At 54.5% G+C, this 57,671-nt stretch carries 53 protein-coding genes and 2 pseudogenes (1 of these 55 running past the window's edge); 5 read left to right on the top strand and 50 right to left on the bottom strand.

The window, feature by feature from the left end; all coding sequences use genetic code 11:
* The 4 genes from der to rpsU form a co-directional block, all read left to right on the top strand.
* Positions 1 to 349, top strand: partial view of a ribosome biogenesis GTPase Der gene (gene der / locus M0R70_11905; protein ID MCK9420071.1) — the 3' portion only. 1,013 nt of this gene lie to the left of the window's left edge; 349 of the gene's 1,362 nt are visible here — the last part of the coding sequence; its start codon lies beyond the left edge, outside the window; the stop codon is at positions 347 to 349.
* Between the two features lie 161 nt (positions 350 to 510).
* On the top strand, positions 511 to 711 hold the full coding sequence (locus M0R70_11900; GenBank protein ID MCK9420070.1) for a cold-shock protein: 201 nt from the start codon (positions 511 to 513) through the stop codon (positions 709 to 711).
* 76 nt (positions 712 to 787) lie between these two features.
* Entirely contained in the window at positions 788 to 1,132 is a 345-nt protein-coding gene (locus tag M0R70_11895) for an RNA-binding protein (protein MCK9420069.1), read from the top strand.
* Between the two features lie 3 nt (positions 1,133 to 1,135).
* Positions 1,136 to 1,336 carry a 30S ribosomal protein S21 gene (rpsU, locus tag M0R70_11890; GenBank protein ID MCK9420068.1) on the top strand — a complete coding sequence of 67 codons (201 nt, stop codon included), beginning with the start codon at positions 1,136 to 1,138 and terminating at the stop codon, positions 1,334 to 1,336.
* A 325-nt stretch (positions 1,337 to 1,661) separates the two neighbouring features.
* On the opposite strand, the gene M0R70_11885 is transcribed toward rpsU, so the two are convergent.
* The 14 genes from M0R70_11885 to nuoE (M0R70_11820) all read right to left on the bottom strand — a co-directional run bounded on the left by M0R70_11885 (position 1,662) and on the right by nuoE (M0R70_11820) (position 17,623).
* Positions 1,662 to 2,951, bottom strand: a complete 1,290-nt coding sequence (locus M0R70_11885; GenBank protein ID MCK9420067.1) for a diguanylate cyclase — start codon at positions 2,949 to 2,951, stop codon at positions 1,662 to 1,664.
* A gap of 244 nt (positions 2,952 to 3,195) precedes the next feature.
* The gene (locus tag M0R70_11880) at positions 3,196 to 3,774 is read right to left on the bottom strand and encodes a hypothetical protein (GenBank protein ID MCK9420066.1); all 579 of its coding nucleotides are present in this window, start codon (positions 3,772 to 3,774) and stop codon (positions 3,196 to 3,198) included.
* A 24-nt stretch (positions 3,775 to 3,798) separates the two neighbouring features.
* The gene (gene pilQ, locus M0R70_11875) at positions 3,799 to 6,108 is read right to left on the bottom strand and encodes a type IV pilus secretin PilQ (protein MCK9420065.1); all 2,310 of its coding nucleotides are present in this window, start codon (positions 6,106 to 6,108) and stop codon (positions 3,799 to 3,801) included.
* On the bottom strand, positions 6,105 to 6,659 hold the full coding sequence (locus tag M0R70_11870) for a pilus assembly protein PilP (GenBank protein MCK9420064.1): 555 nt from the start codon (positions 6,657 to 6,659) through the stop codon (positions 6,105 to 6,107). Before M0R70_11870 ends, pilQ begins: the two co-directional genes overlap by 4 nt.
* Entirely contained in the window at positions 6,631 to 7,260 is a 630-nt protein-coding gene (locus M0R70_11865; protein MCK9420063.1) for a type 4a pilus biogenesis protein PilO, read from the bottom strand. The genes M0R70_11870 and M0R70_11865 overlap by 29 nt, the downstream gene beginning before the upstream one ends.
* Positions 7,260 to 7,808 (bottom strand): PilN domain-containing protein, encoded by a 549-nt coding sequence (locus M0R70_11860; protein MCK9420062.1) that lies wholly within the window; start codon positions 7,806 to 7,808, stop codon positions 7,260 to 7,262. The genes M0R70_11865 and M0R70_11860 overlap by 1 nt, the downstream gene beginning before the upstream one ends.
* Positions 7,805 to 8,857, bottom strand: a complete 1,053-nt coding sequence (locus M0R70_11855) for a pilus assembly protein PilM (protein ID MCK9420061.1) — start codon at positions 8,855 to 8,857, stop codon at positions 7,805 to 7,807. Before M0R70_11855 ends, M0R70_11860 begins: the two co-directional genes overlap by 4 nt.
* 30 nt (positions 8,858 to 8,887) lie before the next feature.
* Positions 8,888 to 9,088 carry a MerR family transcriptional regulator gene (locus tag M0R70_11850; GenBank protein ID MCK9420060.1) on the bottom strand — a complete coding sequence of 67 codons (201 nt, stop codon included), beginning with the start codon at positions 9,086 to 9,088 and terminating at the stop codon, positions 8,888 to 8,890.
* A 178-nt stretch (positions 9,089 to 9,266) separates the two neighbouring features.
* Positions 9,267 to 9,884 carry a hemolysin III family protein gene (locus tag M0R70_11845; protein MCK9420059.1) on the bottom strand — a complete coding sequence of 206 codons (618 nt, stop codon included), beginning with the start codon at positions 9,882 to 9,884 and terminating at the stop codon, positions 9,267 to 9,269.
* 271 nt (positions 9,885 to 10,155) lie between these two features.
* A complete protein-coding gene (cooS, locus tag M0R70_11840) occupies positions 10,156 to 12,135 on the bottom strand; it encodes an anaerobic carbon-monoxide dehydrogenase catalytic subunit (GenBank protein ID MCK9420058.1) in 1,980 nt (659 codons plus the stop codon).
* Positions 12,136 to 12,277: 142 nt separating this feature from the next.
* Positions 12,278 to 14,440, bottom strand: a complete 2,163-nt coding sequence (locus M0R70_11835; GenBank protein ID MCK9420057.1) for a molybdopterin-dependent oxidoreductase — start codon at positions 14,438 to 14,440, stop codon at positions 12,278 to 12,280.
* 151 nt (positions 14,441 to 14,591) lie between these two features.
* Positions 14,592 to 15,272 (bottom strand): 4Fe-4S dicluster domain-containing protein, encoded by a 681-nt coding sequence (locus tag M0R70_11830; GenBank protein ID MCK9420056.1) that lies wholly within the window; start codon positions 15,270 to 15,272, stop codon positions 14,592 to 14,594.
* A complete protein-coding gene (locus tag M0R70_11825) occupies positions 15,253 to 17,151 on the bottom strand; it encodes a 4Fe-4S binding protein (protein MCK9420055.1) in 1,899 nt (632 codons plus the stop codon). Before M0R70_11825 ends, M0R70_11830 begins: the two co-directional genes overlap by 20 nt.
* Positions 17,135 to 17,623 (bottom strand): NADH-quinone oxidoreductase subunit NuoE, encoded by a 489-nt coding sequence (nuoE, locus tag M0R70_11820; protein ID MCK9420054.1) that lies wholly within the window; start codon positions 17,621 to 17,623, stop codon positions 17,135 to 17,137. The genes M0R70_11825 and nuoE (M0R70_11820) overlap by 17 nt, the downstream gene beginning before the upstream one ends.
* Before the next feature lie 419 nt (positions 17,624 to 18,042).
* Between nuoE (M0R70_11820) and glgC the strand changes: the two genes are divergently transcribed.
* On the top strand, positions 18,043 to 19,296 hold the full coding sequence (gene glgC / locus M0R70_11815) for a glucose-1-phosphate adenylyltransferase (GenBank protein ID MCK9420053.1): 1,254 nt from the start codon (positions 18,043 to 18,045) through the stop codon (positions 19,294 to 19,296).
* 173 nt (positions 19,297 to 19,469) lie between these two features.
* Here glgC and M0R70_11810 read toward each other — a convergent pair whose 3' ends face one another.
* The 36 genes and pseudogenes from M0R70_11810 to M0R70_11635 form a co-directional block, all read right to left on the bottom strand.
* Positions 19,470 to 20,090: a hypothetical protein gene (locus M0R70_11810; protein MCK9420052.1), complete on the bottom strand. Its 621-nt coding sequence runs from the start codon at positions 20,088 to 20,090 to the stop codon at positions 19,470 to 19,472.
* A gap of 161 nt (positions 20,091 to 20,251) precedes the next feature.
* Positions 20,252 to 20,728, bottom strand: a complete 477-nt coding sequence (locus tag M0R70_11805) for a DNA-binding protein (protein ID MCK9420051.1) — start codon at positions 20,726 to 20,728, stop codon at positions 20,252 to 20,254.
* Positions 20,729 to 20,932: 204 nt separating this feature from the next.
* A complete protein-coding gene (locus M0R70_11800; GenBank protein MCK9420050.1) occupies positions 20,933 to 22,429 on the bottom strand; it encodes a leucyl aminopeptidase in 1,497 nt (498 codons plus the stop codon).
* A gap of 53 nt (positions 22,430 to 22,482) precedes the next feature.
* Positions 22,483 to 23,016 (bottom strand): annotated as a pseudogene (locus M0R70_11795) (septal ring lytic transglycosylase RlpA family protein).
* Positions 23,017 to 23,227: 211 nt separating this feature from the next.
* The gene (locus tag M0R70_11790; protein MCK9420049.1) at positions 23,228 to 23,443 is read right to left on the bottom strand and encodes a hypothetical protein; all 216 of its coding nucleotides are present in this window, start codon (positions 23,441 to 23,443) and stop codon (positions 23,228 to 23,230) included.
* Positions 23,444 to 23,679: 236 nt separating this feature from the next.
* On the bottom strand, positions 23,680 to 23,958 hold the full coding sequence (locus M0R70_11785; GenBank protein MCK9420048.1) for a hypothetical protein: 279 nt from the start codon (positions 23,956 to 23,958) through the stop codon (positions 23,680 to 23,682).
* 169 nt (positions 23,959 to 24,127) lie between these two features.
* A complete protein-coding gene (locus M0R70_11780) occupies positions 24,128 to 24,661 on the bottom strand; it encodes an adenine phosphoribosyltransferase (protein ID MCK9420047.1) in 534 nt (177 codons plus the stop codon).
* 92 nt (positions 24,662 to 24,753) lie between these two features.
* Positions 24,754 to 25,335, bottom strand: a complete 582-nt coding sequence (locus M0R70_11775) for a Fe-S-containing hydro-lyase (protein ID MCK9420046.1) — start codon at positions 25,333 to 25,335, stop codon at positions 24,754 to 24,756.
* A gap of 71 nt (positions 25,336 to 25,406) precedes the next feature.
* Positions 25,407 to 26,246 (bottom strand): fumarate hydratase, encoded by an 840-nt coding sequence (locus tag M0R70_11770; protein MCK9420045.1) that lies wholly within the window; start codon positions 26,244 to 26,246, stop codon positions 25,407 to 25,409.
* The gene (gene mdh / locus M0R70_11765; protein MCK9420044.1) at positions 26,228 to 27,151 is read right to left on the bottom strand and encodes a malate dehydrogenase; all 924 of its coding nucleotides are present in this window, start codon (positions 27,149 to 27,151) and stop codon (positions 26,228 to 26,230) included. Before mdh ends, M0R70_11770 begins: the two co-directional genes overlap by 19 nt.
* 61 nt (positions 27,152 to 27,212) lie before the next feature.
* The gene (locus tag M0R70_11760; protein ID MCK9420043.1) at positions 27,213 to 28,490 is read right to left on the bottom strand and encodes a hemolysin family protein; all 1,278 of its coding nucleotides are present in this window, start codon (positions 28,488 to 28,490) and stop codon (positions 27,213 to 27,215) included.
* A 99-nt stretch (positions 28,491 to 28,589) separates the two neighbouring features.
* Positions 28,590 to 30,386: a Flp pilus assembly complex ATPase component TadA gene (tadA, locus tag M0R70_11755; protein ID MCK9420042.1), complete on the bottom strand. Its 1,797-nt coding sequence runs from the start codon at positions 30,384 to 30,386 to the stop codon at positions 28,590 to 28,592.
* Positions 30,387 to 30,477: 91 nt separating this feature from the next.
* Positions 30,478 to 30,663 carry a hypothetical protein gene (locus tag M0R70_11750; protein ID MCK9420041.1) on the bottom strand — a complete coding sequence of 62 codons (186 nt, stop codon included), beginning with the start codon at positions 30,661 to 30,663 and terminating at the stop codon, positions 30,478 to 30,480.
* A gap of 76 nt (positions 30,664 to 30,739) precedes the next feature.
* Positions 30,740 to 30,967, bottom strand: a complete 228-nt coding sequence (locus M0R70_11745) for a hypothetical protein (protein ID MCK9420040.1) — start codon at positions 30,965 to 30,967, stop codon at positions 30,740 to 30,742.
* A gap of 161 nt (positions 30,968 to 31,128) precedes the next feature.
* Entirely contained in the window at positions 31,129 to 32,820 is a 1,692-nt protein-coding gene (locus tag M0R70_11740) for a proline--tRNA ligase (protein ID MCK9420039.1), read from the bottom strand.
* A gap of 65 nt (positions 32,821 to 32,885) precedes the next feature.
* Positions 32,886 to 33,974 carry a flavodoxin-dependent (E)-4-hydroxy-3-methylbut-2-enyl-diphosphate synthase gene (ispG, locus tag M0R70_11735; GenBank protein ID MCK9420038.1) on the bottom strand — a complete coding sequence of 363 codons (1,089 nt, stop codon included), beginning with the start codon at positions 33,972 to 33,974 and terminating at the stop codon, positions 32,886 to 32,888.
* A 108-nt stretch (positions 33,975 to 34,082) separates the two neighbouring features.
* Positions 34,083 to 35,366, bottom strand: coding sequence for an RIP metalloprotease RseP (rseP, locus tag M0R70_11730; protein MCK9420037.1), 1,284 nt, complete (start codon positions 35,364 to 35,366; stop codon positions 34,083 to 34,085).
* Positions 35,367 to 35,575: 209 nt separating this feature from the next.
* Positions 35,576 to 36,742 carry a 1-deoxy-D-xylulose-5-phosphate reductoisomerase gene (locus tag M0R70_11725; protein MCK9420036.1) on the bottom strand — a complete coding sequence of 389 codons (1,167 nt, stop codon included), beginning with the start codon at positions 36,740 to 36,742 and terminating at the stop codon, positions 35,576 to 35,578.
* 69 nt (positions 36,743 to 36,811) lie between these two features.
* The gene (locus M0R70_11720; GenBank protein ID MCK9420035.1) at positions 36,812 to 37,615 is read right to left on the bottom strand and encodes a phosphatidate cytidylyltransferase; all 804 of its coding nucleotides are present in this window, start codon (positions 37,613 to 37,615) and stop codon (positions 36,812 to 36,814) included.
* 171 nt (positions 37,616 to 37,786) lie between these two features.
* Positions 37,787 to 38,545 (bottom strand): isoprenyl transferase, encoded by a 759-nt coding sequence (locus tag M0R70_11715; protein MCK9420034.1) that lies wholly within the window; start codon positions 38,543 to 38,545, stop codon positions 37,787 to 37,789.
* A 225-nt stretch (positions 38,546 to 38,770) separates the two neighbouring features.
* Positions 38,771 to 40,537, bottom strand: a complete 1,767-nt coding sequence (locus tag M0R70_11710) for a VCBS repeat-containing protein (protein ID MCK9420033.1) — start codon at positions 40,535 to 40,537, stop codon at positions 38,771 to 38,773.
* 210 nt (positions 40,538 to 40,747) lie between these two features.
* Complete coding sequence (locus M0R70_11705; GenBank protein MCK9420032.1) at positions 40,748 to 42,922, bottom strand: DUF1926 domain-containing protein; 2,175 nt, start codon at positions 42,920 to 42,922, stop codon at positions 40,748 to 40,750.
* Positions 42,923 to 43,294: 372 nt separating this feature from the next.
* Complete coding sequence (locus M0R70_11700) at positions 43,295 to 44,026, bottom strand: ABC transporter permease (GenBank protein MCK9420031.1); 732 nt, start codon at positions 44,024 to 44,026, stop codon at positions 43,295 to 43,297.
* Between the two features lie 151 nt (positions 44,027 to 44,177).
* Positions 44,178 to 45,017: an ATP-binding cassette domain-containing protein gene (locus tag M0R70_11695; protein ID MCK9420030.1), complete on the bottom strand. Its 840-nt coding sequence runs from the start codon at positions 45,015 to 45,017 to the stop codon at positions 44,178 to 44,180.
* 21 nt (positions 45,018 to 45,038) lie between these two features.
* Positions 45,039 to 45,728 carry a hypothetical protein gene (locus M0R70_11690; protein ID MCK9420029.1) on the bottom strand — a complete coding sequence of 230 codons (690 nt, stop codon included), beginning with the start codon at positions 45,726 to 45,728 and terminating at the stop codon, positions 45,039 to 45,041.
* A gap of 113 nt (positions 45,729 to 45,841) precedes the next feature.
* Positions 45,842 to 46,072: pseudogene (locus tag M0R70_11685) on the bottom strand (KilA-N domain-containing protein).
* Positions 46,073 to 46,241: 169 nt separating this feature from the next.
* A complete protein-coding gene (locus tag M0R70_11680) occupies positions 46,242 to 47,369 on the bottom strand; it encodes a cysteine desulfurase (GenBank protein ID MCK9420028.1) in 1,128 nt (375 codons plus the stop codon).
* A gap of 61 nt (positions 47,370 to 47,430) precedes the next feature.
* Complete coding sequence (gene cysK, locus M0R70_11675) at positions 47,431 to 48,357, bottom strand: cysteine synthase A (protein MCK9420027.1); 927 nt, start codon at positions 48,355 to 48,357, stop codon at positions 47,431 to 47,433.
* Between the two features lie 55 nt (positions 48,358 to 48,412).
* Positions 48,413 to 48,559, bottom strand: coding sequence for a hypothetical protein (locus tag M0R70_11670; GenBank protein MCK9420026.1), 147 nt, complete (start codon positions 48,557 to 48,559; stop codon positions 48,413 to 48,415).
* A 55-nt stretch (positions 48,560 to 48,614) separates the two neighbouring features.
* A complete protein-coding gene (gene cysK / locus M0R70_11665; protein ID MCK9420025.1) occupies positions 48,615 to 49,541 on the bottom strand; it encodes a cysteine synthase A in 927 nt (308 codons plus the stop codon).
* A gap of 137 nt (positions 49,542 to 49,678) precedes the next feature.
* Positions 49,679 to 51,379 carry a DNA repair protein RecN gene (gene recN, locus M0R70_11660; protein ID MCK9420024.1) on the bottom strand — a complete coding sequence of 567 codons (1,701 nt, stop codon included), beginning with the start codon at positions 51,377 to 51,379 and terminating at the stop codon, positions 49,679 to 49,681.
* A gap of 107 nt (positions 51,380 to 51,486) precedes the next feature.
* On the bottom strand, positions 51,487 to 52,047 hold the full coding sequence (locus M0R70_11655; GenBank protein ID MCK9420023.1) for a tetratricopeptide repeat protein: 561 nt from the start codon (positions 52,045 to 52,047) through the stop codon (positions 51,487 to 51,489).
* A gap of 289 nt (positions 52,048 to 52,336) precedes the next feature.
* Entirely contained in the window at positions 52,337 to 54,517 is a 2,181-nt protein-coding gene (locus M0R70_11650; GenBank protein MCK9420022.1) for a molybdopterin-dependent oxidoreductase, read from the bottom strand.
* Between the two features lie 223 nt (positions 54,518 to 54,740).
* Entirely contained in the window at positions 54,741 to 56,027 is a 1,287-nt protein-coding gene (gene nuoF / locus M0R70_11645) for an NADH-quinone oxidoreductase subunit NuoF (protein MCK9420021.1), read from the bottom strand.
* Positions 56,028 to 56,198: 171 nt separating this feature from the next.
* The gene (gene nuoE / locus M0R70_11640; protein MCK9420020.1) at positions 56,199 to 56,663 is read right to left on the bottom strand and encodes an NADH-quinone oxidoreductase subunit NuoE; all 465 of its coding nucleotides are present in this window, start codon (positions 56,661 to 56,663) and stop codon (positions 56,199 to 56,201) included.
* A 1-nt stretch (position 56,664) separates the two neighbouring features.
* Positions 56,665 to 57,144 carry a cyclic nucleotide-binding domain-containing protein gene (locus tag M0R70_11635; GenBank protein MCK9420019.1) on the bottom strand — a complete coding sequence of 160 codons (480 nt, stop codon included), beginning with the start codon at positions 57,142 to 57,144 and terminating at the stop codon, positions 56,665 to 56,667.
* Between the last annotated feature and the right edge of the window lie 527 nt (positions 57,145 to 57,671).

The raw sequence follows: 57,671 nt of genomic DNA, 5'->3' as shown, positions 1-57,671 counted from the left end.
GCGCATCACCAAGGTCTTTGAAGAGATCGACAAAGTGATGGTGGAGACCCAGCGACGCGTACCGACCGCCGAGTTGAACAAGGTCTTCTCGCAGCTCGTTGCACGGCACGAACCGCCGCTGTACCGTGCAAAACGCGTTAAATATTACTATGCCACACAAGTGGGGATCAAACCTCCGACATTCGTCGTGTTTGTCAACTACCCGGCGGGCGTCCATTTCTCATACCTGCGCTATATTGAGAACAACCTGCGCGAGGCGTTCAATTTCCACGGTACACCCGTGAGGATATTTGCAAAAAGCCGGCGAGAAGAGAAACCGCGGGGCAGAAGCAAAAACCTGAAAAAATAAGTTGACTTTCCCGATAAATACCGAGTATTATTATCAACAGAATAGGCAAATAAAGAGATTTATGGGTTTTTGTTAATTGTCGGCTGCAAAAACTACCTTTTTAGTTTGCAGTCTTTTTTTTGTTCAAACGAGTCAGCCACTGATCACTTAAGGAGGAACAGATGTCAAACGGTCAAGTAAAATGGTTTAATGATGCAAAGGGTTTTGGATTCATCACCACCGATGAGGGGAATGATGTTTTCGTCCACTTTTCGGCAATACAAGGAGACGGTTTCAGGTCTTTGGCGGAAGGTGATGCGGTCAGTTTCGATGTTGAAAAAGGCACCAAAGGTCTCCAGGCGGTCAATGTCGTAAAACAATAATGACCCTCGCTCTTTAGGGATCCATCATCGATCATTACAGCAGTTGTGAGATTCAACAAAAACACGGGAGGGCAACATGGCTAAGAAACTTTATGTCGGCAATTTGTCGTACACTATTACTGAAGAAGAACTCAAAAATGTTTTTACTCCCATCGGAGAGGTGCAGTCGTGTAAGATCATTACCGATGCCGGTACCGGTCGGTCAAAGGGATTCGGCTTCGTTGAGATGACGAACGATGACGATGCGGACAAGGCCATTTCGACCCTGAACGGAACAACCGTTATGGATCGTGCGCTGAATGTGAGCGAGGCACGGCCGCAGACTGAGCGTGCCGGGGGACGTGGAGGCAGGCCCGGTGGCGGCGGAAGGGGCGGCTTCGACCGTGGTGGTGGCTCCGGCGGACGGCGGAAGGAATATTAAATCTTGGAAATACGAGTTGACGATAAGAATATTGAGAAAGCGATCAGGCTTCTCAAACGGAAGATGCAAAATGATGGCCTTTTCAGGGAACTGAAAAACAGGCGTTTTTATGAAAAACCCTCAATAAAAAAGAAACGAAAACGGATTGAAGCGCAGAAGAGGAAGCAGAAGAGCCTGAGAAATAGCAGACAGAACAAAGCATAGCATCGATCACTTTCATTCGCGTTATTCCCGGAGATAAGGGTGTGCCTTCATACGCATTTTGAGGACCGTCCTCTCCGGGTTATTATTCCTTCCTGCTTTACATTCCCCTTTTGTACTCCATTGCAACATGAGTTATCGGCCAATCACAGCATTTTTCGTATTTGATTTTTATTTTACTATATTCATTGCCTTATAACGCCGCGACTCTCTCTTCCACCGCGCCTGTCTATGCATCAAAACTGTTGCGTCTTTTCGTGCATTGCATCTTCTTGCGGAGTTAAACCATTTTTCACTTGCCATTCATTTGCTGTATCGACGCCGTTTATTAAATGGAAGAACGCCTCTGATCCACCACATACACGCTTGAGGGAATCGTCTTGGCATAATCCTTAAGCTCAGCAGCAAGTTCCGATGTTTCAATGGAACTGCCTAATGCGCGATGCTCATTCGTTACAATGGCTATGGATATTGTCATGAGAGGGAACTTTAGTTCTACCCCCTGCCGGTTCTTGCCAAGGATAAACCCATTGGCCCGATCGGTCTGATCATAGAACTGAGGAACTCTCTTATCAAAAGACTGTATGATTTCGGAACACACATCCCTCATCTTTGCAGGAGTGGTGATCACAACAAAATCATCTCCTCCAATATGTCCGACAAAATCATTCTGCGTACCTTTAGACTGGACCGTGGTCTCTATGATCTTCGCCGTCTCTTTAATGACTACATTACCGTGTGCATAACCATAGTGATCATTAAAAGATTTGAAATTATCAATATCAAGCACGCAAAACGCAAGAGCGTTCCCTGATTCGATGCGCCGTTTCAAAACATTCTCGATTGCAATTCCTCCTGGCAGGCGGGTAAGCGGGCTTGCGTCCAGATACATCTCTTCGAGTTTTCCAAGCCGCTTCCCCATGGCAATAAAAGCCAGTGCCAGGCTCCCAATCTCATCTTGCGAGGTAATTTCCGGGTCATATTTAAAATTCCCTTCTGATATTTGAGTGGTCGCTTCTCTGAGTTTGTTGATCGATGACGAAATATGATGGGTTACTACCATACTGGACAGCATACCCAGCATGATGCTCAGGATACACAGTATAGCCGTCGTAATAAAAGCGGTTTTCCCGATCTCCTGGATCTTTGTCATCTTGACATCCTGCGACACCTTGGCTTCCGCGGACATCGTCCGCAGCACCTCCAGGAGTTTATCTAATGTTTTCTTAAGCTCACCGTTTGATATAGCCGTCGCCCCCTGGATCTCCCCCGCCCTGACGAGTTTCATCTCCTTTGCGAACAGATTGTTGTACTGTGAGTGCAGTTTATCGATCTGGATCAACGCCGGAAGAAACCGGGAATCAGGATGATTCTGTAATACCCCTATCATGTATATAAACTCATCGGAGCGTTTGCGAAAGAGATCGCGCATATCGTTGCCCTTGAGGATCAAGTAGCGCTTCTCATAGGTATCCTGGGCAAGCAGCGCTTCCTGCATCTTGTCAGCAGTTTCCTGCGCGGGGATATCACCTTTGATGATTTCACTGTTCAGGCTGTTCATCCGCTGAAGACTCAGGAGGGCATAGATGAGCACCACGGTAAAGACTGCGAGGGACATATATCCTAAAAGCATTTTGCGGGCAATGGTTAATTTCGAAAAAAACCTTCGATGGGTTAGAAATTCCAGGACGGTATGGATGAGACTCATATTCCTCTCGAGGCCGATGCAATAATGAGGCTGCAAATCATCAGTTGGTACCACTCATTTCTTTTTGAATAAAAAATAGCAGGGCGATTATTTCGCCCCGCTCAAAAAAGCTTACTATCCTAAAATATAACGATGTTAGTCAACATTCAAAATATTAGGGACAAGACGCAGGCGGACCAAATGTCTCCTTCGGACATCCTGTCACAGCTATGTCAGCACTAACCATATGTGATACTACTCCTGAAACAGCACTAATTGCCGCTGCCACATATGTGTAATCCTTCCCAGCTTCAGTTGTGCTTGTCGCGGCGCTTGATAACGGTAGGGGATATGTGGTCCAATATAACGTAACCGTTCCGCTATCATTCGTAGTACGTACTATTTGGTCACTGGTTATCTTAGTGGTGTAGCTATGATCAGTCCACCAGATGCCGTTTGTGGAAAAGACTATACATACATTATTCCTTTGATTACCGTTTATATCCGTTACTGTAAACACAGGATCCTGAACACATCCTTCTCCATTAGCTGCTAACCAACCCCCTGCATACACATAATCTTTCCAACCACAAATTCCTGTACTGGTAATTTTATCCGTCGCATTCGCCATAAATGATCCTGATGGGCATCCTGCACTTTCAGCCTCTTTCCTGCCACATCCCGTAATCAACAGGGTCAATGCCAGTAAACAAATCAATGTAAGTATCGGTGTATTTATTCTCATGCTTTTCATCAATGACCTCCGTACCTTCTCTTTCTAGATCACTTCCTGCCTTACCACTCTTGGCGTTATGAAAATGATCAATTCCCGCTTTTCCTCCCTCGTCGTCTTGCTTTTGAACAGCCACCCGATAAGGGGAAGATCGCCGAAGAACGGGACTTTGGTAATCGTCTGGCCGCGGTCCATGACGAGGATACCGCCAATGACAGCGGTCTCTCCATCTGCGAGAAGTATCTCGGTTGTGGCCTCGTTCTTCCGTATGGATGGCTGTCCCGAAGCACCCAGGAGCGAGGTATCTGGTGCATTTTTTGTCGCTTGAATTTTCATGAAGATCTTATTGTCCGGTGTCGCATGCGGAGTGACAATGAGTGAGAGTTTGGCGTCAATGAACTGTATCTGCGTCCCCGATGCCGATGTTGTTGAGAAGGGGATGGAAATCCCCTGCTCGATCTTGGCTTCCTTGTTGTCAAGCGCGCTGACCCGCGGGGTCGAGATGACTTTGCCTTCTCCTGTTGATTCGAGCGCGGAAAGGACAAGGTCAAGATTCAATGATTTACTGATGGAGCCGAACGTAAAGCCAATCGCTCCGCCGCCCGTGCCCGCTCCGGCAGGCGCCGGCATGTTGACAAAGTAGTTGCCCGACCCTGAAGGCGTTGCTCCCATGGTCGGACCGCCCGTGATTCCTACGGCATTCGGGAATGCAACACCAATTGGATTGCCGTGCGCAGCGTCGGACTTTTGCGAACCGCCCCATTGCACACCGAGGCTCCGGTTGAAATTCAAGGAGGCCTCTACAATCCTCGCCTCGATCATTATTTGAGCAATGGGCTTGTCCAGCAGCTTGATGAGAGACACGACCTCATCGACGTTCCGCGCGATATCCTTTATGATAAGGGTATTGGTTCTGGTATCCGTAACGGTTTCTCCGCGCGGAGAAAGCGATTTTTTTATCGTCGGCTCGATTTCCGCCGCCTTGGCATAATTGACGGGGATGATCCGCGTTATCAGGTCTTCCGCTTTCTTTTTCGCTTCCTTTGACCGCATTTCATCTTCAGCTTCTTTGGTAAGCGCGCCCACTGAGGCGATGCGAAGAATATTGTCCTCAAGCACGTATCCAAGGCCGTTCATCTTCAGAATAATATCCATGGCCTGGTCCCAGGGAATGTTGACCATGCGAACGGTAACTCTGCCTTTTACCTCGGGCGAAAGGATAATATTCAAATTGGCGACCTCGGCAAAAAGGCGCATGACATTGATCAGGTCCGCATCCTGAAGATCAAGAGAGATCTTCCTGCCGGAGAATTTACTGCCGCCCGCAAGCAACGTCCTGTCGGTGACCGCTAACCCCTGTTTCCCGGTCCCCACTTCTCTTTCTTCTTTGCTGACCGCAGGGGGCACAGCTGCTACGGCCTCCTGAGGTACAGCGACTTCTTTTTCAACTTCAACCGTTGAAACCTTTTCCTGTTCTTGCGCTGCAGCAGTCTCTTTCGGGAGTTTTTCTTCCGGTTTAGCCATGAGAATCGGCCCCAATACAACGATCAAGGTATTGCCTTCGGGGGTAACCGTGTACTCAAGCGGCTTTGTAAGGTCTAAAACCACGCGTACTTTATCTTCGTGCTGCGCAACGCGAACCCTGGCGAGCCCGCCCTTGCGTACGGGTACGACACTCGGCCTGACCTTGTTCTTTGTACCAGGGATATCGACAACCAGCCTGTTGTCTTTAAGCATAAACACCTTCGGCGACATCGTTCCGTCACCCAGAATGACCACCTTTGCGCCTTCTTTATCCGCCGAGGCCTGGATAGCGGACACAATCGTTGCCGTGCTAATTTGCTCTGGCTGAGGCGCTTGCTCCTGCTTGGGCTGTTCCAGCTGCGGTGCAGGCACAACTGTTTCAGGCGCCGCCTTTGCTTCCTCAACCGGCTTAGCCAGTTCTACCATAAGCTTGCCGTCTAATTGATATACCTTGGTGTCGACAGCCTGTGAAAGGGCTATCTCCAGGCGGGCAATCGTGTCCTTCTGGCTCGGTGTAATATCAACAATGGCTCCGCTGTTCACATCCATTTTTGTCGTAAACTTACTAATGTCTGCATCCGAAATATCTACTACCAGCCTGAGCGGTTCAGTTAGCTGGAAAGACGTATATTGCAATATCGGCCCTGTCCCCTCAATAACAATTTCGGTTTTCCCGTCCACATCACGGGGTTCGATTCTATTGAGAAGCACCGGATCCCCCTGCTTCTGCGCCGTCCCGGGCGCTTTTGAACCGCACCCGGTGAACAGCACGAGAGTGAGAGAGATGAAGCATATTAACCATGATACCTTCGGCGGTTGTGCGTACTTCATTGCATCCCCTCCTGTTTTTTCCGGAGCTCAATGACAATCTCTTTCCGATCCGTTTCGCCCGAAATGGTTTTGAATTTTTCTTCGATCACCATGACATCCTTTGTTATCTTTTTTATGATGCCCTTGTTCTGGCCAATAATCGTTCCCACGCGTACAAAATACCCCTTTCCTTCGGGACCCTCAAGCATTGCGTTATATCCAAAACCGCCCCAAACAACGCCAGTCAGTTTAAATTCATGGATGCTATACCGTTCTAATGGCGGACGATCTTCGGATTGTGCTTTCAGGTCTTCTCTAACGATAATCGGCGTGAAGGGATCGCGCCTCCCCACGGAGTTATAAGAATAGGCAACCTGGGGTTTTTCCACTGTTGTTGTAACCGTCCCCTGGGTAATCACCTGCTGTTTCGGTTTGACGGACGCGGGCGTTTTCGAGCCTGACGGCTTCCCCGAATCGGAACAGCCAGTGATTCCCGCTCCTCCAAACAGGAACAGGATCAATAGTAACCCCATGACCGTTTTTTTAGCGCGATGTTTTTTTAGTCGCTGCATCAACTTTTTTCTCCACTCCAACTTTCTTTTCTACTGCCGAGAACGTCATTGCCGTACAAGTGATGGTGACTTCAGGGTTGCCGTCATTGCTCATTTTCATACTGTCCATTTTTATATTGAGTATATTCACAATACGTGTCAACTTTCCCACCTGGTCGAAAAGCCATGCGGTATGATGATAGCCTCCCGTCAGAGTAATGGCAATGGGAATTTCTTCGTACAAGCCGCTCGCATGCATCTTACGTCCGGATGGCTTCCAGGATTTGAGCGCAAGACCCGATTGATTCACGAGATTCTGTATTTGCCTGAGCAGGTCGGAGACTTCAGACTCGGGAGGCAGTTGTTCGGTAAGGATTACCAGTCGTCCTTGCAGTGACTTCACCTCTGCCCTAAGGACGTCCAGTTTTTTTATCTTGTTATCGTTCTCGCGGATATTATCCTGCAATCCCGTAAGCGCGGTTTCAAGCTGCTTGATCTTGGTATTCATGGGGATTTGGAACTGGAAAATATAAGCGATCAAGAGTATCGCAATGAACGCGCCGAAACCGATCGCTCTCGTCCTGGTGGAAGTTTTCTGTATTTTATCGATAAAAGATGCCATCACAACCCTTTATAGACAAACTGGAGTTTATATCGGTAAATATCGATTTTATCCTTAGTTGCCTGACTTGTTTCAAGTAACATGACATCCTTCAACAGTGGAGACGCCTTCAAGTTATCGATGAATCGCACCACCTCATCGTTGGTAAAAGCTTCCCCCTCGATGTTGACGCTGTTGTTGTTTTCCGAAAGCGATGATAGGTTGACCCCCTTGGGAAGCGCGGTGCTTACCGCATCGAGAAGAAGGACCGGTCCTGCCTGGTTCTTTTTCAGTTTTTCGATAATTTCAATTTTCTCGGAGACATTTTTTCGTTCTTCTTCGACGTTCTTCACTTCTTTGAGCATATTGTTCTGATCGGCAATCTGCTTTTCCGCGACCGCCTTTTCCTTCTCAAGCGCGGCAATGCGGTCGTTTTGCGTCTTCCAATAATATCCCAAGGCCATCAGAACCAGAATAAGGACGAGGACCGCAAGGATTACTTGCTGCTGAAGGTCGATAACCTTCTTGGGAGGCTTCTTTTTAGTAGGCAGAAGATTTATTTTGATCATCTGTCGCCCGGCCTCCTGATCGCAAGCCCCACCGCCACCGCACACAGGGGTGATGACTCCGCTATCACCTTGGATTCAAATTGCTTCGGGTCGATCTTGATCTTTTTAAACGGATCAACTACCTCTACCGGTATCTCAAGCCGTTCAGAAAGCACCGTGGTAAAATTTCCTATTCGTGCGCACCCGCCGGAAACCAGCACGCGCGACACCTTGTCACTGCCGGTCGTGGAACGGAAAAATTCGAAGGACCGCTGCGTCTCGGCTACTATATCGTCCGTTACCGAGGACATCACCCCGGAGATCTGCTCCTTATCGGCACCTTCCACGTCTTCGCCCCTCTTCACCTTTTCCGCATCTTCATAGGTAAGACCGAAATCCCGCTGGAGCGCCTCGGTATAACGGTTGCCGCCTACCGTAATATCACGGGTAAAGATCGATATCCCGTCCTTCAGGATATTGATATTCATAACCGAGGCCCCGATATTGAGAAGAGCCGTGGTTCCTTCTTCAATTGCATAGTTGAGCTCGAACATGTTCGCCAGCGCGAAAGCGTCGACATCCATGACCACCGGCTCCAGCCCCGCCTCTTTGACAAGGTTGACATAATCGTTTATCTTATCCTTTTTTACCGCCACCAGCAGAACATCTGCCTGCCCTTCGGCAGCTCCAGCCCCAAGCTTTTGAAAATCAACATTCACGTCATCAATGGAAAAGGGAATGTACTGCTCGGCCTCCCATTTGATGGATTCAGCCAGCTCTTCATCGGTCATATCGGCAACAGAGACGCGCTTTATGATGACCGAACTGCCGGAGACCGATATCACGACCTCCTTGGTTTTTACCTTCTGGGAAGCGAGAAGCTCCTTGATGGCCTCAACCACGCGGCCGGCATCCATCACCGCGCCCTCCACAATTACCTCGGGCGGCAACGGCACCATGCCGAATTTTATCAACTGATAGTTTTTATTCGAACCCTTCAACTGGACAAGTTTAATAAAGGTTGACCCTATGTCCAATGCGATCGGCTCAATTTTTTTTGAAAAAAGCATTATCGCTCCACAAACAGACGATACGTCTTATCAACCGGCGCTCTTGTTCTTCATGATCTTTTCGATAGCCCGCAGGTTGGTCTCGCTATAGACTCTCCAGCCCCGCCAGTCACGATCTACCCCTGACAGCAACCCGTCGCTCTCCCATCGAAAAAGTGTAGCCCGAGAGATATCGAACCGGCTGCAGATCTCGCTAGTTTTATACTTTTTCGCTCTTTTGCGGGCGGCCATGGTACCCTCACTGGTTAGTTCACTACGAATAGTTATAGTAAGTATAGTTATGATGATACTCAAAAAAAAGTAATTGTCAAGTTTTTTTTATCTTTTTTTTAAACTGGCAACAAGGTACGAGATATTGTGCCGAGATAAAGAGGAAAACACTAGATGTGGGACAAGCGGACGAACGTTTTTATTCGACGTACAGATAAATCGTGAAATAGTGGCACGCGCTGCCAGCCAGCACAAAGAGATGCCATATCCCATGGCTGTAAACAAGTTTTTTGTCCAGGGCATAGAAGATAACCCCTATGGTATAGAACAGTCCCCCGGTAACCAGCCAGGTCATGCCCGCACCTGAAAGTGCGAGAGAGAGCGGGCGAAAAGCGACCATTGCGATCCAGCCCATCAGCAGGTAAATTACCACTGAGAGGATGCCTTTCCGTTTCACAAACAGGAGGTCTTGAAGAATACCTATCACGGCAAGCCCCCAGACCACACCGAACAGAGACCAGCCCCAGGCGCCGCGCAGGGTAACGAGGGTAAAAGGCGTATAGCTTCCGGCTATGAGCAGGTAAATTGCGATGTGATCGAATTTTTGGAATAACCTCTTTGATGCTCCCTGGATACTGTGGTAGAGCGCAGAAGAGGTATACAGCACCACGAGCGTTGCACCGAATATACTGAAACTGACAATCTTCCAGGGATCGCCGGCAAGAGCTGCCCGAACCACCAGAAAAATGAGGCCAATAAGCGCAAGTACGGATCCCAGCAGATGGGTGATACTATTCAGCCTCTCGCCGCGATACATGGTTTATCCTCTCGCCCTGCCTGAGCTCTTCTTACCCTCGCAGATAAATAAAAAGTATCTGCTCAGGTCAAAATCTGTTAGCCGCGAATGGCCTAAATAATGAACCGGCCACTTAGAGAAGCAGCAAGGATCGCAGAGAGGATTAAAGCTGAAATGCATGGTTTCAGGTTCTTTCTTTGAGTTCTTTGCGTTCTGCGGCCAATCTGAGAAGTTACAATAAAAAAGGAGAGGCCTCCTCGGCCTCTCCTCTAGAGTGTCCTGATGGTAAATCTTATACATCCACACCGTGCGGTGTAGCGAAGGTACCACGCCGTGCCGCCATATCCATAAGCACGCGCTCGGTGCCGAACCTGCCGGACTCGTACTTGCGGATCTTGAGCTTTTCTCTGGCTGTATCGATGAGCTTCAGCGCCAGTTCGAGCATCTTGCCCGGATCTTCTTCAAAGTAGAACCCTGCACTCACCATGTCCCACCACTTGTTTTCCATAATGTCGGTGAGCGTCTTGCTCGCCTTGACCGGAGAACCCGCCCCAAAGATGATCGGCACACCGGAAGCAACGAAGTAAGTCCCGATGGCGATGGCCTTCTCGCTCATCCACTCGGGTCCGATCCCGACCGCCGGCAGGCCGCCGAGGTCATCTCCGAGACCTCCCTCTTCCGCGATCTTCGACGCAATGGTCAAAATGCGGGAGTTGTCCACACAGGAGCCCAAATGGAGCACCGGCGGGATACCAATGGCCTCGCAAACCTCTCGAAGACCGAGGCCTGCATTCTCAAGCGCCATCTCCGGCGTCATGTAGCCCGCCTTGGCCGACGCATGGGCCGAGCACCCCGTCTGAACAACGAGTATGTCGTTCTTGATCAATTCTCGGGTGAGAAAATTATGGATGCTGTCCTGGCAAATCCTCGGATTATTACAGCCCGCAATAGCGACGATACCGCGGATGCGGCCGGCGATAATGGCATCATTCAGAGGTCGATAGGAGGCACGGTACAATCCGCCCTGCATGTACTCGATGTACTCGTCAGAGAACCCGGCGATCATGTCGGCTGTTTTGACATTGGCCCGTGAAACATCTTCCTTTTTACGGTTCTGAAAGTTATCGATTGCGATTCGGACAACCTTCTTCGCAAGATCCAAGGCATGATGCTCATCGTATTCAATGTGAATGGCATCCTTCATTTTACCTTTATTCGTTGTCGTGATGACCTTGGTATGGAACTTCTTTGAAAGTTCTCCGATGGCAGGCATGATACACTGCACATCCACGACCATGGCCTCAACCATCCCGGTCAGGAGACCAAGCTCCTGCTGCAGGAATCCGCCGGCAGTGGAGATGCCGTGGCGGACCAGGATCTCGTTCGCTGTACAGCACATGCCCACGAGGTTCACGCCTTTAGCGCCCTTGGACTTGGCATAAGATAAGATCTCGGGATCGTCTACAGCGACAACCAGCATCTCGGCAAATGACGGCTCATGACCGTGTACCACAAGATTCACATAATCTTCCCTGAACACATCAAGACCGGCCTTTGCCTTGACCGGCATTGGAGTGCCGAACAGGATGTCGGAGATATCCGTACCCATCATGGAACCGCCCCAGCCGTCCGCGAGCGCCGTGCGCATAGCCCCGAGCATGATGTTGTTCACTTCCTGATCAACTCCCATGGTGGTCCGGTGCATCATTTCCACGACTTCGCGGTCGATAGCGCGCGGAGCAATGCCGAGCTTTTTCCATATCTCCTGCCGCTTCTTGGGTGCACGGGACAGATAGGCGAGTTCTCCCCGCTGCTGGCCGAACTGATCAAGAAACTTGAGAGCAACCTTCTCGGCCACTTCGTTCACGGACTTACCTTCCACGTTAATCCCGAGATATCCGGCAACACGGTTCAGCTTGCGAACGTCCTTGATCTGAAAATCCTTTGCCTCGCCCCGCCCAACCGCCAGCAGGGTGTTGGCCAGGTCTCTCGCATGGTCCGAATGCGCCGCAGTGCCTCCGGCCACCATGCGCGCAAAGTTTCTCGCCGTCACGACCGGCAGGGACGCTCCGCAGATACCCACGGCCTCATCTTCCTTGCCAACCAGACGGCAGGGTCCCATGTGGCACATCTTGCAGCAGGCTCCCTGGTGTCCGATGGGACACGGCTTGAGCTTTTCCGCCCGCTCGAACGAGGTCTCTATTTTTTTCAACCCCGCGACCTTCAGCAGGGCTTGGGCAGCCGGGTCAACTGATTTCTGGTCTTCTCTCATGATGTTTCAAAACTCCTTTCCTGAAGGAAACTAAGCATCCCCTGTTTTAAGCCTGTGCATTATACAGAACAAAGAATAAAACCACCGCACGTTGCATCCGCAAAATTGCAGAAGAAGGTCGTCTTGGTACCCAAACCCCTGCCTATTTCTGAAGTACCGGCTGTTTGACCAGCAGCACCTTGGACACGCCGGAACCTGCCAGCAGGCCCTGGTTCATGGCCATGATAAGCACAGAGGCGTATAGGGCATTCGGTTGAGCGGCCTTTGCAGCCACCGGCTTGAAGGACCCGGCCCCGATCTTCCCTGCCTTCACTTTCTTGACTGCAGCAGTGATATCTTTTGCCTTGAAGGCCTTTGTCTTGCTCATTGCCGCCGAGATCTCGGCAGCGATCTCCAGACCATCCTTTGCCTCGCCCGCAGGATGCTGTGCCTGGGCAACGGTCTTGACCATACCATAGGTATCCATGACCGTCCCCTGCCTCTCATAGAGAGCGGTCATGGGAAGCACCAGATCCGCTTTTGCCGCAAGCGGTGTCATATGGCTTGCCTGCACAATGATCATGTCGGATTTGAAATCAGTATCACCCACATTTCCGGCAACAAACAGCACTTTCATGCCGGACCTCATTTCACGATATCCCTTGCCAAATTTTTTCACCTTGGCCGCGCCGGGACCCCTGTCAGGCACGCAACCCATCTGCATCACTCCCAGGGCGTTCGCTTCAACCATAAGCGGCAACACCCCTGCATTTTTCAGGAGCGCGAGGTTCAAGGCCTGGAGCGAAGCGTCTTCGTTCGACGAGATGCCGGTACCGATGATAACGACCGCCGCTTTTGCCGCGGCAAGCACCTTGCCCGCATTCGTGAGCAGTTCAGCTGAAACACCCGACGTAGACGCGGCACTGTCGACGCTGAGGAGCGATTTTTTCATGGCATCAAACCCTTTTGCCGGGAACGTTGCTCCCTCCGCGATCGCGGCGCTCATAAGCCCCGCGAGAAGGACCGTGTCGGTCCCTTCCTTGAGCTGAAGATGAATGGCATTCTGATGACCGGCGAGCTCGATCTTCCCCGGGTTCACCACAATGATCTTTGCTCCTGCCTGGGCCCTTCTCCGGATCATGACCTCCGCTTCCTGGAGGGATTGTTTCTTCTGCGACGGGTCGGCGCCGATCACCACGACCACGTCAGCGGATTTGAGATCAGCCTGGGACGCGATGGCGCTGCCCGCGTCACCGTAGACCGCACGAAGGGCCGAAATCAGGCCGCCTGCGTATACGGAAGCCGGTGTATCGATATTCGGGCTCCCCGCAACTTCGCGGGCAAGTTCCTGAACAGCATATGCCTCCTCGTTGGTGAGCGAACCGGCAACGATGAACCCGGCATTTGCGCCTGCCTTCTTGAGAGCGGCAGCCGCGATCTTGGCTGCATCTTCCCAGGAGGTGGGAACAAGTTTTCCACCCTGCTTCTTCATAGGTGTCATGATGCGATTTGCCGCTTTTAAAGAATCGAACCCAAAACGGCCGATCGCGCAGATGTAGCCGTTGTCCTCTTTCGCATTCACCTTCACGATCTTGCCGTTCTTGCTGCTCGTGATCACGCTGCATGCGGATCCGCAGGCGGTGCATACCGTTTCGTGCTTTTCGAGGTCCCACTCCCTGCCGTGCTGCCAGCGGTCCCGCTCCATGATGGTGTTCACGGGACAGGCGTCCACGCAGGATCCGCAGAAGGTGCAGCCTGACTCGTGCAGCGGCTTATCCAACGCAGTCGACACTTTGGTCATGATGCCACGGCCCATGAAGTCGAGCACGTTCGTGCCCTGCTCCTTGCAGACCCGGACGCACCGGCCGCAGAGAATGCAGTAGTTGTTGTCGATGGTGATGAAGGGGCTTCGGTCGTTCAACGGGTAATTAAAGCTCTTCCTGCCGAATGACGATTCCTGGATTTTCAGGTCCGCGGCATAGCGCTGGAGATCGCAGGTGCCTGCCTTGGGGCAGGTCATGCAATCCAGGGGGTGGAAGGACAGCACCAGGTCGGTCACGAATTTTCTGATCTCCTCAACCTTGGGAGTGCTGGTCTGGACCTTCATCCCTTCCTTGGTCCTGGTGGTGCAACCGGTGACCGGCGTCTTCATGCCCTCGATCTCCACCATGCACATGCGGCACGCGCCTACGCCCCTGAGTTCCTTGATATGGCACAGGTTCGGGATATGGATCCCTACGGTCGCCGCTGCGTCCACGAGGGTCATACCTTCGGGAACCGACACGGCCTTGCCGTCAAATTCCATGTTCACCATCTTGGTCGTCATCTCAGCCTCCACAGTAAAATCACAAATTTCAAATTACAAATCTCAAATAATCATCAATGACCAAATCTCAATGATCAAACAATTTGGAGCTTTAAATTTGGCTATTTGGAGTATATTTGTCATTTGGTGCTTGTGTATTGGTGCTTGATCCTTACTTACTTACCGCCACGGCCTCTTCTGTCGGCATATTCCCATGAAGAGAACAGGACGGCAAACCACCGAGCGCCTTTGAACGAACATCGCAGGTACAGACCAGTGTCCGCACCGGCTCCGCGGTTCCCGCCTCGCGGTCCTTTTCGATGATCACGACCGCCTTCTCGGGACAGACCTTGATGCATTCGCCGCAGTGAGTGCAGCGCTGCTGCCGGATGCGGAAAGGGGTGAATCCGCCTTTATACGGTTGCAGCTTCTGGCCCTCGATCGCATTGTCCTTGCACACCTCGCGGCATTTGTCGCACATGGTGCACAACGCGGCATTGATCTCGTATCGGGTGAGCTGCTTGCACTCGTGATAGGTACAGACACCCTTAATATGCCGATCGAGGTCATTGGCGTTGTTGGCAAGAAAAGCCGCCAGGATGTCGGCATGGTCCTTGCCTTTCTTGCACATACCGCCGTCTTTCACTTCGACGGCAATACGTTTGAGCTGGGCAACGTGCTTTTCCTCGCCCTTCCCGGTCTGGATCGCTTCGAGGATCTTGATCGCGTCAAAAATACCGAGCTTGCAGGGATGGCACTTTGAGCACATGCCGTCCTTGGAATCGTCATTATAGAAAAACGTCAACTTCCGCCGCGTGGCATTGACCGGGCATTTATTTTCCTGTTGCGACATGATCCCTCCTCTTCTCGATCATGATGGCCTCAGTGGGACAGACACTGTAGCAGGCCTTGCACCGGGTACAGTAGTCCTGGTCGATAAAGAACTTGTCTCGAAGCTCCACCACGGCATCAAAGGCGCAGGCCTGTTTGCAGAGACCGCAGAGAATGCAGTGTTCGGGCAATATCCGGTATGACCCCAATCCCTGGCAACGCTTGGCCCGGCAGTACTTGTCGTTCACATGCTCTTCGTACTCTTCGCGAAAGTACTTGATCGTCGAGAGTACCGGGTTCGGTGCGCTGTTCCCGAGACCGCAGAGCGATCCGGCAACGACCATCTTGCCCATTTTCTCAAGCCGCTCGATGTCGCCCTGCTCCCCGCGTCCGGTGGTGATCTTGTCCAGAAGTTCGTACATCTGCCAGGTGCCGATACGGCAGGGCGGACACTTGCCGCAGGATTCGCTCTTGGTAAAGGACAGGAAGAACTTGGCCACGTCCACCATACAGTCGTCTTCATCCAGCACCACCATCCCGCCGGAGCCCATGATGGAGCCCACCGTCGCCAGGGTGTCGAAGTCCACTTGCATGTCAAGGAACTGGGCCGGGATGCAGCCGCCCGAGGGTCCGCCGGTCTGTACCGCCTTGAACTGCCTTTCCGGGTTCAACATGCCGCCGCCGATATCGAAGATGATCTCTCGGAGCGTGATGCCCATGGGAACTTCGATAAGGCCCGTGTTCTTGATCTTACCGGTAAGGGCGAAGACCTTGGTCCCTTTTGATTTTTCAGTGCCGATCTTCGTGTAGTAATCGAGCCCCTTGGTGATGATCGTGGGAACATTGGCAAACGTCTCAACGTTGTTCAAGTTAGTAGGCATATTCCAAAGGCCGCCTGCTGCTTCGGAGAGGCGCGGGGGACGGGGACGCGGCATACCGCGCTCGCCCTCAAGGGATGCGACCAGCGCTGTGGATTCACCGCAGACAAACGCGCCCGCGCCTTCTTTGATCTCGATGTCGAACTCGAGCCCGAAGCCAAGGATGTTCTTGCCCAGGAGGCCCATGGCCCTCGCCTGGGTTATGGCAACGCCGAGGTTCTTCACGGCAAGAGGATATTCATGCCGCACGTAGATAAAGCCGTGTTGCGCGCCAATGGCATACGCGTTGATAAGCATGCCCTCGAGCACGGAATGAGGGTCGCCTTCCATGAGCGAGCGGTCCATGAACGCGCCGGGATCGCCTTCGTCGCCGTTGCACACCACCGCCTTGATCTTGGCACCGGATTTTTTCGTATGCTCCCACTTGAGACCTGCCGGGAAGCCTGCTCCCCCGCGGCCGCGAAGACCGGACTTCTTCATGATATCGATGACCTCGTCGGGCTTCATCCCGGTCAGCGCCTTGGCGAGGCCGGTATAGCCGTCCTCGCGGATCGCGTCGTAAATATTGCAGGGATCAACGACACCGTTCCGGTGGAGCGCCACGCGTTTCTGCTTCTTGTAAAAGGGAATATCGCCCACCGTCTCGTTCGGATCGGACAACGGGAACTCGCGGTAAAGTTTCTTGCGATAGGATACGCCGTGGAGCACGGAATCAGAGAAGAGGGTCGGTACGTCATCCACCTTCACTTTCTGGTAAAAGATCTCCTGCGGGTCCTGGACCACCACCGGACCTCGCTGGCAAAATCCCTGGCAACCGGTCTTGACGATCTCGAGCTTCTCCTGCTTCAGGGCCGCTTCCTTCTCGAATTGGTCAATAAGTTTTAAGGATCCCGTGGCCTGGCACGCGGTACCGCAGCAGACGCGCAACCGGTGGGCATCGCTTTCTTGATGCTCCTTTTTAAGCTTCAGGCGCAGGGCATCAAGGTCGTTAACGTTTTCCAGCCGCTTAAACGTGAGTTCCATGTTCGCTCCTCACCGTAATGATTATTTCGTCCACCATCCTGGGCGTCAGCTCGCCGAACAGGTCCTTGTCGTTGATCGTGGTAACGGGCGCCAGCGCGCAACATCCCACGCACCCGACGGTCTCGAGGGTAACGGACAGGTCCTTGGTCGTTTCGCCTTCCTTGATCCCAAGCTGACGTTCCATCTCCGTGAGCACGGCCTTCGCGCCCCGCACGTGGCAGGCAGTACCCATGCAGACCTTGACGATGTTCTTGCCACGGGGCTTGAAATGAAAATGTTTGTAGAATGAAGCGACACCGTAAACATTGTTTAGCGACAGGGACATCCGCTCGGCGATCATGGTCATGGCCTCTTCAGGCAGGTAACCGATCTTCTCCTGGACCCGCTGGAGCACGGCAATAAGCATACCCCGCTGACCCGCGGCATCATCAAGGACGGCATCAACCTTCTTTATGTCTTCTTGTTGGAGCACGATAAGGACCTCCCTATTGTAAGTGCGAACAGAAAAACCGGGACAACGGGTTTGCCTGCTGATTTTTCAAGGTGTTACTGAACTGAAAAGAGAACATCGCGGCTGTTTTTCGTAATCATGGAACGCAAGGTAAAACGGGTTATTATTATTTGTAAAGGGGTTTATATTAGCAAGCATGTGGTGAAAAATCAAGAGAAAATACTATAAAAAAATATCATATGAAAATTACAACCGCTATCATGCCGGGGACGGATTTGTTCCACCGGGAGATTTGAAATCGGATGATACAATAATTTCATTCAAAACGCAACAAGGCATTTTCATCATGTCGTTTTCATCAATGTGTTCCCCGTTTGACAGGCACGCAATGACCTGCTATCATACTAATTATTATTCAATTGCGTGGAGAGTAATCATACATGAGCATTCTGGCAATGATCCTTGCCGGCGGTAAGGGAGAACGGCTCCATCCCCTCACCATACATCGAGCGAAACCCGCGGTCCCTTTTGGCGGCATTTACCGTATCATCGACTTCGCTCTCTCGAACTGCATCAATTCCCAAATCCGAAAGATCGCGGTGCTGCCCCAATATAAGTCCCTGTCTCTGGACAAACACCTGCGGCTCGCCTGGAACCTCTTTTCTGGAGAATTGAACGAATACATCATCTCCGTACCCCCCCAGCAGCGGGTAGGAGACAAGTGGTACCAGGGAACGGCTGACGCCATCTACCAGAACATCTATATGATCGAAAAAGATGCGCCGGACCATATTCTCGTGCTTGCCGGAGATCACATCTACAAAATGGACTATGCCGAAATGTTCCGGTTCCATAAAGAGAACAAGGCTGATGCTACGGTGGCGGCCATCGAAACACCCCGGACAAACGCCACCGCCTTCGGCATCGTCGAAGTGGACAACAATGGCAGGATCATCGGTTTTGAGGAAAAACCCAAAGATCCCAAACCTATCCCAGGACGGCCTGACTTAGCCTTCGCGTCCATGGGCATCTATTTGTTCAACACCAAAACGTTGCTGGAATATCTGAAATCCGACGCGCTCCAGGAAACGTCCCACGACTTCGGCAAGAACATCATCCCCCAGATGATGAAGACGGCACGGGTCTGCGCTTACAATTTTAAGGATGAGAATAAGAAAGAGGCAAAGTACTGGCGCGATGTCGGGACCATTGACGCCTACTGGGAAGCCAACATGGACCTGGTAAGCGTGGACCCGCTCTTGAACCTCTACGACAAGGCCTGGCCCATCCGCACCTATCAGGCCCAGAACCCGCCGGCCAAGTTCGTGTTCGCACAGGAGAAAAAAGACGGCAGGCTCGGCATCGCACTTGACTCGATCGTGGCGCACGGGTGCATCGTGAGCGGCGGCCGGGTGCAGAATTCCGTGCTGTCGCCAAACGTCCGCGTGAACAGTTACAGTGAAGTGCTCGATTCAATCCTCATGGAGAACGTGGATATCGGCAGACACTGCCGCATCCGCCGCGCTATCATCGACAAGGACGTCATAATCCCGCCGAAGACCGAACTCGGGTATAACCTTGAGAAAGACAGGCAGCGCTACCATGTAACACCCTCGGGCATCGTGTTGATCGCGAAAGGAACGGAAGTATCTGAAAAGGTAAAGGCTGCTACGATGGCGGACGAGCGGGAATGATACATTCTGGAACGGGAGGAACGCAGGACAGGCAATGAGTTCGATTTAGGGTGCCTCTTTCCCCTTTATTTTCCGCTTTCGGAGGTGGCTTGATCCTGCCCCCTGAATCATCCAAGCACGCTCCTCGCTTCTGTGTCGGCAAGACGATTCGAATGGTTGAAAGTCGGATCCCCTTATTTATCATCCCACTTCGTCGGCATGAAGATATTGCGCAGCTTGAGCCACCGACGCTCCCGATCCGTCAAGAGCTCCGGTCCGAAGATCTTCTTCATTTTAATGAGCGACAGGCGATCGGCAAACCCGATAAGCCCGGTCAAGAATCGACCGATCAGTGGGACACTTCCCGTATGGAGTGCCGACGCCAGGTCCACCACGAAGATGTTCCCGTCAATAAACAGAATATTCGTCCGGCGGTGCAGATCGAGATGCACCCAACCGCGCTTATGCAGCTCATCAACAATCCGTTCGAATTGGCGTATGACCTCAGGCCCGAACTCGCCCCGCTGAAAACAACCAAGGTCCTTACCCTCAAGATAGAGAACAGCAAGGGAATAGGGCGAGAGCCGCTTGAACTGCGGGGGCAACCCCGCTACCCCGCGCAGCGCTTCATAGGCCCTGGATTCCCGTCCGATCACGAAGCGGCCGATAAGATTCCGCTCCCAAAAGCCTTTTTGTGAATAGTCCTTCACAACAAACCGGCGCCCCTCGAACCGTGTGATGAAAACATCGGCCTTAGTAAACCGGCCCTTGATCAGGACCTTCTCGAGATTCATGATCGCTTCTTCGTATGTCATACGGGGGTACATCGCAGGATTGCAGATAAAAAGTTGCATTATTGTAGAAGTACGAAGAGCAAGAGTCAAGGAGTTTATACAATACAGACGTCAAAGGAAAAGCCCCCTGTCTGCCTGACAGGGGGCTCTGTTTGCTTCACTATAATCGCGCAGTTACGCAGTTATACTCCGCCTTTGCAACCGCCACACTGCGGTCCCATCCATACGGGAGCGCCGTTCTCATCGCGAAGTTTCAGGATCTCGCTTCCCTTCTTCACTTCCGCCGCAATATAGACATTGTCATCATTAAGGGCGGTTTTCGATCCCTTGATCTCCACAGTGTCACCCACTGCAATCTTCACTGTCTGCCGATCAAGATACCACTGCGGACCGAGATAAAATGCTGTCGCCGCATTCCCGGAGTTCACTTTGAGAATCACGCCTTGCCCGGTACTGCACCGCTGCGAATCGACCGGCTCAAGCGAAACCACTTGCCCTGAGACAACATCGGATTTTGCCGAGTCATACGATCCAATACCGGCGCATCCGCCGCACGAAGCGGAACCCTTGCATTGCCAGCCCGGTCCCGCCATCGCAACCATGGCGGTAAGAACCAGGACGGACAATAACGCCACTAAACCTCTCGTTAACCTATTCATAATAAACTCCTCCTTGCTTTTCAACTTCGTGATTTGTTTGTTTCATGATCAATGAGACACAATAAACAGAATTAAGTTGAATATCAACAGCAAAAAATACCGTATCAATTTTATAACCGCGTTATGAAGCAATACGCCTTGTTCTCAAGTGAGGATCAACCTGCCGTACGATTTTTTGTGTATCGTGATAATCCGGTATCGCGGTTATTTCTTCTTGTCATAGTCCCTGAGGAACTGCGTCAGGAGCCGCATACCAATGCCCGTTGCTCCCTTGGGCGTATAAGGGCGGTCTTTTTCGCTCCAGGACGTGGCCGCGATATCGAGGTGAACCCAGGGATATTTCCGCACGAACTTGGACAGGAGCGCCGCGGCCGTGATGACTCCGCCTGCCCGGCCGCCGGTGTTCTTCATGTCCGCAATGTCGCTCTTGATCTGGTCATAGTATTCTTCCCAGAGCGGCAGTTCCCAAACGCGTTCTCCGGTTTTTTCGCCAGCCGCTCGGATCTTCTGCATAAAGACGTCGTTCGTGCCAAGCATGCCGATCGCCTCCTGACCAAGGGCCACGCCGCAGGCGCCGGTCAGGGTTGCTATGTCCACGATCACCGCGGGTTGATATCGACACGCGTAAGCAAGCGCATCGGCAAGGATGAGCCTGCCCTCGGCGTCGGTGCTGATGATCTCGATGGTCTGGCCCGACATCGTGCGGAGCACGTCACCGGGTTTGTATGCCCTGCCGCCCGGCATGTTCTCCGATGCCGGGAGCAGGCCTACGATGTTCAGCGGCAACTTGAGCGCCGCGGCGGTCCGGATCGCTCCGAGCACCGCTGCGCCGCCTGCCATATCGTCCTTCATCCTGTCCATCTTCTCGGCGGGCTTGATCGAGATGCCGCCGGAGTCGAAGGTGATGGTCTTGCCCACGAGCGCGATAAAGGGCTTCGTGCCGCCCTTCCGGTACTCGACAATAACGAACTTCGGCGGCTGCACGCTTCCCAAGGCAACGCCGAGCAGTGCCCCCATGCCGAGCTTCTTCAGCCGGTCCTTTTCAAGAACCTGGAACGTGAGCCCGAACTGCCGCGCGATCTCTTTCGCCCTGGTCGCGATGATCGCCGGCGTCATGTCAACAGGCGGCGAATTCACCATGTCGCGCACCATCATCGTGGACCCGGCAATGGCCTCACCGATCTTCACGCCCTTCTGCATGGCCTTGACCGCGCGGCTGGTTTCCGTCAGGAGGGTGATCGTCCGCAGGTCTTTCTTGCGATCGTTCTCTTCATTGGTTTTATATTTCAGGAATCGGTAGAGCCCAAGCACGCTGCCCTCAGAGAGCGCCTGACCAAGCTCTTCAGCATCCAGACCGATCCCATCAGTGACGATGGTGATGCCCTGTGCACCGGCGCTTCTCAGCGAAGGCGCTGCCTTGCCCGCGGCCTGCCGCAAACGGTTGATCGTGAACTCGTTCCGTTTGCCCAATCCCACGAGAAGCAGTCGTACCGCAGGGAGCCGGCCTTCCGGGTAGAGAAGATGGACCGCGCCCGTTTTAGGCGTAAAATCACCCTTCTTGATAAGCCTCGAAATCAGGCTGCCAAGCGCCTTGTCCACCCGTCCTGCAACCTTGCCCGGCTTCTCATTTTCAAAAAGCAGGATGACCGCGGCATCGGTTTTATGCTTCTCTATTTCCCCCGCAAGAACATTGATCTTCATTGGCCCCTACCTGAATGTTAATTCTCAATTTTCAATTTTAAGTGCGCTGTTCATCAATCTTTCCTCACCACGATCGGCTCCAGACCTTCGAGCATCAGCTTGCCCGCCACCTGCTCGGCATGATCCTCGGACGCATACGCGCCCACCCTCACTCGATAGAACATGGCGAGGTTCGTTTCAAAAGGCATGATCGTGACCACGCCGAACTTTGTATTCAACCGCTCCTTCAGCAACCGCGCGTTCTCTTCCTCGGTGAAGGTTGCCGCCTGCACCGTGTACTGCACCGGATCGCGAACAGCCTCAACAGTCTCTATCTTTACCCTCGCGGTCCCCTGGGACACAAAGCCCAGCACTTTGGCCGCTCCATAGGACAAGTCCAGAAACCGGCTCTTGAGGAACGGTCCACGGTCGTTTATTCTTACGGTGATGCTCTTGAAATTATCGAGGTTGGTAACATGGACAACGGTGCCGAGCGGCAGGGTCCGATGCGCGGCCGAAAGGCCATACATATCGAAGACCGCTCCATTCGCTGTCTGCTTACCATGCAGTTCCTTGCCGTACCAGGAAGCCATCCCCGTCTCACGGTAGATCGATTCCGGTATTGGAAACGAAACCAATACCGGTTCCTGTACTGGCGCCGATACCGGAGCGGGAGATGGCGCTGTGGCAGCAAGAGGGGTCGGCGGCACATCCCTGCCGGCGCAGGCAGCGATCAGTATAATCGCGGGCAGAAGGAAACCGGTTCCGAACGTCCGTACACTATCGAAGGGAGGACAGAACCGCATGCTGCAGTCCGGTTTACGCAGTAGCGGCCGGTGTCGCTTCGCCGGCTTTCTTGCCTGATGACTTGTATGCCTTGGCTGTGCGAAGCTTCCGCTGAGCCCGCTTCACCTTCTTGCGCGCCGTGCGTACGTCCGGGTCGGACTTGCTTGCGGTTTTCGTTTTTTTCTCCGCGGTCTTTTGCTTCAGCTTTTTTATCTTTTTCTGAAGTTTCTCCTGATCAACTTTAATCACGTATGCTCCTCCTTAATAATATTAATTGATGATAGAACGAGTATCGGAAACTCATAATAGACAAAAACCTGCGAGAAATCAAGCAATATTGCATTTTTGCATATTAATTTTGTCCGTTTTCTTCGACTGGATATTTGCGGGAAAAATGACTGACTGCGGGACCGCAGCATGCCGGGACAAAAAAAGGGAGCCGACCTATTGCAAGGTGACTCCCTATCGTTAATTTTCTTATTAGGTTAGCAACCGACTGCTTGTTTGGACCTTGCCTTCTTCACTTTCGTAATCATTTCCTTCTCAACGGTAATCTCTATCTTGTCGCCGGTTTTCCATTTGTCGAGGTCAACAGCCTTGTCAACGGTCATGGTCACGTCCTTACCTGCATCGTCGACGACCATTGTGGCGGCCTTTGCATCCACGCTCTTTACTATAACCGTCTTTTTATCAGCTGCAAACGCCATGGATACCAGAGAAACAACCATTACCACTACTGCAAGAACTGCTGCGAATTTCTTCATGTGTTCTACTCCTCCTTATAGGGAATTAAAAAAAAGTTAGTTGCATGTCGGATATACATTACCACAAGTTTAATGATTATTCAATTAAAATTTTAAATAATGTTATTTGCCAATATTGTAATCACTACGGCATATTATAATAACCCGCTTAACGATATTATTTTTACTCCTACTCCCCCTCAAACTCCGTGAGGGCGAAGACCTTATATCCTTTTTCCAGCAGTTTCTTTTTCCCGCCCACTTCCGGCAGGTCTACAATGAACGCCGTCTCCACCACGACTGCGCCGAGCTTTTCAACCAACGCCGCCGCCGCAAGAGCGGTGCCGCCGGTCGCGAGGAGGTCATCTATCAGGAGAACTCGTTCGCCCTTCCTGAGCGCGTCCTTATGGATCTCGATCCTGTCCGTGCCATACTCAAGCGTATATTCCTGGCTAACGACCTCGGCAGGAAGCTTGCCCTTTTTTCGGATGGGAATAAAACCTTTCCCCAGCGTATACGCCAAGGCAGAGCCGATAATGAAACCGCGCGATTCGATGCCAACAATCGTATCGAATTTAAAATCCATGTGCATGTACCGCTGGGTCAGGGTATCGATGACAAGCCTGAACCCCACGGGGTCCTTGATCAGCGTGGTGATGTCGCGGAACATGATCCCTTTTTTGGGATAATCGGGGATGGTTCTGATCCTTGACTTGATCGGCATAGCTATCTCCTTGCAAATTATATTGATTGCGCAAAGAACAAAGTGCATGGCGTTGTGCTATGCTCTATGCGCTCTGCGCTTTACTGCTTTCGTCAACACGACTCGTCTTCGACATTTCCGATCTCTTTATACTTCTCCACACCCATCTGATACAGGTCCGCGCCGTGCACATCGTTCACCACGACGGCCGGAAAGTCCTCAACCGCCAGCCGCATCACAGCCTCGGTCCCAAGCTCGGGGTAAGCGATCACTTCAGCTCTGCGTATTGACTTTGAGATAAGTGCGCCTGCTCCGCCGATGGCAGCGAAATAAACTGCCTTGTATTTCTTGATAGCATCTTTGACTTCCTGACCGCGCGGCCCCTTTCCGATCATGCCTTTGAGCCCCAGTTCGAGCAGATAAGGCGTGTACTTGTCCATGCGGTAGCTCGTGGTCGGCCCGGCGGAACCGATCGGCCTGCCCGGCGGCGCCGGCGTCGGTCCGGTGTAGTACAGGATCTGCCCTTTGAGCTCGAAGGGCAGTTTTTCGCCCTTCTGGTGACCTTCCACCATGTACTTGTGCGCCATATCCCTCCCGGTATAGATCACACCCGTGATAAGCACGCGATCACCGGATTTAAGCTTCATGATGACGTCGTCGGTCAAGGGAGGATGTAGGGCTATGGGCTCAGTCATATATCACCACGCATCACATGCAATCCGAATATTTTTTCTCTTTTTTCATTCCGCACTCCGTATTCCGCATTTCACAATATGATCGTCTTATGCCTTGCCGCATGGCAATTGATATTCACCGCGACCGGCAGGCTCGCGATATGGCAGGGGAAGCTTTCGATATGAACTGCCATGGCCGTTACCTTACCGCCGAACCCTTCGGGACCGATGCCCGTCTTGTTCACGGCCTTCAGCAGCGTTTCTTCCAGACTCGCAAGCTCGAGTTTCGGATTCGGGCTGCCGACAGGACGGAGGAGCGATTTTTTCGCAAGCAGCGCTGCCTTCTCGAAACTTCCTCCGATACCCACGCCGATAACCACCGGCGGACAGGGGTTTGCCCCGGCTTTTTGCACGCACTCGAGCACAAGGTTCCTGATGCCTTCCACTCCTTCGGTGGGACGAAGCATCCGGATCACGCTCATGTTCTCGCTCCCCGCGCCTTTGGGCATGAACGAGATCTTGAGCTTGTCGCCGGGCACCAGCTCGGTATAGATGATCGCCGGCGTGTTGTCGCCGGTGTTCTTGCGCGTGATCGGATCGACCACGGACTTCCGGAGATAACCTTCTTTATACCCCTTGCGCACGCCCTCATTGATCGCATCGACAATGAAGCCGTTCTTGATCCTGAGGTCCTGCCCAATCTCGACAAAGAAGATGGCAATACCCGTGTCCTGGCAGATCGGGATGTGCTCCTCCTTCGCGATGCGGGCGTTCTCCTTCAGGAGTTCAATGATCTCTTTGGCGCCGGGCGCGGTCTCGATCTCGATCGCACGGTCAAAAGCGGTGATCACGTCCTCGCTCAGATTATACGCCGCATCGAGGCAGATCTGAGCGACGTTGTCCCTGATCTCGTCTACATGAATTTCGCGCATCCCTGCCTCACCGCGTCCACGGACCTCATGAACGCCGTCTTTTCATCAGGACTCAGCTTGATCTCCATTACCTGCTCCATGCCCTTTTCGCCGAGCTTCACCGGCACACCGGAGAACATCCCCTTCACCCCGTACTCACCGTCGAGGTACGCTGAACAAGGCAGGATCTTTTTCTTATCCAGCAGCACGGCCTCGACCATCTCGAGTGCCGCAGCCGACGGCGCATAGTAGGCGCTCCCCGTCTTGAGCAGCGCAACGATCTCGGCCCCGCCGTTCCGCGTGCGGTCAACAAGCTTGTCGATCGTCTCTGTGCTCATCAGTTCGGTGATCGGAATGCCCGCCACGGAAGAATAACGCGGCAGCGGCACCATGGTGTCACCATGCCCGCCGAGCACAAAAGCATGCGTGTTCTCAACGGACACGCCGAGTTCCATGGCAATGAACGCGCGGAACCGCGCCGAATCAAGCACCCCTCCCATGCCGACCACCCGCTCCCGGGGAAATCCGCAGGCCTTCATGGCAACATAGGCCATCACATCCATGGGATTCGTGACCACGATCATGAAAGCCCCGGGTGAGCGTTTGCCGGTTTCCGCAGCGACCTTTTTTACGATATCGCCGTTCGCCGCGAGGAGATCATCGCGACTCATGCCCGGCTTGCGCGCCAGTCCGGCGGTAATCACGATGATGTCCGAGCCCGCGGTCTCGTCATACCTGTTCGTTCCCGTGATCTTCGTATCGTACCCCAGCAGGGGCCCCGACTCCATGAGGTCCAGCCCCTTGCCCTGCGGCACTCCTTCCATTACATCAACCATAACCACGTCCGCGAGCCGGGCCTCTGCGATCCTCTGAACCAGGGTCGCTCCCACATTTCCCGCCCCCACAACCGTCACTTTTTTCCGCAACATGTACCTCCCACAAACTATAATCTAAAATTCCGCACTCCGCATTTCGCATTCCGCGCTGCTAGAGCTTCGTTATTTTCACTTTGCTGATCTTCCTGCCTTCAAGCTCCAGGACCTCGAGTTTGAGGTTCTTGAACTTGAGTTGCTCGCCCACCTTCGGCATTCTGCCGAAAAGTCCGAACACAAAACCGCCGAGGGTGTTGAACTCCGTTGATTGGAGGTTCGTATCGAGCATCTCGTTCACTTCATCAAGCGCCGACTGGCCGGAGACCACAAAATTTTTCTCGTCCACGATCTGGACATCCTTTTCCCCGGCCTCGAGTTCGTCGTGAATGCTGCCGACGATCTCCTCGATCAGGTCTTCGAGCGTTACGAGCCCCGCGGTGCCGCCGTATTCGTCAATGACAATGGCGATCTGGAACCGGTTGCGCTGCATTTCCGACAGGAGTTCGCTCACCCGTTTGTTCTCGGGGATGAAGTAGGCGGGCCTGATGAACTGCTGGATGCCGTCCTCGCGCTTCACTTCACCAGACGCCATGGCCACCAGGATGTCCTTGATGTACAGGATGCCGATCACCGTGTCTACTGTGTCCTCGATCACGGGGTAGCGCGAATATCCGAACTCTGACACCAGGGTCAGGACCTCCTGCAGGGTCACGCTCGAGGGCACGCTCACGATCTCGGTTCTTGGCCGCATTGCCTCCGAAGCAAGGGTGTCGCCGAACTCAAATACCTTGTGGAGCAGCTCTTTCTCCTCTTCCTTGAGTGAACCACGCTCCTCGCCGAGATTGATCAGGGCCTTGATGTCCTCTTCCGTGACTACGGCTGTGCAGGACATGCCCTGCGGTCCCGGCCCGGCGATCAGGTCCGCCGTGGCGGCAAGCAGCCGGGACAACGGAGAAAGCAGCTTCACGATGAACTGCAGCGGAGCGGAGACAGCAAGAGCAAAGCGGTCCGGATTCCTGCAGGCAATCCCCTTGGGGGCAAGTTTGGCAAAGGACACGACGGTAAAAGTTACGATAAACACGGTGACCGCCACGGCCAGCGGTATCCGCGGGATCAGGCTCACGGCAATGACCATGCCAAGAACTGCGGTGAGAACAATGAAAAAATTCTCGGCCAGTAACAGCGTGGAGTGAAGACGGTCACGCTCCTGCATCAGCAGAATTACCGTACCTGCCCGCTTATCACCCGTTTCTGACAACGCCCGGATGTGCGCCTTGTTGGAGAACACGATAGCGGTTTCCGCAGCCGCAAAAAAAGCCGCGAAAAGAACGCTCGCTCCTGCGCCGACAAGCAGCGGCCAGGAGTCGGATATGAATGCGATAAAAGTGTCCATAGTAAACATAAAGGTACAGGGCCCAGGGCACCGGTGTCAGAAGAGAAGTAAAAACAAATCAGATTCGTTCCTGGCAACTGTCCCCTGGACCCTGTTGTATTAAAGCTTCTCCCCGGTCACCCTGATGACCTCATCGAAGCTGGTCTCGCCCTTCAGCATTTTCTGGACCGCGGCCTCGCGAAGTCCGACCATGCCGTCCGTGATCGCGACCTTCCTGATGAATTCCGCATCCGCCTTTTCGCGGATGGTGGTCCTGATCCTGTCGTTCATCTCCATGACCTCGAAAATGCCGGTGCGCCCCAGATATCCGGTGCCGCGGCACTGGGGGCACCCCTCGCCGTACTTGACCGTGACCTTCCGGTCCCTGCTTGATGCGAGCCCCACGGCTTGCGCCTCCTCGGGAAGCAGGTCATAGGACTTTTCGCAGTGCTTGCAGATCTTCCTGACCAGCCTCTGGGCCATCACGCCGATGATCGTTGAGGAGATGAGATACGACGGGACCCCGAGGTCCAGGAGCCTCGTGATCGTGCTCGGCGCGTCATTCGTATGGAGCGTGGAAAAAACGAGGTGCCCCGTGAGCGCGGCCTGCACCGCGTTCTCGGCTGTTTCAAGGTCGCGGATCTCGCCGACCATGATGATGTCCGGGTCCTGGCGCAGGATCGTCCGGAGCGTGCTGCCGAAGGTGATGCCGATCGACGGCTGGACACTCACCTGGTTGAATTTGTCATGGACCATTTCAATGGGGTCCTCGATGGTCACCACGTTCACCTCGGGGGTGGCAACGGTCTTGAGCGCTGAATAGAGCGTCGTGGTCTTTCCGCTGCCCGTGGGACCGGTCACCAGAATGATGCCGTTCGGCCGCGCGATGAAGGAACGGAACAACTCGTATTCCCGGGGCGAGAAACCGATCTCCTCGAGGTCCTGGAGCAGGATGTCGGGATCGAAGATCCTGATCACCACCTTTTCACCAAAGGCGGTCGGCATGGTGGACACGCGGAGTTCTACCTCACGGGACTTATATTCGGTCTTGATCCTGCCGTCCTGGGGGCGTCGCTTCTCGGCAATATCCATGCGCGAGAGCATCTTGATCCTCGAAACAAAAGCGGGATGCACGGCCTTGGGAGTCCGGTGAATGGTGTTGAGCATGCCGTCGATCCGGAGCCGGACCTCGCTGTCGTCGCGCTTCGGCTCGATGTGAATATCGCTCGCCCGCTGGTCGAAGGCATAGCGGAACAGGAACTCCACGGCGTTCACGATGTGTTTGTCCGTGGCCTCGATCTCGGACACGGACTTCATCTTCACGAACTGTTCGAGGTTGCCGAGGTCTACCTCCGACGTCATCTCCCTGGCTGCGGCGGTCACGGACGACCGGAACCCGTAGAATTCCGTGATAATCTTGAGAATGTCCGTCTTTGGACAAACAACGCGCTTGACCTTGTAGCCCATCCGCTCGATGTTCTCAACAACTTCTATATTAAAGGGGTCCGCCACGGCAAGCGTAAGCGTATCGTCCTCCCGTTCGATCGGGACGGAGATGCTTCGCCGCGCGAAGGCCCGCGAGAGGATTTGCGTGACGACCTCCGGATTCAATTTGAGGGGGTCTATCTTCTTGAACAACAGACCGGCATGGTGTGCTACCACCTCGCTGATGATATCCTCGGTCAGGACCTGACCCGGCGCACCAGGCATTTCCAGATTGAGCGAGGCGGCAACTTCGATCGATGAAACCTCGTCCTCGAGGCGCATCCTGCCCCGATGCATGGTCTCGCCACGGGACTTGAGCACTTTCATTCGCTGGACATCCTGTTTTATCTTGATCTCGCGGGCCTGTTCAGGGCTCAGTTTTCCGGCTTGTACCAGGATCTCGCCCAGCAGATCGGTCGTTAATTTTGTCATCGTGGTTCCGTATGACTCCGCATTTCAAAATATAAAAGCCCCCGCAGAACGGGGGCCGTGCTTACAATACCAGGGTTGAGTGCATAAGGGACTATTTCTTCGCCGGTTTTGCAGGCGCCGGTATCGGTGCCGGCGCGGTCGCCGGAGCCGGAGTAGGCAGTGGTGTCACAGCAGGCTTCGAAGAAGGCGGCGAAACAGACTGTTTCTTCTCACAACCGAAAAAAGCAACGGTAGCGATAATGACCAGGACCAGAATGGCAACAAAATACTTTTTCACGAAGAATACCTCCTTCTTGATTTTTGATCGCACCGCAACGAGCGGAAGCGTGTAGAAGATGCCGGCTGGTCGGTGATCAGATGATCCGTGTGGCGATCGAACGCGTCACCGTAAGCTCCCGGACTTTCTGTCCAAGTTTCTCTTCCAGGATCTGTTGCTGCTCTTCGCTGAGGCTAAGCCGGAAAACCCGGAGCTTATTCAAGGAACGCTTGGTCAGATATATCTCGTGCAGCTCAAATCCGATCTGTTTTTTAATGTCGGAACGCTGCTGTGGCGACAATTCCAGTAAAACGGCCTCTTCCATTGTGCATATCCTCCATCAGATTTGATTATAGGCACTTTGATGCGGAATTTCAAGTTTTTTTTAAGGTTGTTGTGAACGATCGCCGGTTAACAACTATTACCTGTTCCACGTGGAAAAACATGTTGCAACATACTTTGTGCTCTGTACTGATCACCGGGTACTTACGTTTCCAGGATAAGCTTCTTCGCTGTCGTCTCCACCGCCTCTTCAACCTTCACCTTCTCGACCTGCCCGGTCTTTCGCTCTTTCAGTTCCACAAGCCCTTCCTTGAGATTCTTCTCCCCGATGATAATACGATAAGGGATGCCGATAAGGTCCGCGTCCTTGAACTTGACCCCGGCTCGTTCGTCACGGTCGTCCATCAGGACTTCAAAGCCCTTTTGTTCAAGGGCCGCGTACAGCTCTTCGGCAACATCCATGGATTTCGTGTCTTTCACGTTCACCGGAATAATAAGGAGCTGGTACGGCGCGATCGCGGGCGGCCAGATGATGCCGTTCTCATCGTTCCCCTGCTCGACCGCCGCGGCCGCGATGCGCGCCGGGCCGATGCCGTAGCTGCCCATGACGATCGGCTTTTCCGCGCCGCTCTCGTCAAGATAGTTCGCCTTGAGCGGAACCGAGTATTTGGTTCCGAGTTTGAAGATATTGCCGGCTTCGATGACGCGCTCGATCCGAAGCAATTTTCCACACTGCGTGCACGCATCGCCTGCTGCGGCAAGGTGGATGTCGACAAATTCGGCGTCGCCAAAGTGTTTGTCCGCAGTCACCCCTTTGACATGAAATCCTTCCTTGTTCGCGCCCCCGACATACACTCCCTGCTTCAAAACCGGGTCCGCGATCTTTTTTACCTTGTGGCCCATGGGTCCGATGAAGCCAGCGGGTACACCGAGGAACTGCTTCACTTCGTCCTTCAGCGCCGGACGGTGAGTGCCGATGAGTTTCATGAGCTTCTTTTCATGAAGGGTCTGGTCGCCGCGCACCAGGGCAAGCACCGGTCCCTGATCGCTTATCACGAGAATGGATTTTACAAGCAAATCGGGGGTCACTTTCAAAAACCGGGTCACCTCGTCGATGGTCCGCCGTTCAGGCGTTGCCACTTCTTCAAACGTCCAATCCGGGGACTGCGCCGCCCTGGGCGTTGATAGTGCCAGCTCGACGTTCGCCGCGTATCCGCAGGAGTCGCACAGAGCGACCTCGTCTTCTCCCGCGGGCGAAGGCGCCATGAACTCATGGGCCATGCTTCCACCCATCATACCGGTATCGCTCTGGACCACGTAGAACTTGATGCCGCACCGGGAGTAGATCTTCTTATACGCCTCGAGATGCATATCATAGGCTTTGTCGAGCCCCGCCTCGTCGCGATCAAAGCTGTAGGAATCCTTCATGATGAACTCGCGCGTGCGCAGGATACCGCTCTTGGGACGGGCTTCATCGCGCAGTTTGGTCTGCAATTGATACCAGATCTGCGGCAGGTCGCGGTATGACCGCAGATCGTGCGCCGCCAGCCAGGTCATGACCTCTTCGTGCGTCATGGCAAGGCACATGTCGCGACCGCCCCGGTCCTTAAGCCGGAACATCTCGTCGCCGATGGTGTCCCACCGTCCGGTCTGCTGCCATACCTCGGCCGGATGCAGCACCGGCATGGTCACTTCCTGGCCGCCGATCGCGTTCATCTCCTCCCGGATGATCCGGTCGATCTTGTCCATCACCCTCTTTCCGAGAGGAAGGTAGATATAGAGCCCGGCAGCAAGCTGCCGCACAAACCCGCCGCGCACCATGAGCTTGTGCGAGACAGCCTCGGCCTCGGCCGGCGCCTCTTTTAATGTTGGAACGAATAATCGGGAATAGCGCATGAAACCTCCATAAAGATCAGGGGCCAGGAGTCAGTATTCAGGAGCCAGTATAAATCATCTGCTGCTTATTCCGACTCCTGACTTCTGGCTTCTGACTTCTTTTGCATAACGATCTCCTCCACTTCCTTCACCAGCGCATCCGCAAGTTCCGACTCCGATAACTTTGTGACGATCTCGCCGTGTTTGAAGAGCAGTCCGACACCCTTGCCGCCGGCAATACCCACGTCTGCCTCGCGTGCCTCTCCGGGTCCGTTCACCACGCAGCCCATGACCGCGACGGTAATCGGTGTCTTGATATGCGCAAGGCGTTTTTCGACTTCCTGGGCCAGACCGATGATGTTGATCTCGGTCCTGCCGCAGGTGGGACAGGAAATAATATTCACTCCGCGCTGGCGGACCTTGAGCGACTTCAATATCCCGTATGCAACACGCACTTCCTCGACCGGGTCCGCGGTGAGCGAAACGCGCATCGTGTCGCCGATGCCCTCTGCCAGCAGGATGCCAAGCCCGACGCTCGACTTGATCGTTCCGGAGAAGATCGTTCCCGCTTCCGAGATGCCGATGTGCAGCGGATAATCCGACATCCCGGAGAACAACCTGTAGGATGCGACCGTCGTCATCACGTCGGAGGCCTTGAGCGAGACCTTGAGATCGGTGAAGTTCAGGTCTTCGAGGATGCGGATATGACCAAAGGCGCTCTCAACGATCGCCTCGGGTGTGGGGTGTTGATACTTTTCGAGCAGATGCTTTTCAAGCGAGCCCGCGTTCACGCCGATGCGGATCGGAATGCCCTTGTCCCTGCACGCCCGCACAACCTCGGAAACCTTGTTCTTCCCGCCGATATTGCCGGGATTGATCCTGAGCCCGTCCACGCCCTGCTTTACAGACTCAAGCGCCAAACGATGGTCAAAGTGGATGTCGGCGATGAGAGGGGTCCCCGTACCTTTTCTGATCACGCCGAGCGCTCTCGCGGCCTCTTCATCCGGCACGGCGAGCCGCACGATCTCGCACCCGGCCTGTTCCAGCCGGCTGATCTGATCGAGCGTCTTCGCGGTGTCGCGCGTGTCCGTATTGCACATGGACTGGACCGTCACGGGAGCGCCGTTGCCGATCTTGACGGAACCGAGGGAAATCTGTTTGGTATGTTTGCGGATTATGGAATTATCCATGTTCATCTGAAATCCCCCTCACCCCTTCCCTCTCCCCGTTGGGGCGAGGATTGAGGCCTGCCCTGAGCAAAGTCGAATGGGTGAGGGGTGATATTACTTACTGAAAAACATCCTCACAACATCGTTATACGACACCACGGCGATCAGGGTGATCAGCAGCCCGGCGCCGATGCTCTGGGACACTTCCATGACCTTTCGGCTGAGGGGCTTCTTGCGGACCGCCTCGATCGCGAGGAACAGGAGCAGCCCGCCGTCGAGCACCGGGATGGGCAGCAGGTTCAGGACGCCGAGCGAGATGCTGATCATGGCGAGGAGCGACAGGAATGCAGATAATCCGGCGTCAGCGGCCTGGCCGGACATCTGAGCGATCATCACCGGTCCTCCGAGCGTCTTGATCGAGAGATTGAAGGTAATAAGTTTTTTCAGCGTGATGAACGTCAGGTCAACGGACTCGATGGTTTTGTCAAAGCCCAGTCTCAGGGATTCGAAAAATCCATGTTTCTTGAATACCAGCCGCATGACCGGCTCAACGCCGATGACCATCCTGCCGCCATCCTCTTTTGGGGCAACGATCTTCTCCATGCGCTTGCCGTTCCGTTCGAGAGACAGGGTAAGCTTGTTCCCCTTGCTGTCGCGCACAAGCGTGGAGAACTGGTTCCAGTGATAGATGATCTTCCCGTCAACGGCGATGATCTTGTCGTTCACCATGATCCCGGCCTGCTCGGCGGGAAACCCCGGCTTCAGCTTCCCGATCTCCGCCGGGATATCGGGAATCAGGCCGGACGTTCCGATCTTGAGCTCGGTTGCCATTTCAGGCCGGAGCGTCAAGGTCTTTTTTTCACCCTGCCGCTCGATAATGACCGGAACGTCGGTATCGGGGTTCACCGCGATCAGGGTCAACGCCTTGGTCCAGTCGCTGATGCTCCTTCCGTTGATCTCCTCGATCACATCGCCGGCAATAAAGCCCGCCCGCGCGGCAGGTGAACCGGTCTCAACATAACCGACCTTGGCCGGTCCCTCGCTGTACGTTCCGACCATGTAAACGAACGGCATGATGATGAACGCCAGAACGATGTTCGTAAGCGGCCCCGTTGCCGCGATCTTCGCACGTTGCCACACGGTCTTGGACTGGAACTCGTCCGGAGCACCCGTAGGTTCCTCATCCGGATTCTCTCCCGCCATCTTCACGTATCCGCCGAGCGGCAGCGCAGAGAGGACATATTCCGTATCACCCTTTTTGAAGCCAAAGAGTTTCGGCCCCATACCGAGCGAGAACTTCTCGACCCGCACACCGGCCTGCTTTGCCATGATGAAGTGACCGAGTTCGTGCACGAACACCAGAATGCCGATCACGACCAGAAAATACACGAATGTCATGCTGACTCCTCTTAAACCAAAGATTTAAACGTCATTTAACTGCTCAGATTGGCCGCAAAAGATCACAAAGAACTCAAAGAAAAAACATGAAATCATGTGGTTAGTTTTAATTCTCTCTGCGATCTCTGCGTGCTTCTCTAAGTGGCCGGTTCATTTGTTAGGCCATTCGCGGCTAACAGATTTTGACCTGAGTAGATACAATACTTTTTTTATTTTGCCTTCCCCCAGGACCCTATTATTTTCTCCGCTTCCTGTCGTGCCCAGAGATCCGCCTTGAGAGCATCTTCCACGGTCTTGATGTTCGACGGCGTATGGGCGTCCATCGTGGTCCTGATCACACGGGCAATGTCCGCGTAGCCGATCTTCTCTTCGAGAAAATACTTGACCGCCACCTCGTTCGCGGCCGAGAGCACCGCCGGCATGCTGCCTCCGGCATGCAACGCATCATACGCATAGGCAAGGCAGGGGAACCGGTCCAGGTCCGGCTCCCCGAAGGTGAGCGTGCCCACCTGTGCGAGGTCGAGCGCCGGGGACACATCCGAAAGCCGCTCGGGGTACGACAGCGCATAGGCGATCGGTCCCTTCATGTCCGGCATGCCGAGCTGCGCCACGACCGCGCCGTCATGATATTCCACCATCGAATGAACGATGCTTTGGGGATGAACAAGCACCTTGATCTTCCCGGGCGCGATATCAAAGAGCCACCGCGCCTCGATCACCTCGAGTCCCTTGTTCATGAGCGTGGCGGAATCGATCGTGATCTTCCTGCCCATGCTCCAGTTCGGATGTTTGAGCGCCTGCGCCGGCGTCACGTTCGCAAGATCTTTTTTTACGAACGCGTGAAAGGGACCTCCGGACGCCGTCAATACCAGTTTCCTGACATCCGCGCCCGCACCGGCGAGCAGGCACTGGAAAATGGCGCTGTGCTCACTGTCCACCGGCAGGATACGAACACCCCGTGCCCGGCACTCGGCAATGACCAGTTCGCCTGCGGTCACGAGCACTTCCTTGTTCGCGAGCGCGATGTCCTTGCCGGCACGAATGGCCGCCATGGTCGGCACGAGTCCCGCGGTCCCCACGATGGCCGAGACCGTCATTTCCGCTTCGTCGGCAGCCGCGACCTGGATCATCCCCTCGACGCCGGAGAAGATGCGTACGCTGAGATCACTGCACCGCTTCTTCAGGTCCGCGGCCGAACGCTCGCTCACCACGGACACGATCAACGGCCTGAACTGCCGCACCTGTTTCTCGAGCAGTTCGACATTGCTCCCCGCCGCAAGCGCAACCACGGTAAAGCGCTCCGGGAATTTTTCAACCACCGACAGCGTTGACCGCCCGATCGAACCAGTGGAGCCGAGTATGGAAAGCTTCTTCAAATATTTAAACTCCGCACTAAGCCTGCCCTCGAACGGGTCTATCGGGGGAACTATTCACTCCGCTCTGTTCTATCGCATTCTCAAATAATAATACAGCACCGGCGCCGCGAACAGCATGCTGTCCATGCGGTCGAGTATGCCGCCGTGACCGGGGATGAAATCACCCGAATCCTTGACCCCTGCCGAACGTTTGAACAGCGACTCGGTCAAGTCGCCGATGGTTCCGACAGCCGCCAGCATGAGTGCGATCACGATCGCCTCGCCCGCGCCGATGGGCGGCATGAACCAGACCCGGCACAGGAGCGCCATGGCCGAGGCCGCAACCAGCGCGCCAAGAAGCCCTTCAACGCTTTTCTTCGGGCTTATCTTCTCGTAGAGCCGGTGTTTCCCGAAGGGGATGCCGATGGAATAGGCGCCGATGTCCGATGCCCAGATGATGAAATAGAGGAACACCAGCCATTGTTTCCCATCATCACCGGTCCGGATCGCCACTTGGAATGCGAACAGCATGGCAACGTAGAACACGCCCAGGAACGTGGCAGCCACGTCCTCGACCGCGCCGTCAACAGGCCGGGATGAAAAAAGCCTCGCGATCATGATCAGAAGCATGGCAACGGCAACCGGAAAGGAACTCCCCCCCATAACCGGAAGCAGGGGATGATGGAAACCCAGTACGATCAGCGCGCCGAGAACGATCCCGAGCACGATGAGGGGATGCGATCCCCTGGCCTGCGCCATGCGGTAAAACTCATATTGTCCCACGGCTACGGCCGCCATCACCAGTGCCGTGAAATAAACCGGGGGCAGCATCCAGGCGACGAGGTAAAAGATCGGCAGGAACATAAGTCCGCTGATCACTCTTTTAAGCAGCATGCTTGATCTCCATTGGCCACAGGACGAAGACGCTGGAAAACCGATACCAAAAACTGTGCACAGGAAAAACCATTGCAAAAAAATATTTTGTCATCCCCGAATGTCCTGAGCCTGTCGAAGGATCGGGGATATGGTGTTACAATCGTGGAGAACCGGATTTCCGCGATCCCGTCATTTCTGCACGAGTTGGTCCTGCGTCAGACCGAACCGGCGCTGACGCCCCTGGTAATCCAGAAGTGCCGCCAGAAGGTCCTGCTCCTTGAAATCAGGCCAGAGGGTCTCGGTGAAATAAAGCTCTGCGTAGGCGGCCTGCCAGAGAAGAAAGTTGCTGATGCGTTTTTCGCCGCTCGTGCGGATGATCAGATCCGGATCAGGCAGCCCCGCGGTATCAAGAAAGGAGGAAAAGGTCTCTTCCGTAACATCGGCCGCCGTGTCGTTCACCGAACGCATGCGCTTGATCGCTTCCAGGATCTCACCGCGCCCGCCGTAGGACAGCGCCAGGTTCAGTACCATGCCGGTGTTCCCGGCGGTCTCGGACACTGCCCGTTCTATCCACGTCTGCGCCGATGCGGGGAGCCGTTCAATCCTGCCGATGGTGCGGAACCGGATCCCGTTCTCTTTCATGGTCGAGATCTCGGCCTTGAGAAAGGTCCCGAGCAGGTCCATGAGAAAGCCCACCTCTTCCTTGGGTCTGCCCCAGTTCTCGTCGGAAAACGCATAGAGCGTCAACACCCGGATGCCGTACTGCCGGCACTGTTCTGTAACACGGCGTACCGTGTCCACACCCTTCTTATGCCCGGCGACGCGCGGCAGGCCATTGCGCTGGGCCCATCGGCCGTTGCCGTCCATGATGACGGCAACATGATTCGGCAGGCTGTTCATGTCCAACTGGGCGCGAAGCTGTTCAAGCGTCTGATCTTTGCTTTTCATTTACTGGTAAATCTCCATTCAACGCAACTACTCAGGTTGTCAGGTTTATGGTTCAAGGTTCACGGTTCAAGGTTTAGGCTGAATAAACAACATCGGAACATTGAACAGAGTACCCATCATTTTGAAATTCGTTCAGTGATGTCTTCTCTACAAATCGTTCGACCTTCAAGGCATTTAACCTTGAACCGTGAACCCTGAACGTTGAACCCGAGTAGTCACTTTTTTCTACTTCGTCGCATAGCTCATCACGCGAACGCGGTCTGCCGCGAACAGCCCGCCGGGCGTCATCACGAGCGCCAGGATCTGTGCGCCCGGCCCCTGCTGTTGGATGATCTGATAATCCAGGACCACGCCCGGGATGTCCTTGATGCTCCAGCGCTGCTCAAGCCTGGCTCCGGTCCAGCCCAGATCTATCAACTCGGCCTTCTTGTGCCCGCTCAGGAACGTGGCGCCGGTGTTCTTCGGCAGCAGGATCTCATCTTTACCGTCTCCGTTCAGGTCCACGGTGAACACCCGACCGCGGATCTTCACCTTCCGTGTCTTGTCGATCTCTGCCGAAGACGGCGAAAGCATGGCATCGATCCCGGTCACCGGCTTGATCACGATCGGCTTGACTGCCGGATATGTTTCCTCACTTTTCCAGATCACCGTTCCCTTGGAGAAAACAAGCAGCTGGTCCTCGTCGCTGAGCGCAACAAGAAGGGGACTGGTTTCTCCCGCGTCGGCATATGCAAATCCGTAGAGGTCGACCCCGTTAGGCAGCGGGAACTCCGACGTGGGGACATATTTTCCGTCAAGCCAGACATATTGCTTCGGTTGTCCGGCAAAGAACGAAACAGGGTCGTACCCCTGGCCGATCAGAATGCTCTTTTTCCCGGAAGGGGCGACCACCCGGAGAAATCCCGGTACGTCGGCGATCCGCTGGTATACACCGTCCTTGAACTCTATGACGGAGGAGATGACCGTGCCGTTCAGCATGCCGGTAACAAAGATCTCCGGTTTGCCGTTTCCGTTGATATCCGCCACATCAAGGTTGAAGTGCTGCATTTCGCTGGAAACATACGTAATGTTCTCGACCCAATCTTCCCGCCATCCCGAAGGCCCCTGCTTGAAGATGTGAAGCTTCGCATTGTCGGAAAAGATATACTGCAGCGAGCCGGTCCCTTCCAGGTCGGCCGCAGCGAACAGCTGGGCATCAAAGGGCAGGTCCGCGATCTCTCGCGTTTCCACCCTCGGCGGAGCGAAGAACGGCTCCACCTCCCCGAGCGCGTCCCGCTTGGTCCTGAGATTGAGCATGGCTACGATCGTATCAAGCTGCCTGGCATCATCGGCGTAGAATATCCCCGCGGTCACCAGATACTTGCCGTCCGAGGGAATGATCTCGATCGTCAGCACCATGTCGAGATTGAAGGTCCTTCCCATCTCCTTGATCAGTGAGGCGTCGCGCTGTTTCTTATCGCTCAGAAATGCAGCTCCCTTTTCGCTGTCAAGCACGCTAAACCTGCCGGTTTCCTTCAACCGCCCGGCAAGTCCCTGGATGATCTCGGGATGTTCCGCCCGGAGCGGGATGATCCCGATCCCCATCTTCTTCGGTGTGATCCGCACCGTGTCTCCCGCACTGGGCTCCTTCAGTTTTTTCTTTATCACTCCGGTGGACGTCGTCTCGCCCGGAACGGTCACCTCGAGACTGCCAACCTCTTCCTCGAGACGGCCTATCACGATATTCGTTACGGGGTGGAGTATCTCCCTGCCATCCCGCCAGATCGTAAGGACAACGCCTTGCTGAAGCCCGTCCCTGGTCCCGAGCGTTATCGTAAGCTGGTCCCCCGCCACCGTCTTCACCTCGCCCTGCACCTTGGGAAAGTATGACGAGATCGCGGCCGCAAGCTGGTCCACTGAGGTATATTCCTTCACGCCGATCGTCTTCTCCTCGGCAACAGCGCCGGTGACGAGCAACAGTACGAGCAGGCACGGTAAGATCACATTTCTCATTTTGATGATAACCTCATTATGGTAATAGGGTAACTACTCAGTACGTCTGAATTGAGAAACAACATACACCTGATAAAAGCATCTATCCGCAGATTTCGCAGATGGACGCAGATTTTAATACTCATCATTGAGGTTCTTTTTAATCAGCGAAATCTGCGTAATCTACGGATACGCTGTTGACCTCAGCAGTTGCCTTTTTGTTTGTCTTCGTTACTCCACCTTCACCCGTATCTCCGCTTCCCACGACTTTCCCGGCGGGAGCGACAGCCGCCAGATCGGCATCACCATCGAGCTCTGGTAAACGCGCTCGAACCCGGCCTCGGATTGCGAGACCGTTTCAACCGGCGCGCGCCAGAGGCTTGAGGATCGGGAGAAGGCAAACGTGAGCTTAAGTTTGAGCCATTCGTCCACAAGGCTCACCTGGTTCACATTATTCGTTTCGCCGGTGGAGGCGAGGTTTCGCTTTTCCAGCACATGGCCCGGGATGTTGTAGTACCGGTCATGCGCGTTCCCCGCGAGGAGCGAGACATTGAACTCGATGCCGAAGGAGGTGTTGAGCTCTTCTGCGCTCAGGTTCTCGATCTCATAGCGCACCATGAATTCCGACGCGGCCTGGTGCAGGGAGATCTCTTTTCTGATCAGAATCGCGAGCCCGGCAGCGTTCCCGTGCCGCTCCAGCGCAAGCGACGCGACTCCCCCCTGATTTTTTTGTTTCAGGTCGTAAGACCCGAGCACAAAATCGCCGGCCTCGTAGTATTCGGACCGCATGAAGCTCGACAGATCGACGCCGGACTCGAGGAAATGGTCGAGGAGCGATCCCCGCTTGTACCAGTCGTACAGGAGGTGGCATTCGAGCCCTTCCTCTTTGACGACTATGCGATCATGGATCGTCTTTACCCCGCATGCGTCCTTTTCCTTGGACGCCCGGGAGATCTTGTCGTGATACCCTTCCCGCCTGCGCGTAAGCGTGTTCGTAAGGTTGAATGAACGCGGCTTCCAGTCAAACTCCGTGATCCTGCCGCCCTCGGCCGGATCGATGAACAGATTCATGAGTTCGGAGTTCAGCATGACCTCCTCGCTCCCGTCCATATCAAAATCGCCCTTTTCGATCTCCAGCCATGTGGCCGAATCGCTCTTTTTCTTGATTCCTCGTCCCTCGTCCTTTGTCCCTCGTCCCTTCAGCACCTCATCCGCAAGAAACTCCGCTTGAATGAGCTGCTCATACACCGCGGAACGTAAATGCGGCAGGTAAAGCCCGCCGAACACGCCGTGCCAGTACGAATCGTTGCACTGCGACTGATAGAGATGGTCGAGCATCCGCGTTGTCTCGGCATTGCTCTTCGTACCGTACGCATTGAGAACGTCATGCACCTTGCGGCTCACCATCATCATCCGCTTGTGCATATGGTTGCTCTCGGGGTACTTGGCCAGGAAGTTCCGCCAGAACCCGCCCTTGATGAAGGCCCTCAGTCCCGCAAAATCGGGGGATGCCTTCGCCTTTGCCAGGGCGTCGTCATACTCCTTCATGGCGCGCGTCGGGAGCGACCACTCACCCATTTCCATGTACGAGGCCGTGGGGAGATAGATCCTGCCGAGCGTCGGTTCCTTCGTAAGGTACTCCGAGAACGTCGTGGTCTCAAGCCAGTCGCTGTTCTGTTCGAGCAGGGTGAAGAACCGCTCAAGCCAGCCTTCCTCGTACACGGAGTGATACGTCCCGGGCCAGACGCCGAATTTTTCACCATCATCCGCCATCGTCACAAGCCTGTTCCGTTCCGTCGAGCGGAAAGAGGACAGATGGTTGATCGTCTCCTCCGGTGGATGGAACGGGATCAGATAGCGGAGCAGTTCGTTCCCCGGGAAGATGCGAAGCATTCCATCCTGCTCTTCGGTAAGATAATACCCGTCAAGTTCGTCATCCCGGAGCCCGGCCATCTTGAAATGGAAATCATCGACGACTACATGGTTGATCCCGGCTGCGGCAATGGTCTTGGGAAGGTGGGGCTCCCAGACCCGTTCAGCGAGCCACAGCCCCTGCGCGTCGTAGCCCAGCACGCGCTTGATGTAGTCCGTAAGCGCACGGACCTGACCGATCTTGTCTTCATCGGGCAACACGGCAAGGATCGGCTCATAAAATCCACCGGAGAGGACCTCCACCCTGCCCTCAGCCACGAGTTTTTTGAGCATTTCGATGAATTCAGGATGGTGTTGTTCAAAAAAATGGTAGAGGATCCCCGTGTAGTGCAGCGTGACCTTGAGATCGGGATGGCGCTCAAGCACCTTGATAAAGGGCAGATACGCTTTCTGATAAGCGTCCTCGGCCACGAAGTCGAAATTGCCGACGGGCTGATGATTGTGGATGGCAAAGATGAATTGTACTTTCGGCATCTCGTTGAAACCCTGTGTTTTCCTGATATTTTTGATGAGGATACAGATTGGAATATTATCCTTACAGCTGTTAAAAGTCAATCGAAAACAGGATATTGAGCGTTGTTGCGGCTGAATTTAGATGATTTACCGGGATACATGAACAGGAAGGCATCGCAAGCGACTTGTTCCGAGGCCGCTCGGAAAAGAATAAATTTTCTCGCAGTGGCCTATGAAAGAAAAGCGGCCACTTAGGACTTCCGCAGAGCTCGCAGAGAAAAGCTAAATAAATGTTTTGGTTTAAACCCAGCTTAACGGCTTTGGTTTACCTCTGCGTCCTCAGCGTGCTCTGCGAGAGACGCCCCTTTGGCTCCGGTTCTTCCGGTCCCTGTCTTATCCTGTCCTCTTCACCAGACTGCCCGCAAGGAAGAAAAAGATGGCCGTATATGCCGCAAGCACGAGCATGGACCCGGGGGAGGCATCATTGCCCGATGCCAGCGCGCGAAGCAGCAGGCTTGCGTGCGTAAGCGGATAGATGAGGATCGCCGTGTAAAAGGGTTCCGGCAGTTTGTCCGGCGAAAAGAACGTGCCTGCCAGAAACGACATGGGGAGGATGAAAAAACTGTTGAAGTTCGCCATGTCCTCATGTGTGCGAGTGACCATGGCCGCGGCCACGCCCGCGGCGCCGAAGCAGAACGCGGTGAGCGACAATACCACGAAAAAAGAGATGGAAAGGTGCAGATGCACGCCGGAAACCAGCCCGACCAGCAGAAGCATAAGCGCCGAGAAGAGCCCCCGCGCGAGTCCCGTCAGCGACCTACCGAGGACGATGTCCCACGGACTGACCGGCGAGACGAGCACTTCTTCGAGCGTCTTGGTGTACAACTTGCTGATGTTGAGCGATGCCGAAACAGGGCTGAAGCTGTTGTTCATTGCCGAGAGCGCGAGAATGCCGGGCAGAACGAACTCAAGGTAGGCGCCGCCGCCAAGGTTCATGCCCCTGCCGAGGCCCCAGCCAAAGGTCACCAGGTAAAGGATAGGCATGACCAGGCTCGACGCAAGAAACCGCCAGGGTTTCTTGCGGATGAGCGTCATCTCTTTCCATAGTATGGGGTAGAAGTTCATGATCAAACCTTAAATGCAACCACGGATGAACACGGATAGAAGCTCTCGGACACTGGATTCCCGATAAAGACATTCGGGAATGACCTCTACGTAATCATTGCTGCGGCAGGCTCTTTTTGTTCTACTCCGCACTCCGAACTCAATACTCTCGTCATCCCTCGATCCTCTCGCCCGTCAGATCGATGAACACATCCTCAAGCGTGACGTCCCGTATCATGATATCCGTGCACATGGCGCGGCTGGCATCGATCGCTTCTTCCCGGTTTTTGAAGAACTGTCGTGGCGCATCATGCCTCCCGATGCACTCAACAGCGAACCTGCCCACGCGGTCCTTGAGCACAGCGGGTTTGTCCAGCGCGATGATCTTTCCCGCGCGCATGATCGCCACGCGGTCGCAGAGCGCATCGGCCTCTTCGATATAGTGCGTCGTGAGCATGATCGTGATATTGCTCCGCTTCAGCGATTCGATGAGTCCCCAGATCAACCTGCGCGCCTGCGGATCCAGTCCGACCGTCGGTTCGTCCATGAATATGACCCCGGGCCGGTGCATGAGCCCCCGGGCGATCAGCAGTCTTCTGCGCATGCCGCCCGACAGATGTTCCACCGGGGTTTCCTTCTTTTCCCAGAGCCCGACGAAACGCAGCAGTTCTTCGCTTCGCGCGTCCCGGTCGGCGGGCTCCATCTTGTGAAGCCTGCCATGGAACTCAAGGTTCTCGGCGCAGGTAAGATCGATGTCGAGGTTCAGCATCTGCGGAACCACGCCGATCGAACGTTTGACCTGGAGCGGATCAGCCTGAACATCATATCCGGCTACCGATGCCGTGCCTGATGTCGGAGAAAGCAGGGTGGTCAGCATGCGCATCGTCGTTGTCTTCCCCGCGCCGTTCGGGCCGAGGAGGCCGAAGACCTCCCCTTTGTTCACGGAGAAACTGATGGACCGGACCGCGCCGAGGGTGCCGAAATATTTTGTGAGATTATTGGTTTCGATCATAGCGAAGAAATGATCCATGATTCAGAACATATACCGGAGCCCGAGCGTAACACCAAACATCTCATCGGGGCCTTTTAGTTCCCTTTCCGTAACCTGTCCTGTACCGGAATTCACGTCTCTGATATGCAATTTATAGGCAGTGACCTTCGGCGTAAGTGATAACTCTATTCCCACTCCCAATTGCTCTGTGAAATTGAAGACCGCGCCCGGACCTATTCTCAATGTCGTAAAATGCGAGCTACCGCGGTCGGAAGACAAAGAAACTAAATTGTTCTGTTCTCCGAAGCTTGCTTTATAAGATGACGTACCAATCAGACCTCCCAGCGCAACATAGAAATGCCATCGATCACGTACGATCGGTTTAAGGCGTACTCCGAATGAAAGAGCTGTATAATCGAACGAATAATCTATGGAATAGTGGTTCCAAGATGATCCCGGCACCATCGACGCAGAGGATCTATAGGTGGAAGTGACGGATTTTGCATATTCAGGCCCGATAAACAGATCCGCTCTCTTCCATGGACTAAAGACGATATCAGCACTGACTCTTGTAACAGAATCATCGGGACACCACCCATCAGAACACTTAATAGCTGTTCGATCATGACCTCCTCGAACCTCCACGCTCATTGCGTTCGCATCTGCATGCATAAAAGACAATGCTAAGAACATCATCATGAAAACAATATATTGCCTAACAGTGGCTCTCATTTGGACCTTTCTTTTCCCCGCAAACCCTTCGTGAGTTGGTAGGTTGGGCTACGCTTCACAGCCCAACATCTTTAAAATCTGTTGGGCAAAAAAAGCGCTTGCCCAACCTACAGGCTGTTTAAACCCGCCTGACTTTTAATTATGGCGAATTCGCCATAATTAAAAGTCGGATTATAAATTCTTTCCCAAACACCCAGAAATTCAACAGTATTTCTATTTCTTAACCAATCTGAAATAAAAAATTGTCCGTCTTTTGCTTTCAGCATATCGGTTAAAGAGATATAGTCATCGTTATTCACCGTGATTATTGAGATTTCGGTGCCTTTAACTTTTATCTTCGCCACTATTTCTTCCCTCCCGGGTTGACTTCGAAGGTCATTAGGGCTTTTTTGTTGCATTTCATCTTCAATAACGCGAGATCAGAGTAATTTCAATTAGAAAGACTTGCCCCTGGTATGTTCTCGATAAAATCATTAGGAAATGACGATAAAAATATCTTTGAAACACTGGCTATTATCTCGCCAACTTTTTCTTCAACATCTCAACAACAACATCAATCTCCGCCTCCGTTGTTTCCCTCCCCAAACTGAAGCGTATCGCGCCGCGGGCAAGCGCGGGGTCCGTACCCATGGCGACCAGTACATGTGACGCGTTCACCGTACTGCCGTGGCATGCGGCTCCGGGAGAGACCGCGATATCTCTTCCCAGTGCCTCCATGACCGCTATCGAATCGAACCCCTCAAAGCTGATGTTCCAGGTATTCGGCAGCTTCTTTTCAGGATGGCCGTTCAGATGCACCTTCATTCCTGAGAGCTTCAATCCTTCGAATAATCGCTGCCCGAGTTTTATCTGGCGCGGCCCTTCAGCATCCATGATCTCCGAAGCGATCGTGCATGCAGCACCCAGGCCGACGATGAACGCGGCATTCTCCGTGCCCGGCCTTAGCCCCCGCTCATGCCCTGCTCCGCGCAGCAGCGGCGAAAGTTTGCGGCCGTTCTTGATATACAGCGCGCCGATGCCTTTCGGCGCATAGAACTTGTGGCCGGCAATGGTCAGGAAATCCACGCCAAGTTCCCGGACCTTCACACGGACCTTGCCCAGGCTCTGCGCTGCATCGGTGTGGAACAGGATCCCGCTGGAAGTTGCGATCTTCGCGAGCGACGTAATGTTCTGTATCGTTCCGACCTCGTTATTCGAATGCATGACCGTGACGAGCACGGTCTTTGGGGTGATCGCCTGTTCAAGGTCCGCGGGGTCCACGAGTCCGTATTCGTCAACCGGCAGATACGTTACCGGGTATCCCTGTGTCTCAAGATAGTGGCACGGTTCAAGCACTGCCGGATGTTCGATCCGGGTCGCGATGATGTGGCTGCCTTTGGGCGCTGAAGCGATAACGCCCTTGATCACCATGTTGTTCGATTCCGTGGCCCCGCTCGTGAAGATGATCTCTGATGCCTCGCACCCCAGAAGCGCCGCGACACGCTCGCGCGCCTGTTCGATGCCGGACTTGAGCGCAATACCGTAGGAATGGCTGCTGGAAGGATTGCCGAACTTTTCCTTCAAATAGGGCAGCATCTCTTCGAGGACCCTCGCATCAACGGGAGTACTGGCGTTATAGTCAAGATAGATTGGGTTCATCATATTAAAATCCATAAGCGAATAAAGCTTCTGCTCCGCACTCCGCACTCCGAACTCCCCACTTCTATCGCCGGTCGAATATCCCCAAGGTCATATACCGCTCGCCGACATCGGGCAGGAGCGTGACGACCCTCGCGCCCTTTCCGAGCCGTTTCGCCACCTGAAGCGCCGCCCAACAGGCCGCGCCGGACGAGATGCCCACCAGCAGGCCTTCCTCTTGCGCGAGCCGCTGCGAGGTATCAGCGGCGTCATCGTTCGTGACCTTGATGATCCCGTCGTAAACCTTCGTGTTCAATATGGCGGGCACGAACCCCGCGCCGATCCCCTGAATAACGTGGGGGCCGGGCTGGCCCCCCGAGAGCACCGGCGAGGCCGCGGGTTCAACGGCATAGATCGTGATGTCCTTGTATTTTTTCCTGAGCACTTCTCCAACACCCGTGATCGTGCCGCCTGTGCCGACGCCGGCCACGAACGCGTCCACTTTTTTTGCGCCCATCTGTTTGATGATCTCTTTTGCCGTGGTGCGGCGGTGGACCTGCGGGTTCGCGGGATTGCCGAACTGGTCGGGTTTGAAATATTCCTTTCCTGATGCCACGATCTCGTCGGCCTTCGCGATCGCGCCTTTCATGCCTTTTTCAGCGGGAGTGAGCACAAGCTGCGCGCCGTAAGCTTCAAGCAGTCTTCGACGCTCGATTGTCATGGACTCGGGCATGGTCAGAATTACCGTGTAGCCCTTGACCGCGGCGACCATGGCAAGACCGATGCCGGTATTGCCGCTCGTGGGCTCCACGATCTTCATGCCCTTTTTGAGAATCCCCTTCTTTTCCGCGTCCTCGATCATGGCGAGGGCCGGCCGGTCTTTGACACTCCCTCCGGGGTTGAATCCTTCGAGCTTTGCCCACACCTCTGCATCGCCGGCACCCGGCAGTTTGTTGAGCCTTACCAAAGGCGTGTTCCCGATCAGGTCCAGCACTGTTTTAATCTTTGACATATTCATCCTTTCCGGTTTTTTTACTCCGCACTCCGAACTCCAAACTCCGAACTTATTACTCGGTTCCCCGCCCGATCATCTCCTCGGCATGCTTCACCGTAGCCTCGGTGATCGTCTTTCCTCCGAGCTTCCGCGCGATCGCGTCCACGCGTTCCTGCCTGTCAAGCAGCCGCACATCGGTGCTCGTCCGGTCCTTCTTCACGGCCTTAGAAACACCCTAAAGGCACTCGGGAACGATGAAAAAATACGCTGAAGTGCTAACGCCTGTCGAATATCCCCATGGTCAAATACCGCTCGCCAACATCAGGGAGAACCGTAACGACCCGCGAGCCTTTCCCGAGCTGTTTCGCCACCTGGAGCGCCGCCCAGCAGGCCGCACCCGACGAGATGCCAACGAGTATGCCTTCCTCCCGTGCAAGTCGACGCGTGGTCTCGACGGCAACATCCTGGGTGACCTTGATGATTTCGTCATACACGCGGATGTCCAGGATGACCGGCACGAATCCGACGCCGATCCCCTGGATCGGATGGGGTCCGGGCTGACCTCCGGAGAGCACCGGCGAGTCAGCGGGTTCCACCGCATAGATCATGATGTCCTTGAACTTTTTCCTGAGCACCTCGCCCACCCCCATGATCGTGCCGCCGGTCCCGACACCGGCCACAAAGGCATCGATCTTCTTTGTGCCCATCTGTTGCAAAATTTCCTTTGCCGTGGTCCTCCGGTGCGCCTGTGGGTTCGCGGGATTGCTGAACTGGTCGGGCTTATAATATTCCTTGCCCGATGCGACGATCTCGTCGGACTTATCGATCGCGCCCTGCATGCCTTTGTCAGCGGGAGTAAGCACAAGCTCGGCGCCGTAAGCTTCCAGCAGCTTGCGGCGCTCGACTGTCATGGCCTCGGACATGGTAAGGACGATCGTGTATCCCTTCACTGCCGCGACTATAGCAAGTCCGATTCCAAAATTGCCGCTCGTGGGCTCAACGATCTTCATACCCTTTTTGAGCAGTCCTTTTCTTTCCGCGTCCTCGATCATGGCAAGGGCCGGCCGGTCCTTGACACTCCCGCCGGGGTTGAAACCTTCGAGCTTTGCCCACACCTCAGCATCTCCGACGCCCGGCAGTCTATTCAGTTTTACCAAGGGAGTGTTCCCGATCAGGTCCAGTATTGTCTTTATTGTCTTAATCTTTGCCATATTTGTCCTTCCGTCATTTCCACTGGTTTTAGTCGTTCGTTACGTTATCATCGCGTAGCCCAAGGGCAGCTACAGGGAACTACCACAACGTTGAACGTTGAACCTTGAACGCTGAACTCTGAACTGTTTCATGCGCTTCCCCGCTCGATCATCTCCTCGGCATGCTTCACCGTAGCCTCGGTGATCGTCTTACCTCCGAGCATCCGCGCGATCTCGTCCACGCGTTCCTGCCTGTCGAGCAGCCGCACCTCGGTGCTCGTCCGTTCCTTCTTCACGGACTTGGTAACACCATAGTGGCTCCCGGCCATGCTCGCGATCTGCGGCAGATGGGTGATACAGAAGACCTGTCGTTTCGTGGCCACGCGTTTGAGTTTTTTGCCGACCTCTTCCGCCACCGCGCCGCCGATGCCCGCGTCCACCTCGTCGAACACGAGCGTGGGGATGCTGTCGCCTTCCACCAGAATGGTCTTGAGCGCGAGCATGATGCGCGACAGCTCTCCGCCTGACACGATCTTCGCGAGCGACCTCGGATCCTCGCCCGCGTTCGGCGCGATCAGGAACTCCACGCGGTCCGCGCCGCGCGGCCCGAGTTTGAGGCCGTCAAGCGTGTCTCCACCGGGCTCCTGTGTGATCTTAATCGAAAATGTTGTTTTCTTCATTCCGAGGTGGTTAAGCTCGGCCTCGACCCTTTTCTCGAGTTCACGGGCCGCAGCTTTTCGCTTCTTCGTCAGCTGCTTCGCCTTGTCGGTCAATCCGAACTTGATCTCCTGGATCCCTGATTTCAGGTTCTCGATCTCCTCGGTGCTCCGTTCCATCCGTTCGAGCGCGGCCGACGCTTTTGCGCCGAAGTCGATGACGTCCTCGATCGAATTCCCGTACTTTTTTTTGAGCTTCTGGATCAGATCCATCCGGTCCCCGATCTGCTCCATCCGCTGAGGATCGGACTCACCACGATTGTGGTACGAAGTGACTTCCCGTGCGGCCTCTTCGATCTGCGCGCGGCCGGACTCACAGAGATCACGCGCACCCGCGAGGCTGTTGTCGATCTGACTTAAGTCGTTCAACCCGTTGATCGCCTTTTTCAGGTTTGTGAGCACCGAACCATCGGACGAATAAAGCACCTCATCCACCATGGCTGAAAGGGCCGCGAGCTTTTCGGTATTTGCCATGACCTTTTGTGCGTTCGCGAGTTCTTCGTCCTCGCCCGGCTTGAGCTGGGCTGCTTCGATCTCATTCTGCTGGTATCGCAGCAGGTCCTCCCGCTGCGCCCGATCGCGCTCCCCCTCCTGGAGCTCAGCCAGTTCCTTTCGGATGTCAAACAACCGGCGATACTCGGCGGTCACCTCATCACGAAGCGCATCGAGCCCGCCGAAGGTGTCGAGCATCTCCATCTGGCGTTCGAGAGAGAGAAGCGACTGGTGCTCATGCTGGCCGTGGATATCGGCAAGGTTCGCGCCGACGGCCGCGAGCGCGGCGAGGTTTGCCAGGCTTCCGTTGATATAGACCTTGTTCTTGCCCGAGGACGAGAGCACCCGGCGCACGATCAGGTCCCCTCCCGCGTCCATCTCAATGCCCTGCTCCGACAGCAGCGCCGTCACGTCCGCAGCAACACGGCTATTGAGCTCGAAGTTCGCCTCCACCACAGCCTCCTGAAAGCCGCTGCGGATAAGGTCAACGCTCGCCCGTTCGCCGAGCACGAGGCTCAGCGCGTCGACAACGATTGACTTGCCGGCCCCGGTTTCGCCCGTGAACACGTTCAGCCCCGGCGCAAACTCCACCCGAAGCTGGTCGATGATGGCAAAATTTTTTATATTCAGTTCTTTCAACATGATTTAACGGCAGGGGCCAGAGTTCAGGGGTCAGGGTCCAGAAATTATTTATCCGTGACCATGAATGGTATGACGTTATCTGGACCCTGAACCCTGACTCCTGGACCCTATTTTAATTTCACGTTCTTCGCCTTCTTCATCGCAAAGCGTCCCTGGGTGGATGTTCCGTTCCCTCCCGCCTTGCGGTACAGCTCCGCTGCCTGGTCTTTCCTGCCCATGCGTTCGCTCGCTCTGCCTGCCCAGTAGTACGCGGTGTTGACCAACATGCCGGATGTTGGATAGCTCACCGGTATATTCAAGAATTCGGTCACCGCCTCGGCGTTCCTGCCGAGAAGCAGCGTGCAGAACCCTATCCAGTACTGGGTCTGCGCTCGTTCATCGGGCTTCTGCTCTTTCAATGCCTGGCGGTATGCATCGAGGGCATGCTGGTAGTCGGCCAGACGAAAATAACTGTCGGCGATCCGGGTATGGAGAACCCCCGGGGAAACAGCGCGGGACGGAGAGGAAAGCATTGCCTGATACAAACGAATTGCGTCCGGGTAACGGCCTTGCGAGAACATCTGGTCCGCCTTTGCATATTCCCGGGGAACACTTTGCGCAATGGTTGCCTGCGGCAGACCGCAGAACGCAAGGGAAATAAGCGTAATAATGAAAAATTTTCTTTTCATGTGAGCCCCATCCCAAGGCTGTGCCAAATTTAACACAAAGCATGGGCCTATTCAAGAATAATATACTTGAACAATATACTTGAAGGTCATTCGCAATAAAGTTGAAAAGACATTGTGTTACCACGGATAGGGCGGCGCATAATATTACAAGCCGTTGAGAACCTGTTGCAAGTATGCTGAATCAGTCCAGCATGTCATGCTGAACGTAGTGAAGAATCTTGCTTTTCACCAGTTGCAAGACCCTTCACTTCGCTCAGGGTGACGAAGAGTGGGTTAGTGCAACAGGCTCTTAAGGCTTATTGATTTTCCCCGGGGAGATACTTCCGATTTCCTTTGACCGGGAAATCATGGTTCCCGACGAGAAGAGCAGCCTGTTCGCGGTGATCACCTCCCGCTTTAAAAAAGTTTCGGATGAGAGAGAAAGGTCCGCGTCTGTTCCGTGAAGCGGCGACAGTTCCTTTGGCCAGCAGGCGCCCACAGCGAGATCCTTGTAAGCTGAAACGATTGATTTGATCTCTTTCATGATAGCTGAGCTTGAAGCATAGTTCATGGATGATCCCATCTTTTGGGCCAGCGCCTGTATGATCCGCCAATCCGGCATCGATTCCCCCAGTGGTTCCTCCGCCTTGTCGATGCGCTGCAACCGCCGCTCGAGGTTCGTAACCGTCCCGGTTTTTTCGATAAAACTTGTTGCGGGAAGCACCACGTCAGCCATCTTCGCCGTCTCGGTCAGAAAGATGTCCTGCACTACCAGAAAGTCCAGCTTCTTGAGCACGGAAGCGATATCCGGGGAATTACCGACCGGATCATCCCCCATGATCGTGAGAGCGGAAAGATTTCCCGATACAATGCTGTTCAGTATCTCCATGGCGTTCATGCCCGGTGTCCCGGGCACGTCAACTCCCCATTCCGTTTTAAAGCGAGCAGCAGCGGTCGGGTTGATTTTTTGATACCCCGGATAGTAATCCGGCAGAACGCCCATATCAAGCGCGCCCTGAAGATTGCCGCGCCGGACAAGGGGAACGAGGGTCGTCTGTCCAAGCAGTACCGCAAGATACTTCGCGCGGTCAAGCACCGCGGGCGACGGTTCAGCAGGCAGGACTATCGAAACGCGTCTCGCCGTCATGAGCAGGCCGACAGCCTCGGCAATGTCCTCACCCTTCTGGCGGGTATCCCCGCCGACCGCGGCGATCAGATCGCCGAGCGCTGTCTCCGCGTCCCCGGCGGTCAACGAAACCGAGGCGAGCCTGTCGAACTTGTTAAGCATGCCGTTCAGCAGAATGAGCTTCTGCCCTTTTTGGTTCACCGCGCGCACGATCTCGATGCCCGTCAATGGATTGATCTCGCCCACGTCCCTGTCCAGGACAAGGACCACGTCGCTCTCGCTGATGGACGCAAGCTCCGCGGTGAAAAGGCTCGTATTCAGGCCCATCGGCATCTTGAGCCGGGCGAGCAGGTCGATGTTGTTCGTGCCGACCACGCTGCGCATGAACTTCTGAAACAGATAGTTGTCCTCGTTCGTGGTCCTGACGGAACCCAGGCCGCCGATGCTCGCTGCCCCGCGCGTACCCTTGATCGTTTGCAGCGCGTCGGCAACACGGGTCAATGCCTCTTCCCAGGTGGAGTCGATCAGCTCACCGCCCACCCGCATCTTCGGCAGGATCAGCCGCGCCTCGTGATGAACAGCGTCCCAGCCAAAGCGCCCCCGTGCGCAAAGAAAATTGTTCCGTGCGGGACTGACCCGCACCACCCGGCCCTTATAGGTCTCCAGTTTTATCGGGCAGCCGTTGCCGCAGTACAGGCACGTCGATCCGGTCTCTTCAAGGCTCCACGTCCTCGCTTTGTATTTGAACTGCCTGGTCGTGAGGGCCCCAACCGGACAGATCTCCACGCATTCTCCGCAGAACTCGCAATCGAGCGGCCGGTCGCACGACGTACTGATACGCGACCTGCCGCCGCGCCGGGTGAAGGCCAGTTCATGCTCGGCATTCTGCTCGCCGCAGATGCGAACGCACTTCCCGCACAGGATGCAGCGGTCCGTATTGCGCTCGATGACCGCTGACGAGAAATCGGGAGACAGGTTCCTTTTTTTCTCCGCAAACGTCCCCGGGTTCAGTCCGTGCTCATGCACAAGGTCCTGGAGACGGCAGTCGCCCGCCTTGTCGCAGACCGGACAATCGAGGGGATGATTGATGAGCAGAAATTCAAGAATGGATTTACGTGCCTCGAGGATCGCCGGGGACATCGTTCTGATCACCATGCCCTCCATCGCCGGTGTGGTGCAGGAGGTCACCATCCTGCGCGGCGTGCCCATCACTTCGACCATGCAGATCCTGCACGCGCCGTAGGGATGGAGTTTGTCGTCGTTGCACAACGTCGGGACCCGCGCACCCGCCGCTTTCGCCGCGTCAAGCAGGGTGGAGCCGAGAGCGATCGTCACGGTTTTGTCGTCAATGGTCAGGGTAGGCATACGTTATAATTCCAAATCACCTATAGCATGTATTTCTCTTCGAAACCTGGCATGGCAGCACGAATGTTGAAAGATATTTGCAAAATGCAGCGTGTAAAATGCAAAAGTCAAAATGAGTTGAAGAAATACTACGGCCTAGGAGCATGCGTCAATTTTGCAATTTGAGATTTACAATTTGCATTTTGCATTGGTTACTGCGAAAAGCCGCACTATGATACCGTGGCTATTTGACGTCCGCCTTCGCCCGGCATGACCGGTCATCGCATCCCTGCTTGCGGATACAGCGCTCATAATCACCACGGAAATATTTGATGCTCGACAGCACCGGCTGGAGCGCCCCTTCGCCGAGGGGGCAGAAGCACGTGCCCTTCATCTTTCCGCAGATGGCGAGCAGGACATCGATATCATCTTCCCTGCCCTCGCCCTTCATCATGCGATGGTATATCTGGGAGAACCATCCCGTGCCTTCGCGGCAGGGCGTGCACTTGCCGCACGATTCATGCTCGAAGAAGCGGACGATGATGGACGTCGCCTTCACCATACAGGTCCTGTCGTCCATAACAATCACCGCGCCCGAACCGAGCATGGACCCCGCCGCAAGGAGCGAGTTAAAATCCATCCTGACGTCGAGGTGCGCGGGCGTAAGCATCGGTGTCGATACCCCGCCCGGAATGACCGCCTTGAGTTCCCTGCCGTCCCTGATCCCGCCGGCATGGGTATAGATGACCTCCCGGAGCGTTGTGCCCATCGGAAGTTCATACCCGCCCGGCTTGTTCACCGCGCCGCTCACGCTGAAGATCTTCGTGCCCGTCGAACCTTCCACGCCAATCCGGGCGTAGGCGTCGGATCCGAGCCCGATGACACAGGGCACATTGGCCAGCGTCTCCACGTTGTTCACGACCGTCGGCTTACCCCAGGCCCCCGCGTTCGCCGGAAACGGCGGCCTCACGCGGGGCTGACCGCGCCTGCCTTCAAGAGATTCGATGAGCGACGTCTCCTCGCCGCAAATGTACGCGCCTGCTCCGCGGTGCACCGCAAGATCGAACGACACGCCTTTTTTCCCGATGCCCTTCCCGAGAAACCCTTTCGCTACGGCCTGGTCGATCGCGCGTTCGAGAACATCGAACGCGGCGGGGTACTCGCCCCGCACGTAGATATAGCCCTGTTCGGCGCCGATGGCATAACCGGCGATGATCATGCCTTCAATCAGGATGTGCGGATCGTGTTCGAGGATGATCCGGTCCTTGAACGTGCCCGGCTCGCCTTCGTCGGCATTGCAGATAAGATACTTTGGTCTTTTCAGATCCATGGCCGCAAAAGACCATTTTGTGCCCGCGGGGAAACCCGCCCCGCCCCGGCCGCGAAGCCCGGAACGCCTTACCTCATCAATGACATCAACGGGCCGCATCGCGTACGCCTTCTCAACGGACGAGTAGGCCCCGTGCGCCATGGCCACATCGATGTCCGTGGAGTTGGGGATCTGTATCCTTTTGAGCAGCATTGTTTCCATCGGTTCATCCAATCATACAGATCAGGCGCACAATCAGGACTAAGACGGATCAGACTGATCGGTCGTATCGGACCGATCTAGATCCGCGTCTCAGCCTGTGCCCGGCGTTAACGAATGCTCGGCGCGAGTGCAGGGTACGTCTCCGCGGTTACCTGCTTTTGCGCTGGATCATCATTTATACTTTTTCAGGATCCCCTCTATCTTCTCCGGCGTCAGATTGCCGTGATAATCATCATCGACCAGCATGGCGGGGGCTCCGTCGCACCTGCCGATGCACTCGATCCGTTGAAAGGAGAACTTTCCATCCACCGTGACCTGGCCTTCTCCAACGCCGAGTGCGCTGCTGAGATGTTCCATGATCGTTTCAGCGCCGAGGAGCGAGCACGGGAGGTTGTGGCAAACGGAGATCACGTGTCGGCCAGCGGGCTTCCATCGCAGGAGCGCGTAGAATGTGGCGGTACCGTACACCTCCGACTCAGGCACGTTCAGCAGGTCCGCGACGGACCGCATCGCGTCAGCGGGAAGGTGCCCCAGTTCATCCTGCACGATGTGCAGGGCGGGCAGCACTGCGGCTCGTGCGTCGGGGTAGTGCCGGCGCTTCTTGCGTATCCGCTCTATGGCATCGGCGCTCAGCATGCTACCGTTTTGTCCTGCCGAACATGTAGCCGGCCATGTCAACATGGCTCGCATTCATCTTCCTGATCACCGCGCTGATCTCATGGATGACATTGATCAGCACCTTGTTCCCGATGCGGGGATAGGACTCCAGAACACGGTCGAAATCGGGGCGCTGCAGCGACAACACAACAGTGCCGTCCTCCGCGACGATCGTTGAGGCCGAGTGCGGTTTGCTGTCGAAAAATGAAAATTCACCGAAGAAGTTTCCTTCTCTGAGCACCGTGAGCGTCATGGGGTCGCCGTCTGTGCTCGTCTTGATCACGTCCACCTTGCCCCTGCGGATGATATAGACGCAGGCGCAGCCCACCTCGTTCTCGTGATACACCTCATGCCCTTCGGGAAACGTATCACCGGTCATGGCGCTTGCAATGATCATGAGTTCTTCTCCGGTCAACCCTTTGAACAACGTTATGTTCTGAATGTCCTTCGCATCAACCATGGAGTCCTCCTGTTTCGTATACGTATCTCAACGCATCCGTCATCCCTCTGCCGCCGGTGAGCGGGGATTCAAATAACTTTGGTCCGCGCGGCGCAGAGGCCTTCAAATCAGCGTTACCATATCTTATATACTCATAATTTTCTGCTTAAAGCACTGCGGTTATGCTTGGTAACATGTTTACCCGCAAAGGTCAATACTATTTATAACAGGGTAATATTTTTTGATGACATCATGGGCGGATTATGACGTATGTATTGAACAGATGATTCTGAGGGATATCATCTTCGAACGATGAGGGGCAGGTGATGAATCTACACAGTTTCTGAAGGCGCGGGAAGCACAAGAAATGGAAAGTTACACTCGCCGTTAAAATCAGCCGTTCTGATCGCGGCGTGCGCCACCCTACCGCTCCCTCGGCATCCCCCACTTCTTTCTCTTTTCCCAGAGCGATTTCCGGGTGATCCAGAGCATGTCCGCAAGCTGCTGTTCGTTGAACTGGCCCTGGTATCTCTGGATGAAGGCCTTGG

It is taken from the genome of Nitrospirota bacterium, from assembly GCA_023229435.1.
Taxonomy (GTDB): domain Bacteria; phylum Nitrospirota; class UBA9217; order UBA9217; family UBA9217; genus JALNZF01.
Note: the sequence above shows the minus strand (reverse complement) of the source record. Positions and strands in the feature narration are given on the sequence as shown.

What these genes read in the sequence shown, in the direction of transcription:
- M0R70_11900 (MCK9420070.1), top strand. Translation starts at nt 511, where the DNA reads ATGTCAAACGGTCAAGTAAAATGGTTTAATGATGCAAAGGGTTTTGGA.
- M0R70_11895 (MCK9420069.1), top strand. Translation starts at nt 788, where the DNA reads ATGGCTAAGAAACTTTATGTCGGCAATTTGTCGTACACTATTACTGAA.
- M0R70_11885 (MCK9420067.1), bottom strand. Translation starts at nt 2,951, where the DNA reads ATGTCCCTCGCAGTCTTTACCGTGGTGCTCATCTATGCCCTCCTGAGT.
- M0R70_11880 (MCK9420066.1), bottom strand. Translation starts at nt 3,774, where the DNA reads ATGAAAAGCATGAGAATAAATACACCGATACTTACATTGATTTGTTTA.
- pilQ (MCK9420065.1), bottom strand. Translation starts at nt 6,108, where the DNA reads ATGAAGTACGCACAACCGCCGAAGGTATCATGGTTAATATGCTTCATC.
- M0R70_11870 (MCK9420064.1), bottom strand. Translation starts at nt 6,659, where the DNA reads ATGCAGCGACTAAAAAAACATCGCGCTAAAAAAACGGTCATGGGGTTA.
- M0R70_11865 (MCK9420063.1), bottom strand. Translation starts at nt 7,260, where the DNA reads ATGGCATCTTTTATCGATAAAATACAGAAAACTTCCACCAGGACGAGA.
- M0R70_11860 (MCK9420062.1), bottom strand. Translation starts at nt 7,808, where the DNA reads ATGATCAAAATAAATCTTCTGCCTACTAAAAAGAAGCCTCCCAAGAAG.
- M0R70_11855 (MCK9420061.1), bottom strand. Translation starts at nt 8,857, where the DNA reads ATGCTTTTTTCAAAAAAAATTGAGCCGATCGCATTGGACATAGGGTCA.
- M0R70_11850 (MCK9420060.1), bottom strand. Translation starts at nt 9,088, where the DNA reads ATGGCCGCCCGCAAAAGAGCGAAAAAGTATAAAACTAGCGAGATCTGC.
- M0R70_11845 (MCK9420059.1), bottom strand. Translation starts at nt 9,884, where the DNA reads ATGTATCGCGGCGAGAGGCTGAATAGTATCACCCATCTGCTGGGATCC.
- cooS (MCK9420058.1), bottom strand. Translation starts at nt 12,135, where the DNA reads ATGAGAGAAGACCAGAAATCAGTTGACCCGGCTGCCCAAGCCCTGCTG.
- M0R70_11835 (MCK9420057.1), bottom strand. Translation starts at nt 14,440, where the DNA reads ATGACGACCAAGATGGTGAACATGGAATTTGACGGCAAGGCCGTGTCG.
- M0R70_11830 (MCK9420056.1), bottom strand. Translation starts at nt 15,272, where the DNA reads ATGTCGCAACAGGAAAATAAATGCCCGGTCAATGCCACGCGGCGGAAG.
- M0R70_11825 (MCK9420055.1), bottom strand. Translation starts at nt 17,151, where the DNA reads ATGGAACTCACGTTTAAGCGGCTGGAAAACGTTAACGACCTTGATGCC.
- glgC (MCK9420053.1), top strand. Translation starts at nt 18,043, where the DNA reads ATGAGCATTCTGGCAATGATCCTTGCCGGCGGTAAGGGAGAACGGCTC.
- M0R70_11810 (MCK9420052.1), bottom strand. Translation starts at nt 20,090, where the DNA reads ATGACATACGAAGAAGCGATCATGAATCTCGAGAAGGTCCTGATCAAG.
- M0R70_11805 (MCK9420051.1), bottom strand. Translation starts at nt 20,728, where the DNA reads ATGAATAGGTTAACGAGAGGTTTAGTGGCGTTATTGTCCGTCCTGGTT.
- M0R70_11800 (MCK9420050.1), bottom strand. Translation starts at nt 22,429, where the DNA reads ATGAAGATCAATGTTCTTGCGGGGGAAATAGAGAAGCATAAAACCGAT.
- M0R70_11785 (MCK9420048.1), bottom strand. Translation starts at nt 23,958, where the DNA reads ATGAAGAAATTCGCAGCAGTTCTTGCAGTAGTGGTAATGGTTGTTTCT.
- M0R70_11780 (MCK9420047.1), bottom strand. Translation starts at nt 24,661, where the DNA reads ATGCCGATCAAGTCAAGGATCAGAACCATCCCCGATTATCCCAAAAAA.
- M0R70_11775 (MCK9420046.1), bottom strand. Translation starts at nt 25,335, where the DNA reads ATGACTGAGCCCATAGCCCTACATCCTCCCTTGACCGACGACGTCATC.
- M0R70_11770 (MCK9420045.1), bottom strand. Translation starts at nt 26,246, where the DNA reads ATGCGCGAAATTCATGTAGACGAGATCAGGGACAACGTCGCTCAGATC.
- M0R70_11760 (MCK9420043.1), bottom strand. Translation starts at nt 28,490, where the DNA reads ATGGACACTTTTATCGCATTCATATCCGACTCCTGGCCGCTGCTTGTC.
- tadA (MCK9420042.1), bottom strand. Translation starts at nt 30,386, where the DNA reads ATGACAAAATTAACGACCGATCTGCTGGGCGAGATCCTGGTACAAGCC.
- M0R70_11745 (MCK9420040.1), bottom strand. Translation starts at nt 30,967, where the DNA reads ATGGAAGAGGCCGTTTTACTGGAATTGTCGCCACAGCAGCGTTCCGAC.
- M0R70_11740 (MCK9420039.1), bottom strand. Translation starts at nt 32,820, where the DNA reads ATGCGCTATTCCCGATTATTCGTTCCAACATTAAAAGAGGCGCCGGCC.
- rseP (MCK9420037.1), bottom strand. Translation starts at nt 35,366, where the DNA reads ATGACATTCGTGTATTTTCTGGTCGTGATCGGCATTCTGGTGTTCGTG.
- M0R70_11720 (MCK9420035.1), bottom strand. Translation starts at nt 37,615, where the DNA reads ATGCTGCTTAAAAGAGTGATCAGCGGACTTATGTTCCTGCCGATCTTT.
- M0R70_11715 (MCK9420034.1), bottom strand. Translation starts at nt 38,545, where the DNA reads ATGAAAAGCAAAGATCAGACGCTTGAACAGCTTCGCGCCCAGTTGGAC.
- M0R70_11710 (MCK9420033.1), bottom strand. Translation starts at nt 40,537, where the DNA reads ATGAGAAATGTGATCTTACCGTGCCTGCTCGTACTGTTGCTCGTCACC.
- M0R70_11705 (MCK9420032.1), bottom strand. Translation starts at nt 42,922, where the DNA reads ATGCCGAAAGTACAATTCATCTTTGCCATCCACAATCATCAGCCCGTC.
- M0R70_11700 (MCK9420031.1), bottom strand. Translation starts at nt 44,026, where the DNA reads ATGAACTTCTACCCCATACTATGGAAAGAGATGACGCTCATCCGCAAG.
- M0R70_11695 (MCK9420030.1), bottom strand. Translation starts at nt 45,017, where the DNA reads ATGATCGAAACCAATAATCTCACAAAATATTTCGGCACCCTCGGCGCG.
- M0R70_11690 (MCK9420029.1), bottom strand. Translation starts at nt 45,728, where the DNA reads ATGAGAGCCACTGTTAGGCAATATATTGTTTTCATGATGATGTTCTTA.
- M0R70_11680 (MCK9420028.1), bottom strand. Translation starts at nt 47,369, where the DNA reads ATGATGAACCCAATCTATCTTGACTATAACGCCAGTACTCCCGTTGAT.
- cysK (MCK9420027.1), bottom strand. Translation starts at nt 48,357, where the DNA reads ATGTCAAAGATTAAAACAGTGCTGGACCTGATCGGGAACACGCCTTTG.
- recN (MCK9420024.1), bottom strand. Translation starts at nt 51,379, where the DNA reads ATGTTGAAAGAACTGAATATAAAAAATTTTGCCATCATCGACCAGCTT.
- M0R70_11655 (MCK9420023.1), bottom strand. Translation starts at nt 52,047, where the DNA reads ATGAAAAGAAAATTTTTCATTATTACGCTTATTTCCCTTGCGTTCTGC.
- M0R70_11650 (MCK9420022.1), bottom strand. Translation starts at nt 54,517, where the DNA reads ATGCCTACCCTGACCATTGACGACAAAACCGTGACGATCGCTCTCGGC.
- nuoF (MCK9420021.1), bottom strand. Translation starts at nt 56,027, where the DNA reads ATGGAAACAATGCTGCTCAAAAGGATACAGATCCCCAACTCCACGGAC.
- nuoE (MCK9420020.1), bottom strand. Translation starts at nt 56,663, where the DNA reads ATGCTGAGCGCCGATGCCATAGAGCGGATACGCAAGAAGCGCCGGCAC.
- M0R70_11635 (MCK9420019.1), bottom strand. Translation starts at nt 57,144, where the DNA reads ATGGTTGATGCGAAGGACATTCAGAACATAACGTTGTTCAAAGGGTTG.